The sequence below is a fragment of the Actinoplanes sp. NPDC019969 genome (assembly GCF_055562375.1).
Genome location: NZ_JBVHFK010000016.1, coordinates 1 through 56,969, shown reverse-complemented (window position 1 = coordinate 56,969; position 56,969 = coordinate 1). Strand labels below are relative to the sequence as shown.

50 protein-coding genes (1 of these 50 running past the window's edge) are annotated in these 56,969 nt (G+C 72.1%); 20 read left to right on the top strand and 30 right to left on the bottom strand.

Going from position 1 to position 56,969, the window contains the following annotated elements; translation table 11 throughout:
- Nucleotides 1–1,070, top strand: the 3' portion of a protein-coding gene (locus ACZ3II_RS37570; protein WP_465524471.1) for an MFS transporter. Its footprint begins 151 nt before the window's first position; 1,070 of the gene's 1,221 nt are visible here — the last part of the coding sequence; its start codon lies off the left edge, out of view; its stop codon occupies nt 1,068–1,070.
- A 572-nt stretch (nt 1,071–1,642) separates the two neighbouring features.
- Here ACZ3II_RS37570 and ACZ3II_RS37565 read toward each other — a convergent pair.
- The 5 genes from ACZ3II_RS37565 to ACZ3II_RS37545 all read right to left on the bottom strand — a co-directional run bounded on the left by ACZ3II_RS37565 (nt 1,643) and on the right by ACZ3II_RS37545 (nt 5,719).
- Nucleotides 1,643–2,206: an O-methyltransferase gene (locus tag ACZ3II_RS37565; protein WP_465524469.1), complete on the bottom strand. Its 564-nt coding sequence runs from the start codon at nt 2,204–2,206 to the stop codon at nt 1,643–1,645.
- Nucleotides 2,207–2,298: 92 nt separating this feature from the next.
- Complete coding sequence (locus ACZ3II_RS37560) at nt 2,299–2,931, bottom strand: lysophospholipid acyltransferase family protein (protein ID WP_465524622.1); 633 nt, start codon at nt 2,929–2,931, stop codon at nt 2,299–2,301.
- Nucleotides 2,931–3,509: a TetR/AcrR family transcriptional regulator gene (locus tag ACZ3II_RS37555; RefSeq protein ID WP_465524467.1), complete on the bottom strand. Its 579-nt coding sequence runs from the start codon at nt 3,507–3,509 to the stop codon at nt 2,931–2,933. Before ACZ3II_RS37555 ends, ACZ3II_RS37560 begins: the two co-directional genes overlap by 1 nt.
- Before the next feature lie 59 nt (nt 3,510–3,568).
- Entirely contained in the window at nt 3,569–4,789 is a 1,221-nt protein-coding gene (locus tag ACZ3II_RS37550) for a hypothetical protein (protein ID WP_465524465.1), read from the bottom strand.
- A gap of 75 nt (nt 4,790–4,864) precedes the next feature.
- The gene (locus ACZ3II_RS37545) at nt 4,865–5,719 is read right to left on the bottom strand and encodes an alpha/beta hydrolase family protein (protein WP_465524621.1); all 855 of its coding nucleotides are present in this window, start codon (nt 5,717–5,719) and stop codon (nt 4,865–4,867) included.
- A gap of 211 nt (nt 5,720–5,930) precedes the next feature.
- On the opposite strand from ACZ3II_RS37545, the gene ACZ3II_RS37540 reads away from it, so the two are divergent.
- Entirely contained in the window at nt 5,931–8,738 is a 2,808-nt protein-coding gene (locus ACZ3II_RS37540; RefSeq protein WP_465524463.1) for a helix-turn-helix transcriptional regulator, read from the top strand.
- Between the two features lie 75 nt (nt 8,739–8,813).
- Here ACZ3II_RS37540 and ACZ3II_RS37535 read toward each other — a convergent pair whose 3' ends face one another.
- From ACZ3II_RS37535 to ACZ3II_RS37525, 3 genes are all read right to left on the bottom strand, one after another.
- Nucleotides 8,814–9,218, bottom strand: coding sequence for a hypothetical protein (locus ACZ3II_RS37535; protein ID WP_465524461.1), 405 nt, complete (start codon nt 9,216–9,218; stop codon nt 8,814–8,816).
- A 107-nt stretch (nt 9,219–9,325) separates the two neighbouring features.
- Nucleotides 9,326–9,898, bottom strand: coding sequence for a histidine phosphatase family protein (locus ACZ3II_RS37530; RefSeq protein WP_465524459.1), 573 nt, complete (start codon nt 9,896–9,898; stop codon nt 9,326–9,328).
- A gap of 121 nt (nt 9,899–10,019) precedes the next feature.
- Nucleotides 10,020–10,292 (bottom strand): hypothetical protein, encoded by a 273-nt coding sequence (locus ACZ3II_RS37525; RefSeq protein ID WP_465524457.1) that lies wholly within the window; start codon nt 10,290–10,292, stop codon nt 10,020–10,022.
- Nucleotides 10,293–10,644: 352 nt separating this feature from the next.
- Between ACZ3II_RS37525 and ACZ3II_RS37520 the strand changes: the two genes are divergently transcribed.
- Nucleotides 10,645–11,169: a hypothetical protein gene (locus ACZ3II_RS37520; RefSeq protein ID WP_465524619.1), complete on the top strand. Its 525-nt coding sequence runs from the start codon at nt 10,645–10,647 to the stop codon at nt 11,167–11,169.
- A gap of 144 nt (nt 11,170–11,313) precedes the next feature.
- A complete protein-coding gene (locus ACZ3II_RS37515; RefSeq protein ID WP_465524455.1) occupies nt 11,314–12,147 on the top strand; it encodes a hypothetical protein in 834 nt (277 codons plus the stop codon).
- 12 nt (nt 12,148–12,159) lie between these two features.
- Here the strand turns inward: ACZ3II_RS37515 and ACZ3II_RS37510 are convergent, their stop codons facing one another.
- The gene (locus tag ACZ3II_RS37510; RefSeq protein ID WP_465524453.1) at nt 12,160–12,750 is read right to left on the bottom strand and encodes a DUF1707 SHOCT-like domain-containing protein; all 591 of its coding nucleotides are present in this window, start codon (nt 12,748–12,750) and stop codon (nt 12,160–12,162) included.
- Between the two features lie 164 nt (nt 12,751–12,914).
- Between ACZ3II_RS37510 and ACZ3II_RS37505 the strand changes: the two genes are divergently transcribed.
- The 5 genes from ACZ3II_RS37505 (at nt 12,915) to ACZ3II_RS37485 (ending at nt 20,736) form a co-directional block, all read left to right on the top strand.
- Nucleotides 12,915–13,538 (top strand): hypothetical protein, encoded by a 624-nt coding sequence (locus tag ACZ3II_RS37505; RefSeq protein WP_465524451.1) that lies wholly within the window; start codon nt 12,915–12,917, stop codon nt 13,536–13,538.
- Between the two features lie 133 nt (nt 13,539–13,671).
- Nucleotides 13,672–16,158: a DEAD/DEAH box helicase gene (locus ACZ3II_RS37500; protein ID WP_465524449.1), complete on the top strand. Its 2,487-nt coding sequence runs from the start codon at nt 13,672–13,674 to the stop codon at nt 16,156–16,158.
- A gap of 2 nt (nt 16,159–16,160) precedes the next feature.
- Nucleotides 16,161–19,088 carry a DEAD/DEAH box helicase gene (locus ACZ3II_RS37495; RefSeq protein WP_465524446.1) on the top strand — a complete coding sequence of 976 codons (2,928 nt, stop codon included), beginning with the start codon at nt 16,161–16,163 and terminating at the stop codon, nt 19,086–19,088.
- A 107-nt stretch (nt 19,089–19,195) separates the two neighbouring features.
- Entirely contained in the window at nt 19,196–20,185 is a 990-nt protein-coding gene (locus ACZ3II_RS37490) for a BtrH N-terminal domain-containing protein (RefSeq protein WP_465524444.1), read from the top strand.
- Between the two features lie 353 nt (nt 20,186–20,538).
- On the top strand, nt 20,539–20,736 hold the full coding sequence (locus ACZ3II_RS37485) for a hypothetical protein (RefSeq protein ID WP_465524442.1): 198 nt from the start codon (nt 20,539–20,541) through the stop codon (nt 20,734–20,736).
- A gap of 36 nt (nt 20,737–20,772) precedes the next feature.
- On the opposite strand, the gene asnB is transcribed toward ACZ3II_RS37485, so the two are convergent.
- Nucleotides 20,773–22,698 (bottom strand): asparagine synthase (glutamine-hydrolyzing), encoded by a 1,926-nt coding sequence (gene asnB, locus ACZ3II_RS37480; protein WP_465524440.1) that lies wholly within the window; start codon nt 22,696–22,698, stop codon nt 20,773–20,775.
- 165 nt (nt 22,699–22,863) lie between these two features.
- Here asnB and ACZ3II_RS37475 point away from each other — a divergent pair, with 165 nt between their 5' ends.
- Together ACZ3II_RS37475 and ACZ3II_RS37470 are read left to right on the top strand one after the other, a co-directional pair.
- A complete protein-coding gene (locus ACZ3II_RS37475) occupies nt 22,864–23,568 on the top strand; it encodes a response regulator transcription factor (protein WP_465524438.1) in 705 nt (234 codons plus the stop codon).
- Nucleotides 23,565–25,367 (top strand): sensor histidine kinase, encoded by a 1,803-nt coding sequence (locus ACZ3II_RS37470; protein WP_465524436.1) that lies wholly within the window; start codon nt 23,565–23,567, stop codon nt 25,365–25,367. Before ACZ3II_RS37475 ends, ACZ3II_RS37470 begins: the two co-directional genes overlap by 4 nt.
- Before the next feature lie 6 nt (nt 25,368–25,373).
- Here the strand turns inward: ACZ3II_RS37470 and ACZ3II_RS37465 are convergent, their stop codons facing one another.
- Nucleotides 25,374–25,718, bottom strand: coding sequence for a hypothetical protein (locus ACZ3II_RS37465; RefSeq protein WP_465524434.1), 345 nt, complete (start codon nt 25,716–25,718; stop codon nt 25,374–25,376).
- Nucleotides 25,715–25,990: a hypothetical protein gene (locus ACZ3II_RS37460; RefSeq protein ID WP_465524432.1), complete on the bottom strand. Its 276-nt coding sequence runs from the start codon at nt 25,988–25,990 to the stop codon at nt 25,715–25,717. The genes ACZ3II_RS37465 and ACZ3II_RS37460 overlap by 4 nt, the downstream gene beginning before the upstream one ends.
- Nucleotides 25,991–26,191: 201 nt before the next feature.
- Between ACZ3II_RS37460 and ACZ3II_RS37455 the strand changes: the two genes are divergently transcribed.
- Nucleotides 26,192–26,563, top strand: coding sequence for an STAS domain-containing protein (locus ACZ3II_RS37455; RefSeq protein WP_465524430.1), 372 nt, complete (start codon nt 26,192–26,194; stop codon nt 26,561–26,563).
- Here the strand turns inward: ACZ3II_RS37455 and ACZ3II_RS37450 are convergent.
- Nucleotides 26,462–27,457 (bottom strand): sigma-70 family RNA polymerase sigma factor, encoded by a 996-nt coding sequence (locus tag ACZ3II_RS37450; RefSeq protein ID WP_465524428.1) that lies wholly within the window; start codon nt 27,455–27,457, stop codon nt 26,462–26,464. The two genes, ACZ3II_RS37455 and ACZ3II_RS37450, sit on opposite strands and share 102 nt — an antisense overlap.
- Nucleotides 27,458–27,556: 99 nt before the next feature.
- On the opposite strand from ACZ3II_RS37450, the gene ACZ3II_RS37445 reads away from it, so the two are divergent.
- Complete coding sequence (locus ACZ3II_RS37445; RefSeq protein WP_465524426.1) at nt 27,557–28,357, top strand: alpha/beta fold hydrolase; 801 nt, start codon at nt 27,557–27,559, stop codon at nt 28,355–28,357.
- On the opposite strand, the gene ACZ3II_RS37440 is transcribed toward ACZ3II_RS37445, so the two are convergent.
- The 11 genes from ACZ3II_RS37440 to ACZ3II_RS37390 all read right to left on the bottom strand — a co-directional run bounded on the left by ACZ3II_RS37440 (nt 28,354) and on the right by ACZ3II_RS37390 (nt 38,123).
- Nucleotides 28,354–29,493, bottom strand: a complete 1,140-nt coding sequence (locus ACZ3II_RS37440; protein ID WP_465524617.1) for a pyridoxal phosphate-dependent aminotransferase — start codon at nt 29,491–29,493, stop codon at nt 28,354–28,356. The genes ACZ3II_RS37445 and ACZ3II_RS37440 overlap by 4 nt on opposite strands.
- Nucleotides 29,494–29,833: 340 nt before the next feature.
- Nucleotides 29,834–32,089, bottom strand: coding sequence for an ATP-binding cassette domain-containing protein (locus ACZ3II_RS37435; RefSeq protein ID WP_465524424.1), 2,256 nt, complete (start codon nt 32,087–32,089; stop codon nt 29,834–29,836).
- A 39-nt stretch (nt 32,090–32,128) separates the two neighbouring features.
- Complete coding sequence (locus ACZ3II_RS37430; protein ID WP_465524422.1) at nt 32,129–32,680, bottom strand: MerR family transcriptional regulator; 552 nt, start codon at nt 32,678–32,680, stop codon at nt 32,129–32,131.
- Between the two features lie 141 nt (nt 32,681–32,821).
- Entirely contained in the window at nt 32,822–33,286 is a 465-nt protein-coding gene (locus tag ACZ3II_RS37425; protein WP_043532252.1) for a bifunctional nuclease family protein, read from the bottom strand.
- A 108-nt stretch (nt 33,287–33,394) separates the two neighbouring features.
- Nucleotides 33,395–34,063, bottom strand: a complete 669-nt coding sequence (ftsR, locus tag ACZ3II_RS37420; protein ID WP_465524417.1) for a transcriptional regulator FtsR — start codon at nt 34,061–34,063, stop codon at nt 33,395–33,397.
- Between the two features lie 68 nt (nt 34,064–34,131).
- A complete protein-coding gene (odhI, locus tag ACZ3II_RS37415; protein WP_465524415.1) occupies nt 34,132–34,581 on the bottom strand; it encodes an oxoglutarate dehydrogenase inhibitor Odhl in 450 nt (149 codons plus the stop codon).
- Between the two features lie 227 nt (nt 34,582–34,808).
- A complete protein-coding gene (gene gcvH / locus ACZ3II_RS37410; protein WP_465524413.1) occupies nt 34,809–35,189 on the bottom strand; it encodes a glycine cleavage system protein GcvH in 381 nt (126 codons plus the stop codon).
- Between the two features lie 15 nt (nt 35,190–35,204).
- Nucleotides 35,205–35,996, bottom strand: coding sequence for a DUF881 domain-containing protein (locus ACZ3II_RS37405; protein WP_465524411.1), 792 nt, complete (start codon nt 35,994–35,996; stop codon nt 35,205–35,207).
- Between the two features lie 179 nt (nt 35,997–36,175).
- A complete protein-coding gene (locus ACZ3II_RS37400) occupies nt 36,176–36,508 on the bottom strand; it encodes a small basic family protein (protein WP_043532243.1) in 333 nt (110 codons plus the stop codon).
- Entirely contained in the window at nt 36,505–37,521 is a 1,017-nt protein-coding gene (locus ACZ3II_RS37395; protein WP_465524409.1) for a DUF881 domain-containing protein, read from the bottom strand. The genes ACZ3II_RS37400 and ACZ3II_RS37395 overlap by 4 nt, the downstream gene beginning before the upstream one ends.
- Complete coding sequence (locus ACZ3II_RS37390) at nt 37,518–38,123, bottom strand: CDP-alcohol phosphatidyltransferase family protein (RefSeq protein WP_465524407.1); 606 nt, start codon at nt 38,121–38,123, stop codon at nt 37,518–37,520. The genes ACZ3II_RS37395 and ACZ3II_RS37390 overlap by 4 nt, the downstream gene beginning before the upstream one ends.
- A 224-nt stretch (nt 38,124–38,347) precedes the next feature.
- On the opposite strand from ACZ3II_RS37390, the gene ACZ3II_RS37385 reads away from it, so the two are divergent.
- Nucleotides 38,348–39,028: a nucleotidyltransferase domain-containing protein gene (locus tag ACZ3II_RS37385; protein ID WP_465524405.1), complete on the top strand. Its 681-nt coding sequence runs from the start codon at nt 38,348–38,350 to the stop codon at nt 39,026–39,028.
- Between the two features lie 197 nt (nt 39,029–39,225).
- On the opposite strand, the gene ACZ3II_RS37380 is transcribed toward ACZ3II_RS37385, so the two are convergent.
- Together ACZ3II_RS37380 and ACZ3II_RS37375 are read right to left on the bottom strand one after the other, a co-directional pair.
- On the bottom strand, nt 39,226–41,169 hold the full coding sequence (locus ACZ3II_RS37380; RefSeq protein ID WP_465524403.1) for a vWA domain-containing protein: 1,944 nt from the start codon (nt 41,167–41,169) through the stop codon (nt 39,226–39,228).
- A 3-nt stretch (nt 41,170–41,172) separates the two neighbouring features.
- Complete coding sequence (locus tag ACZ3II_RS37375; RefSeq protein ID WP_465524401.1) at nt 41,173–42,627, bottom strand: sigma 54-interacting transcriptional regulator; 1,455 nt, start codon at nt 42,625–42,627, stop codon at nt 41,173–41,175.
- A gap of 85 nt (nt 42,628–42,712) precedes the next feature.
- Between ACZ3II_RS37375 and ACZ3II_RS37370 the strand changes: the two genes are divergently transcribed.
- A complete protein-coding gene (locus ACZ3II_RS37370) occupies nt 42,713–43,528 on the top strand; it encodes a PhzF family phenazine biosynthesis protein (protein WP_465524399.1) in 816 nt (271 codons plus the stop codon).
- Nucleotides 43,529–43,576: 48 nt separating this feature from the next.
- On the opposite strand, the gene ACZ3II_RS37365 is transcribed toward ACZ3II_RS37370, so the two are convergent.
- A complete protein-coding gene (locus ACZ3II_RS37365) occupies nt 43,577–45,361 on the bottom strand; it encodes a Xaa-Pro dipeptidyl-peptidase (protein ID WP_465524397.1) in 1,785 nt (594 codons plus the stop codon).
- A 55-nt stretch (nt 45,362–45,416) separates the two neighbouring features.
- Here ACZ3II_RS37365 and ACZ3II_RS37360 point away from each other — a divergent pair, with 55 nt between their 5' ends.
- Together ACZ3II_RS37360 and ACZ3II_RS37355 are read left to right on the top strand one after the other, a co-directional pair.
- Nucleotides 45,417–47,030, top strand: a complete 1,614-nt coding sequence (locus ACZ3II_RS37360) for an ABC-F family ATP-binding cassette domain-containing protein (RefSeq protein WP_465524395.1) — start codon at nt 45,417–45,419, stop codon at nt 47,028–47,030.
- 107 nt (nt 47,031–47,137) lie between these two features.
- The gene (locus tag ACZ3II_RS37355; protein WP_465524393.1) at nt 47,138–48,004 is read left to right on the top strand and encodes an RpnC/YadD family protein; all 867 of its coding nucleotides are present in this window, start codon (nt 47,138–47,140) and stop codon (nt 48,002–48,004) included.
- A gap of 25 nt (nt 48,005–48,029) precedes the next feature.
- Here ACZ3II_RS37355 and ACZ3II_RS37350 read toward each other — a convergent pair whose 3' ends face one another.
- From ACZ3II_RS37350 to glgA, 3 genes are all read right to left on the bottom strand, one after another.
- On the bottom strand, nt 48,030–48,779 hold the full coding sequence (locus ACZ3II_RS37350; RefSeq protein ID WP_465524391.1) for a hypothetical protein: 750 nt from the start codon (nt 48,777–48,779) through the stop codon (nt 48,030–48,032).
- Between the two features lie 88 nt (nt 48,780–48,867).
- Nucleotides 48,868–50,490, bottom strand: a complete 1,623-nt coding sequence (locus tag ACZ3II_RS37345; RefSeq protein WP_465524389.1) for a glycoside hydrolase family 10-like protein — start codon at nt 50,488–50,490, stop codon at nt 48,868–48,870.
- Nucleotides 50,487–51,704: a glycogen synthase gene (glgA, locus tag ACZ3II_RS37340; RefSeq protein WP_465524387.1), complete on the bottom strand. Its 1,218-nt coding sequence runs from the start codon at nt 51,702–51,704 to the stop codon at nt 50,487–50,489. The genes ACZ3II_RS37345 and glgA overlap by 4 nt, the downstream gene beginning before the upstream one ends.
- Nucleotides 51,705–51,770: 66 nt before the next feature.
- On the opposite strand from glgA, the gene ACZ3II_RS37335 reads away from it, so the two are divergent.
- The 3 genes from ACZ3II_RS37335 to glgC all read left to right on the top strand — a co-directional run bounded on the left by ACZ3II_RS37335 (nt 51,771) and on the right by glgC (nt 56,842).
- Nucleotides 51,771–53,309, top strand: a complete 1,539-nt coding sequence (locus ACZ3II_RS37335) for a diguanylate cyclase domain-containing protein (protein WP_465524385.1) — start codon at nt 51,771–51,773, stop codon at nt 53,307–53,309.
- Between the two features lie 11 nt (nt 53,310–53,320).
- A complete protein-coding gene (locus ACZ3II_RS37330; protein ID WP_465524383.1) occupies nt 53,321–55,522 on the top strand; it encodes a putative bifunctional diguanylate cyclase/phosphodiesterase in 2,202 nt (733 codons plus the stop codon).
- 87 nt (nt 55,523–55,609) lie between these two features.
- Nucleotides 55,610–56,842 carry a glucose-1-phosphate adenylyltransferase gene (gene glgC / locus ACZ3II_RS37325; protein ID WP_465524381.1) on the top strand — a complete coding sequence of 411 codons (1,233 nt, stop codon included), beginning with the start codon at nt 55,610–55,612 and terminating at the stop codon, nt 56,840–56,842.
- Nucleotides 56,843–56,969 lie beyond the last annotated feature (127 nt).

Genomic DNA, 56,969 nt, shown 5'->3' with positions numbered 1-56,969 from the left:
CGGAAGCGCTGGCCCAGGCCGGCTGGATGATCACGATCTACGCGCTCGGCGTCGTCGCCGGCGCGCCCACGATCGCCGTCCTCACCGCCCGGATGCCGCGCCGAAGGCTCGTCCTCGGGCTGCTCGTCCTGTTCGTGGCCGGCACCGCGGCGTCCGCGCTCGCCCCCACGTTCGAGCTGGTGCTGGCCGCCCGGTTCGTCGCGGCCCTGGCCCACGGCGCCTACTTCGGGGCCGCCGGCATCCTCGCCGCGAACCTCCTCGGCCCCGGCAACCAGGGCAAGGGCGTGTCCATCGTGATCGGCGGCCTGACCGCGGCCAACCTCGCCGGCGTTCCGCTGATCACGGTGCTCGGGCAGAGCCAGGGATGGCGGGCCGCGTACCTCGCCGTCGCCGCCGTCTTCGCGCTGAGCCTGATCGCGGTGCTCACGACCGTACCGCCCACCGCAACCGCGACCGGCGGCTCACCGCGCGCCGAACTGCGGGCCTTCCGCTCGCCGCAGGTCTGGCTCGTCGCCGCGGCCGTGGCCGTCGGCACCGCCGGGTTCTTCGCCGTCAACAGCTACGTCGCGCCGATCACCACCCACGTCACCGGCCTGTCCGAGAGCACCGTCCCGTGGGTGCTCGCCGCCATGGGCCTCGGCATGACCCTCGGCATCGCCGCCGGCGGAGTCGCCGCCGACCGGAACCTGCGCCGCGCCGTCCTCACCGGGTTCGGCGGGCTGCTCGCGTCGGCGGCGTTCTTCGGGCTGGCCGCCGCCCATCCGATCGGGCTGTTCCTCGGGGCCTTCCTGGTGGGTGCGGCCAGCCTGTACATCGTTCCGGCGCTGCAGGCCCGCCTGATCGCCGTCGCGCCGGGCGCGCAGCTCATGGGCGCGGCGGTCAACCAGTCGTCCCTCAACATCGCGAACGCGGTGGGGGCGGCGCTCGGCGGTACGGTCATCGCGGCAGGCTGGGGATATCTCTCGTCGGCGTGGCTGGGGGTGGCCCTGACCGTGGTGGGATTGGGGTTGTCGCTGGTCAGTTTCCGGATCGACGACCGTACGCCCGATCGCGAGCCGGTTCCCGCCTGATCCCGGCCGTTCGGCGGGTGGATCACCGGCAGCTCATCCCGCCGCGGTTCACCGCCGGGCCGAGTCGCGACGAGTCCCGCGGTGAGAGCCCGCGGTGAGAGCCCGCGGTGAGAGCCCGCGGTGAGCCCCGCCGTGGGAACCCGCGCCGATCTTGTGCGTTCGCCGCCGGAGCCGCGCGCACAAGATCGAAATCCGTCCCCTTCCTGCGTTTTCGACACCGGAAATCCGGACCCTCCTGCCCAAGATCGGCCGATGTGGCGATCTTGGGCAGAGGGCGCCGGGGTGAATCGAACAAGATCGCAAGCAGCGATGGATCCGGGTGGACAAACTGCTCAAGATCGCGACAGATGCCCCGGCGCGCGCTTCGTGAGCTTCGCGGATGTGAATGGACGCGACCGAAAGGAGGGCGACGGCATCCACGGAGCTGAACGCTCAAGATCGCGGCAAGCAGGGAAGCCGCCGAGACTTGACGCGAAACGCTGAAGCCGGCGGAGGCGGGCAGCCGAGGTACACCGCCGGGAAACCGGAGCCAATGCTGGCGGCAGCGAGGATCAGGTGGGTGCCGGGCGGAATCAGTGGCGGCGGGTGGTGAGGGTCAGGTGGGTGCCGACCGGGATCCGGACGGAGATCAGACGGGGGTCGCCGGCCAGGGACCGCTCGACCCGGCCGACGATCTCCCGGTGCTGCGGATCCGGGTAGAGAGCTGGATCCATGTCGTCGACGAGCAGGACGGCGCCGGGTGCCAGAGCGTCCACCGTCAGATCGAGCCCGTCCCACTTGCCCGCCACCGCATCCGCGAAGATCAGGTCGAAGCGTCCGAGGCCCGGCAGGACCTCACCGGCGTCGCCCTGGACGAACTCCACGTACGACGGCCACGGCGACTCGCCCACGGCTGCCACCAGGCCGGGGTCCAGCTCGACGGTGGTCACCGTGACGTCGTCGCGGCCGGCGAGACCGCTCACCAGCCACGCCGTGCCCACTCCCGCGCCGGTGCCGATCTCGAGGATCCGGCCGTTCCGCGGCACGGCGGCGGCCAGCACCGCCAGCATCGCCCCGGCCGGATCCGCACACGACGCCTCGAACCCCAGCCGACGGGCCCGCCGCCCCGCCTCCGCCACCAGTTCCGGAACGCTCATCGACCCTCCCCTGTTCGCGATCACCGTAGTCCAACGGGGAGCGGTCACCGCAGTCCAACGGGGAACGGTCACCGCAATCCAACGGGGAACGGTCAGCGGGCGTAGCGCGGGACGTACTCCTGCCCGCTGAGGGACTGGACGACAGCCATCAGCGCGTCGGTGTGACGGCGGATGTCGGCCGGGGCATCGATCCGTACCGCGATGGGTGGGCCGAAGGTGATGCTGACCGGATGCCGCCGGGGGAACCGCGCGCCGGGCGGCCGCAGGCGGTCCGTCCCGCGGATGCCGACCGGGATGATCGGGACGCCGGCCTGCTGGGCGAGCCGGACCACCCCGGTACGCCCCCGGTGGAGCCGCCCGTCCGGCGACCGGGTCCCTTCCGGGAAGACCGCGACCAGCCCACCGGCCCGCAGCACCGGCACAGCGCCCTCGAACGCGGTGAGCGCCGCCCGCCCGCCACCCCGCTCGACCGGGATCGCGCCCATCCCGGTGACGATCCGCCGGGTGAGCCCGCCGCCCCGGAAGTATTCGGCCTTCGCCCAGAACGCGATGTGCCGCGGTGTCACCACGCCGAGGAACAGCTGGTCACCGATCGACAGATGGTTCGGGGCGAGGATCGCGCCGCCGGTCGCCGGCAGATGTTCGAGCCCGGTGACCGCGGGCCGCCACGTTCGGCGCAGGTAGGCCCCGAGGGTCCGGTGGGCCAGGGCGTAGAGCGGCGGCATCATGCGGGCCTCGTTCCGAGGTGGGCGGTGAGGGCGGCGTCGAGGATCGGTGACGGGTCGATGGCGCCGGTCGCCAGGGCGAGGCTGCCCCGGTTCGCGAGCTGGGCGATCCCGTGCAGGTTGGCCCACAGCGCCCCGGCGGCCACGACGGGCTCCGGAACGTCCGGGCGGGCTTCCGCGATCAGCCCGGTGAGCAGCCGGAACAGTGGCAGGCTGGTGTCCCGCAACCCGAGATGCCCGCTCTCCAGCAGATCGTGGCGGAACATAAGGTCGTAGCGGCCGGGACGGTCCGCCGCGAAGTCCAGGTAGACCCGGGCGAGAAGGGCGATTCTGCGGTACGGGTCCGCGGGCGCCCCGCCGAGCGCCGCCGCCGCACGCGTCCCCAGCTCGCTGAACCCTTCCCGGGCGATCGCTGACAGCAGCTCGAGATGGGTCGGGAAGTAGCGTCGCGGCGCCCCGTGGGAGACCCCGGCCCGCCGGGCGATCTCCCGCAACGTGACCGCCGACGGCCCCTCGACGTCGAGCAGTTCCCCACCGACGCGCACCAGCCGTTCCCGTAAACCCTCCACATCCGGCATGGACACTGTCTACACGACGGCCGTAGACAGTGTCTACCCGGCGAAGGGCCGGGGAACGGTCAGATGCCGGCGGCGGTGAGGATCGCGGTCATGGCGGACGCGGGCAGGGCGGGGTTGGCCGCCGCCGGCTCGGCGGTCTCCGGGTCGTCGAGGAGGGCGAGGACCCGGTCCGGGGAGAGCCGCGGATCGTCTGCCGTCGCCGCCCGGACAGTGGCCGACGGGTCGTGGCTGAGCCGGTCGATCAGCGGCGCCGGAGCGGTGACGTCGTGCCGGACCAGGGCACGGGCCCGTGGGTCGGGCGAGGTCGCGAGGCGCGCGAGTCCCGTACGCGGAAAGGAAGGGTGTCGCAACAACCCCTCCTCGCCGCCCTCCAGATAGGTCCGCAGCAACAGCTCGGAAGGCGCCGCCGCCTGATGCTCGCAGAGCATCAGCCGCACTCCGGGGTCGGGATCGGCCGCGAGCAGGGCGACCAGATCCGCCGGCAGCTCCGGATGGCAGGCGGCGCTACGCCGCAGTCCGGGGTGCGCCGACCGGGCGCACCGGCGCAGCTCGTCCGCCCCGGCGGCCAGGACCCAGTCGAGCACCGGCAGGTCCGGGCCGATCTCGACACCGATCGCGGCCCGCTGCTCCTCGGTCAGCCCGGGCCGCATCGACACGGCCAGCCGGACCCGCGGCACCGGGTCGGCGGCCAGTGCGGTCACCCATTCCGGCGGGAGCTCCGGGTCGGCGGCGGCCCGGGCCCGGTTCCACGGGGAGTCACCGGCGGCGAAGGATACGGCCTGCTCACGGCCCATGGTGGCGGGCGGGAGCGGCGTGCGGCCGAGCAGTGCCCGGGCCGCGGCGGCGATGCGCGGGTGCGGGTCGCGGGCGAGCGCCGCGACCACGTCGCGGGGGGCGCCGGGCAGGTAGGTGAGCATGTCACGGACCACCGGCTCGGGATGGCCGGCGAGGCGGCGGTACGCCCACCCGGGCAGCGGGTCCGCCCAGCGGCCGGCCGGGCCTTCGATGACCGCCTGCAGGACCGGGATGCTGAGGTCGCCGACGAGCCGGGCCCGCTGCCCGCCGGTGGCGCCGGGGCTTCGGGCCAGGGCTTCGCGCAGTTCGGGGTCGGGGTGGGCGGCGAGCGCGTCGAACACGGCGTCGGGGAAGTCGCGCCGGCCGGTGAGGTCCTCGACGTCCACCCGATCACCGGCGGCGAGCCGGAGCAGCGCGTCGACCGGGAGCGCCGGATTGCGGGCCAGGCCGCGCAGCCGCGCACGGGTGATGTCGGGGATCGGCACGAGGACCGACCTTACGACAAACATGCGTGTGGAGTTCGGCCGCGTATCGCGCCCGAACTCCACACGCCATCGGGGTCAGACGGGGCAGGAGCTGCGGTAGTCGGAGATCTGCAGCAGGCTGCTCGGGCCGGGGCAGATGAACTGGCTGTACCGGGTGTCGTTGTCGACCCACCGCTTGAGCCAGGAGACGGCCTGCACCGCGGTCCAGGTGTCCACTGTCTGCGGGAAGAAGTGGCTGGCGTTGTTGAGTTCCAGGTACGACTTCTCCGCCGACGCCGGGATGCTGTTGTAGAACGGGATGGAGTGGCTGGCCACCGGCGCGATGGCGTCGCTCTCGCCACCGACGATCAGGGTCGGCACCCGCAGCTCCGACCAGGTCTTGTCCGTGTTCCACGGGGCGAGCGGGATCGCGGCCTGCAGCGTCGGCCGGTCCTTGGCGGCTTCCAGGCTGCCGCCGCCGCCCATCGAGTGACCGGCGACGGCGAGCCGGCCGGCGTCGATCCGGTTGCGCACCGAGCTGCGCTGGGTGAGGTAGTCGAGCGCGGCCAGCAACTGGTCGCCGCGGGAGGCGGGCTGGTCGGCGGTGGTGTTGGTCTCGATGCCGATCACCACGAAACCGTGCGAGGCCAGGCGCGGGCCGAGCCAGGAGATGCTGGACCAGTACGCGGTGAAGCCGGGCGAGATGGCGATCGCGCCGAACGTGCCGGCGGTGGTCGTCGTCGGGTAATAGATCTCGCCGCCGCCGAAGCCGCTGGCGGCCAGGCGGGAGACGGAGGTCTGGCTGACCGCGAACGGCCCGCGGGAGGCCTGCAGGGCGGCGAGCGTCGGCGCGGGGCCCCGCTCGTACGGGTTCTCGGCAGCGGCGGCGCTCTCGGCGACGGCGACGCCGCCGGCCAGCATGGTCAGCGTGGTGACCGCCGTGAGCAGCATGCGGCGGGCCTTGCCGGGGACGGATGTCCGGTGCACGTCGATTCTCCTGTCTTCGGGGGAAGTTGGATCGACGAGCGTCAGTCTCGACAGGGTTCGGCGGGGCACGCATCGGCGAAATCACCTGCGACGTGTCATCACGTTGCAACATCTTGGAAATTTCATCAGCCGAAAAACCCTTCCGCCCGGCCGTCCGGCAGGGAACACTCGCCGCATGATTGATGCACCGGCAGTGCAGAAACTTGAGCTCGCCGGGCGGGCGGCCGCCCTGGCCGAGATCAGCCGCCTGACCTCGGCGGCAGCGACCGGCCGTGGCGGCGCCCTGATCATCTCGGCCGGTCCCGGGGAGGGCCGTACCGCGCTGCTGCACGCCGTCGCGGAGTCGTACCGGGACACCCCGGCCGGCTGGACGGTCCTCACCACCGTGGGGCATGCCGACGAGCGCGATCACCCGTACACCGCCCTGGCGACCCTGCTCACCGGCCTCGGCCCCCACGAAGCGCTCGCGGGCGATCCGCTCACGGTGGGCCTCGCGACGATCTCCTTGCTGCGTACGGCCACCCGCCCCGTCCTGTGCCTCGTCGACGACGCCCACCTGCTCGACCCGGACTCCTGGCGGGCGATCGCCGTCGTCACGCGCCGCCTCGGCAACGAGCGGATCGCCGTCGTCGCCACCGTCCCCACCGGCCGCGAGCCCAGCGGGCTCCCGGTGCACCGGCTGGCGCCGCTCTCCCCCGCCGCCGCCCGGCGGATCCTCGCCGCGCACGCCCCCGACCTGGCCGAGGACGTGGCCGGCACGCTCACCGAGATCGCCGCCGGGCACCCGGCCGCGCTGATCGACCTGGCCGGCGCGCTCACGCCGGAGCAGCGCCGGGGGTACGCGCCGCTGCCGGAGTCGCTGCCCGCGGACAGCCCGCTGCGCCGGCGCCTGGCCGCGGAACTCGGCGCGCTCCCGGCCCGTACCCGCCGCCTGCTCCTGCTCGCGGCCGCCGCCCCCGAGGCCTCCCCCGACACCCTGCTCGCCGCCGCACGTTCCCGGCTGGTTCTGAGGGCTGTCTCAGAGGGCCTGCGACAGCCCTCAGAACCAGCCGGAGCCTCCCCCGGCCACGAACCGCAACCCGATCCGTCGAGCCCGGCGCCCTCCGCGCCGGAAGACGCGGCGTCCGAGAACACGGCGGCGGAAGCGGGACTGGAGGACTTCACACCCGCGGAGGAGGCGGGACTGATCACCGTCACCGCGGCCGGCGTGCGGTTCAAGGGGCCCCTGATGCGAGCGGTGGCGTACGCCGAAATGCCCGTCGCCGCACGCCGGACCGCCCACGCCGCCCTCGCCGAGATCTTCGCCGCCCGTGGCGCGAGCCTGCCCGCCCTGCTGCATCGCGCCGCCGCCGCCACCGGCCCCGACGCCGGCCTGGCCCGGGAGCTGTCCCGGGCCGCCCGGACCGCTGATCCGCTGGTCGCCGCGGAGGCCCGCCGGTACGCCGCCGCCCTCTGCCCCGCCCCCACCGAACAGGCCGCCCTGCTGCTGGCCGCCGCCCGCGACTCCTGGCTGGCCGGCCGCCCGCACGAGGCCGGCCGGCTGATCCGCGGGATCCCGGCAGCCGCCGGGAACGCCCGGGTCCGGGCCCGCGGCCTGACCGCCGAGATGAGCCTGCCGGAGGGCCGCCCCGGCGCCCGGGACGTGCTGCTGGACGTGGCCGCCGAACTCGCCGAGACCGACCCCGGCACCGCCCTGGAGGCGCTCGCGCTGGCCGGCGAGTCGGCCTGCCGGTCCGGGGAGCAGTCCCGTTACGCCGCCCTGGCCCGCCGGGTCGCCGCCGGGGAACGCGGTGACGAGCCACCGGCGGTCGCTCTCGCCTTCCACCACGTCGCCGGGCTGGCCCGGATCGCCGAGGGGGACGAGGCCGCCTCGTTCGTACGCCTCCGCCAGGCCGTCGCCCTCGCCGACCGGGTCGCCGAACCGCGCCCCCTGCTGCGTGCCGCCACCGCGGGCATCCTGGTCGGCGATGCCCGCCGGGCCGCCGCGCTGGCCGGCCGGGCCGCCGTGCTGGCCCGGGAGCAGGGCGCGTCGGTGCTGGTCCCGCAGGCCCTGGAGCTGGCCGCGCTGGCCGGGATGGCCGCCGGCGACTACCCGGCGGCGAACGAGGCCGCGATGGACGGGGCCGCTGTCGCCGGGTCCACCGGGCAGCCGATCCTGGCCGCCGCCCACCTGGCGGTCCTGGCCGTGCTCGCCGCCCTGGTCGGCGACCGGGACACCACGCTGAACCGGATCGCGATGGCCGGCGACGGCCCGTCCCGCCCGCTCTGCGAGTGGGCCCTGGCGCTGCTGGACCTGGTGGACGGCCGGTGCCCGGCCGCCGCGGAACGCCTGATCGCCGTGGTCGCCGGCCCGCCCGGACCGGGTTCGGCGCTGCTGCGCGTCGCTGTCGTCCCGCACCTGCTGGAGGCCGCCGCGCAGACCTCGGCCCAGGCCACGATCCAGCCGGTGGCCAGGGCGTTCGATCAGTGGGCCGGTCGCACCGGGCAACCGAACTGGCTGGCGCTGCGGGACCGCTGCCGGGCGCTGCGGGCCGACGACGGGGACGCCGCGTTCGGGTACTTCGCGGCGGCCCTCGGCCACGACGGCGAAGCCGTGTTCCCGCGGGCGCACACCGAGTTGCTGTACGGCAGGCTGCTGCGCCGTCGTCGCCGGCACGTGGAGGCGCGGGCCCATCTGCGGCGGGCCGCGGAGACGTTCCAGGCTCTGGACGCGGAGCCGTGGGCGGCCCAGAGCGTCCGGGAGCTGCGCGCCGCCGGGGAACGCGTGGAGACCGCCGCGCCGGCCGGCCCGGAGCTGACCGCCCAGCAGGAACGGATCGCGTCGCTGGTGGCCGGGGGCGCCACCAACCGGGAGGTGGCCCAGGAGCTGCACCTGAGCCCGCGGACCGTGGACCACCACCTGCGCAACGTCTTCGCCCGCCTGGGCGTCCGGTCGCGCACCGAGATGGCACGCCTGCTGAGCACCGGCCTGGCCACCCGCTGAAGAACCACGGCTCGGGAACGGGCCGGCCGCCCGGCGGGATCAGTCGCCGGACCGGCGCTCGGTGACCACAGCGGGTCAGTCGCCCGACCAGCGCTCGGTGACCTGACGGCGGCGGCACGCGACCAGGTGCCCGGCGAGGATGCCGGGGTGGCCGCCACGCACGCACACGTCGGCGCCCGCGGTCAGGACACCGGACACCAGCTCGCCCGGGGCGCCCTCGTCGATCAGCGCGATCACCCGGGTGTCGCGTGGCAGCGCCGCACGGGCCTGCCGCACGTCGGGGATCGTCGCGCCGCTGAGCACCACCAGGTCGCCCGGCTCGACCGCGTCCAGGTCGGTGATCATCCGCATCTGCCAGCCGGAGGGCAGGTGCTGCGGCAGGCCGGCGACCCTGCTGAGCTGGCCCAGGACGGCGACCGCGGGCTGCGCGGCGGGGACGGTCCGCTCGGTGGCCGCATCGTGGCCGGTCTCCACAGGCATGGTGGTGTTCCCCTCGCTGGCTCCCTCGTGTGACCTCCACCCTTCGCCCCGCGCCTGTGCGTCACCATGTGAACTTCCTGTGCGTTCGTTGTCAGCCGCGGCGGGGGTCAGCCGGGAGCGTTCCAGGTGGTCAGCACCGGGTCGTCGCCGTGCTCGAAACCGAGGGCCGACAGGGTCGCGGTGTCCAGCTTGAGCAGGCCCCCGGCCGACGGCGGCAGGCCGATCCAGCGGGCCCCGGCGACCCGCAGGCAGTGACCGTGCCCGACGAGCGCGACGTCCCCGCCGGCCAGCAGCTCGACCGCGCGGGCCAGCACCCGGTCCAGGCGGGCGCCGGCCTGTTCCGGGGACTCGCCGTTCGGGCAGCCGTCGGTCCACAACGACCAGCCGGGCCGGGTCTCACGGATCTCCTTGGTGGTCACGCCCTCGTAGTCGCCGTAGTTCCACTCCGCCAGATCCTCGACCACCTCGGTCACGGTCAGCCCGGCCAGCTCGGCGGTGTGCAGCGCCCGCCGCCGCGGACTGGCCAGCACGGCCGCGAACTCCCGGCCCGCGAGCCGCTTGCCCACAACGGTGGCCTGCCGTTCGCCCTCCACGGTCAACGGCAGGTCGGTGTACGAGGTGTGCCGCCCGTTGGCGCTCCACTCCGTCTGCCCGTGCCGGATCAACACGATCTCCGCCATGCGTCCTCCTCGTTTCCCGCATTCCTACCCGATCCGCGGAAGAGCAGACGCCATGAGCGGAAGAGCAGACGCCATGGGCGGGAGACGGACGCCGTGCGCAGGAGGCGAGACGCCCGGCGGCTCAGTCCGGCAGGGCGAGCGGCCGGCGCTGCTCGTCGCGGGCCGCCAGCTGTTCCAGGGCGCGCAGGTACTGCCGGCGGGTGATCTCGCCGGTGATCAACTGGGTGACGAGGACGCCTTCGAGACTGAGCGGCGCCTTCGGCTCGGCGTGCCCGGACGCGCCGGACCGGGACGGCAGGAACCGGCCCTGTTCCGCGGGCTGCTTCCAGGCCGGCCAGAACGCGAGCGCCGCGGCGACGATGAGACCGAGCGTCGCCACCAGCAGGACCACCATGAGCGTCACCTCCTGTGTGACATCTTCGCCACTGAGCGCAATGATCGGCAGCCCGATGCCGGAAAAATCCCTTTCGGCGTCGCGGGGACGCCGGTTCTTTCCGGATTCTCGACGGCAGGCGCGGCACCGGACAGGCCCGTAACGGATGATTCCGGGCCGCGTACGCCGCCGGGGTCGAAGGTCCTGAAACGGACAGGACCTCGGCAGGCCGGTGACGGGATCTGCGGCCCGGGTGGCGGCGGCGCCGCAGGGGCAGAGTCATAGGTGACAGCACAGTCTCGAGGAGGACCGGATGGCCACCATCGGTCGCACGCACATCACCGCTCTGGAGCAGGTCGAGGCCCCCGGCTCGATGCTCACCCACACCGCCGCCCGGGTGCTGGCGGTGTTGCGGATCGTCACCGGGTCGGTCTTTCTCTGGGCCTTTCTCGACAAGGCGTTCGGCCTCGGCTACGCCACCGCCGGCGAGCGGGCCTGGGTCAACGGCGGCTCGCCCACCAAGGGATTCCTCTCCGGTGTCGAGGTCGGGCCGTTCCAGGACCTCTTCCACGGCATCGCCGGCGCCGTCTGGGCCGACTGGCTGTTCATGCTGGGCCTGCTCGGCATCGGCGTCGCGCTGATCCTCGGCATCGGCCTGCGGGTCGCCGCAGTCGCCGCCGGCCTGATGATGGCCTTCATGTGGATCGCCGAGTGGCCGCTCGCCCAGCACACCAGCGGCGGCGAGGCGACCCGGTCGAGCAACCCGCTGATCGACTACCACGTCGTCTACGGCATCACGGCGGCGGTGCTGGCACTGACCTACGCCGGGCACACCTGGGGTCTGGGCCGCCGGTGGGCGGGACTGGCGATCGTGCGGAAGAACCGCTGGCTGATCTGACCCCCGCATGGTGAAGCCCGGCCGGGCCCCCCACCCGGCCGGGCTTCACCATGGGCGCGGATGGCACCATGTCGGTCGAACCGCGGTCCATCGACGTGCGTACCCCGGGGTGTTCCGCAAGGCCGACCGCGGACGGAGCCGGAGATGATCGAGACCGAGATCGACGAGGAAGACCCGCACCTGTGGGAGCCGCGCCGTACCCCCGGATGGGCCGTCCCGTTCACCGCGGTGACCGGCCTGGCGGCGGTGGCGGCCCTGGTCCTGTCGGCCCGTTCGGCCGCCGCGGACTCGTGGGGCCGGGCCGCGCTGGCGCTGCTGTTCGCGGTGCTCGCCGGGCACGCCGCCGGTTACGGCGTCTACCTGGGCTGGTGTCCCGGGCGGCGGGGGCCGCGGATGCCGGAGACCACCGGCGCCGGCACCGCCTTCAGCTACTCCCGCTGGGGCTACTACTGGTATGTCAGCCTGGTCGCCCTGGCCGTCACCGGCCTCACCGTGTTCGCCGTGCTGTCGCTCGGCAACGGGGTGGCCGGTCTGCTCTTCGCCGTCGGCACCCTGGTGATCTGCCTGGCCACCGCCGGGGTGGCCGGTCTCATGCTCTGCCTGGCGCCGGGCCGCCTCACCCTCACCCCGGACGGCCTGCACCACCGCAGCCTCAGCTTCACGCAGTACTCGCCCTGGGCGTCGGTCTTCGCCGTGGAGCCCGTCGAGATCGGCCGGGAGCGGGCCGTGGTCGTCGAGGTGGAGGCGTCCGGCGCCGATCGGATCCGGCACTACCTGCCGAGGCCGCTGCGCCCGGAACATCCGCTGCTGCCGTCCATCGTGGTCACCGACACGTGGCTGGCCACCGACCCGCTGCTGGTGTACGAGACGCTCTGGCATTACCACGCCAACCCGGCCGACCGGGCCGAGCTGGGCACCCCGGCCGCCCTGGACCGCATCCGGCACCGCCGCTGGACCACCCCGGCCGACGAGGCCTGACGGCGCGGCCCGTCAGAGGCCGAGGTTCTCCGCGAGCCAGCTGCGGGCGCCGGAGCCCGGCGGCTTCGACTTCACCTCGACACTGCTCAGCCAGGCGTGCACCCGCACCCGCACGACCGGGGTGCCGGGCAGCCGCGGAACCGCCGCGAGCCGCAGCTCCTCGGAGCTGAGCGCGCTGGTCCCGCTCAGCTCGACCTCGACGCCCTCGGGGACGATCACCTTGATCTCGCCGAGGACGCACGTCCCGGTGATCTCGATGACGTCCTCGCCGGTGACCACGTCCCGCAGATCCAGGGTCGTCGCGCCGAGAAGGGTGAACGTGCTGAGCCGCCCGGACGGCAGCCGCCAGCGGCCGCGGCGCCTGCGCTCGCTGAGGACGGTGACCACCCGGTCGACGGCGCGCGCCGAGCCGACGACCGGCGCGGGGGCCAGGCCCTCGGTGGCGCGGGCCAGCTCCACGTCGGTGCTCGCGGCCCAGGCCGCCCCGACCCGGACGCTGAACTCCTCCAGGGTGATCCGCCCGTCACCGCACGCCTGTTGCAGCAGCTCGGCCACCCGCTCACGGTCGTCGTCGGAGATCGGCGCCGGCACAGGGAATCCCACGGCCGCCGACGCTACACCCCGCCCGCAACAGGGCCGGCGGATGTCGATCACGGCGGGCGTCGAACCCCGGTCCGCCCGTGCGCGTACATCCCGTCATGACCGGGACCGGCCGGGCACGTGAGCTGTGCCGTCACCGGGCCGGGCGATCCGCTGAGGAGATGGCGATGTCCAAGCCGGGACCGGCGACCGGGGGCACCGTCTCACTCTGGCTCCTGGGGCTGCTCGGGGCCGTGGCGGCGGGTCTCGCGGTGGTCTCGGCGATGGACGGCGACCCGGTCGCGGCGCTCGGCTTCGGGGCGGCCGCCGTGTTCCTCGGCCATCTCGCCGGCTTCGGTGTCCACCTGTGGTGGCGGCGGTACCGCTGGGAGCCCACGGTGGACGACGGCGGGGTGACGTTCCGCCACTCCGGGTGGGCGTACTACTGGGTCGTCAGCGTCGCCGTCCTGATGATCCTGGCCGTGCCGGCCGCCGGCGCGGGTTTCCTGCTGGCGGGCGACCCTCCGGCGAGCGTCCCGGCGCCGCTCGCCGCGGCCGTCACCACGTCGCGCTGCTGCCGTCGATGGCGATCCGCGGCATGTGGCTGGCCGACGATCCGGCGGTCGTCTACCGGACGCTGCGCCACTACCACGTCCACCCGTCGCACCGCCCCGAGCTGGGCGCCGGCGCCGCGCTGGCCCGCATCCGGGAGCGGCGGCCCGGAGAGGTTCGCACCCGGACCGCAACCGTGGCGGCAACCGTGCCGCAACCAGCCCCGCCAAGGATCGACGGCGAGACCGATCACGATCTGATGGAGGGGTACGGGCCATGGCAGCCAAAATCGGAGCCGCAGTAGCCGTGATAGCCGGATTCGTCAGTCTGGCCGGCGGGATCGCCGCTCCCCTGTACGCAGCGTTCGGGCCGAGCTGACACACTTGACCGATCATGACGCTGACCGATCGCCTCCCGGGCACCGCCGAGCCTGACGCCGTCTTCGACGCCTTTCAATCCTGGGTGTCGGAACAGGGCCTGACCCTGTACCCGCATCAGGAGGAGGCGCTGATCGAGATCGCGACCGGCGCGAACGTCATCCTCAACACCCCGACCGGCTCGGGCAAGAGCCTGGTCGCGACCGGGGCGCACTTCGCCGCCCTGGCCGACGGCCGCACCACCTTCTACACCGCCCCGATCAAGGCGCTGGTCAGCGAGAAGTTCTTCGCCCTGTGCGCGGTCTTCGGCGCGCACAACGTGGGCATGCTGACCGGTGACGCGAGCGTGAACGCGGACGCCCCGATCATCTGCTGCACCGCCGAGATCCTGGCGAACCTGGCGCTGCGCGAGGGCGCGGACGCCGACGTCGGCCAGGTGGTGATGGACGAGTTCCACTTCTACGCCGAGCCGGACCGCGGCTGGGCGTGGCAGGTGCCGCTGATCGAGCTGCCGCAGGCGCAGTTCATCCTGATGTCGGCGACGCTCGGCGACACGACCCGGTTCGTGGACGATCTGTCCCAGCGCACCGGCCGGGCGACGGCGGTGGTGGCGAACGCGGAACGGCCCGTCCCGCTGATCTTCGAGTACGCGATGACGCCTCTCCACGAGACGATCGAGGAGCTGCTGTCCACCAGGCAGTCGCCGGTCTACATCGTGCACTTCACCCAGGCCGCGGCCCTGGAGCGGGCGCAGTCGCTGATGAGCATCAACATGTGCACCCGGGCGGAGAAGGACGCGATCGCCGCCGCGATCGGCAACTTCCGGTTCACCGCCGGTTTCGGGCGGACCCTGTCCCGGCTGGTCCGGCACGGCATCGGCGTGCACCACGCGGGCATGCTCCCGAAGTACCGCCGCCTGGTGGAGACCCTCGCCCAGGCCGGCCTGCTGAAGGTCATCTGCGGCACCGACACCCTCGGCGTCGGCATCAACGTGCCGATCCGCACGGTGCTGTTCACCGGCCTGTCGAAGTACGACGGGGTGAAGACCCGGCTGCTGAAGGCCCGGGAGTTCCACCAGATCGCGGGCCGGGCCGGCCGCGCCGGGTACGACACCATCGGCACGGTGATCGTGCAGGCCCCGGAGCACGTGATCGACAACGAGCGGGCCCTCGCCAAGGCCGGCGACGACCCGAAGAAGCGCCGCAAGGTGGTCCGTAAGAAGCCGCCGGAGGGGCAGATCGGCTGGGGCAAGCCGACCTACGAGCGGCTGGTCGACGCCGAGCCGGAGCCGCTGACCTCGTCGTTCCAGGTCAGCCACGCGATGCTGCTGAACGTGATGAACCGGGGCGGCGACCCGTTCCCGGCGATGAAGCACCTGCTGACGGAGAACCACGAGGAACGCCACGCGCAGCGCCGGCACATCCGCCGGGCCGTCGCGATCGCCCGCGCCCTGATCGCCGGGGGCGTGATCGAACGTACCGAAGAGGGGGTCTATCGCCTTGTCGAAGACCTCCAGCTGGACTTCGCGCTGAACCAGGCGCTGTCGCCGTTCGCCCTGGCCAGCCTGGAGCTGCTCGACAGGGAGTCCCCGGAGTACCCGCTGGACGTCGTCTCGGTGATCGAGTCGACCCTGGAGGACCCCCGCCAGATCGTCTCCGAGCAGCGCAAGAAGGCGCGCGGCGAGGCGGTCAACGCGATGAAGGCCGAAGGCATCGAGTACGAGGAGCGGATGCAGCTCCTGGAGGACGTGACCTGGCCGCAGCCGCTGAAGGAGCTGCTCGAGGCGGCGTACGAGACGTACCGGCGCGGCCACCCGTGGGTCGCCGACTACGAGCTGAAGCCGAAGTCGGTGGTCCGCGACATGTACGAGCGGGCGATGACGTTCACCGAGTACGTCTCGTTCTACGGCCTGTCCCGGTCCGAGGGCCTGGTGCTGCGGTACCTGGCCGACGCGTACCGGGCCCTGCGCCAGACGGTCCCCGAGGACGCCCGCACCGAGGAGCTCACCGACCTGATCGAGTGGCTCGGCGAGCTGGTCCGGCAGGTCGACTCCAGCCTCCTCGACGAGTGGGCCCGCCTGCAGAACCCCGGCGAAGAGGTCACCGAGGTCCGCATCGACGACAAGCCGCCGGCGGTCACCCGCAACACCCGGGCCTTCCGGGTGCTGGTCCGCAACGCCATGTTCCGGCGGGTGGAGCTGGCGGCGCTGCGCCGCTGGGACCTGCTCGGCGAGATGGACGCCGAGTCCGGCTGGACCTCCGAGCGCTGGCAGAAGGCGATCCAGGACTACTTCGAGGAATACGACGAGCTGGGCACCGGCCCGTCCGCGCGCGGCCCGGCCCTCCTGCACATCGACCAGGGCGCCACGGTGTGGACGGTCCGGCAGGTGTTCGAGGATCCCAACGGCGACCACGACTGGGGCATCGAGGCGACGATCGACCTCGCCGAGTCCGACGAGATCGGCTCGGCCGCGATCACCGTGACCGCCGTCGGCCCGCACTGACGTTGACCCCGTCGCAGGTCCTCGCGGTCCTCGCCGAGCTGGCCCCGGCCGGCGGTGGGGACCGCGGGCTCGACGTGACCCGGGGCGGGCAGCCGCTGGTCTGGCTCGACGACGCGGAGAAGGCGCCGCGCCGGGCCGAGACCGACCGGCTGGCCGCCCTCGACGCGCTGCACCGCGAGGAACGGATCCTGTACCGGGGCTGGGGTTTCCTGGCCGGGAGCAGCGCCGACTCCCGGAAGGTGCGGGCCCCGCTGCTGAGCCAGCCGGTCCGCCTGGAACGCGCCCTCACCGGCTACCGGATCGTCCCCGCCGGTGACGTGGAGATCACCCCGCTGGTCGAGGACCGGGATCTGGCCGCGGCGTTCGAGGCCGCGCCCGGCCTGGCCACGCCGGGCTGGCTGACGGCGCTCGGCACCCGCGCGTGGCTGACCTCGGTCGCCGAAGCCACCGGGATGACGATCGACGCGGTCACCGAATCCGGCGCCCGGCTGCCGAAGGACCGGCTCGTCCTGGTCGCGCAGGCCGGCCTGTACGTGGTCCGGGACGTCTTCGGCGGCGGCCTCCGCGACAGCCTCCTGAGCTGGGCGGGCCGCGACCTGACCGGAACCGCGCTCGCCGCCGTCTACGGCGCCGAGCCGCCGTCCGCGCCGCCCGACGACAGCGACGTGCTGTCGCCGATGCCGCTCAGCGCCGCGCAGGAACGGGTGGTGACCCGGGCCCGGACCGCGCCGGTCACCGTGGTGTCCGGGCCGCCCGGCAACGGCAAGAGCCACACCGTCGTCGCGGCGGCTCTGGAGGTCGTCCACCGCGGCGGTTCGGTGCTGATCGCCACCCAGTCGCCGCACGCCGCCGAGGTCCTCGCCGCGCTGCTCGCCCGCCATCCCGGGCCGCGGCCGGTCCTGTTCGGCGACGGCCTGGCCGCCGATCTCGCGGCGGGCGCCGAGGAGGGCGCCGGCTCGCGGCAGTTGCGCGCCGACCGGCAGGCCGTCGATCAGGCCCTTGCGGTGGTACGGGCGGCGCGCGCCGAACTACGCCGGCGCCTGCGGGCACTGGAGTCGGCGGAACGGCTCGACGCGTTCGAGCCGTTGCTGGCAGGGCTGGCCGCCGACGTGCCGGGCGCCTTCTCCACCGACACCGACCCTACCGCGACCCTCCACATACTGGCCGGCTCGCCGTTCCCGCGTGCGGAGTTCGGCCGCTATCCGCGCCCCGAATCCACACCCAGCCCGCGTGTGGAGTTCGGCCGCTATCCGCACCCGGAATCCACACCCAACCCGCGTGTGGAGTTCGGCCGCTATCCGCACCCGGAATCCACACACGGGGTGGGGCCTTGGAACGGCGGCGGTGCCGGGGACCAGGACGCGGACGGTGGGCGGGACGAGCCCGCCGAGGGCGGCGAGCGCGGTGGATGGTGGCAGCGGTGGCGGGCCGGGCGGGAGCGGAAACGGGCTCTGCGTGAACTGGGGGCGCGTCCGGGCGTACCCATGGAAAGGATCCTGGAAGCTCTCGAGGCGGCGATCGCGCAGCGGGCCGCCGCACAGCTCGCGGTGACCGGCGGCGGGGATCCCGGGCCGGCGTGGACCGCGCTGCACGACGCCGAAGCCGCCCTGCGGGACGCCGTCGGGACCGCGATGCGGCACGCCGTCCGCAGTCGGAAGCGCTGGGACGGTGACGCGCGCCGGGCCGCGTCCGCGCTGGCCACCGCCCTGCGCGCGGGCCGCAACCGGCGCCGGGAGCTGCTCGCCCGCACCCCCGCGCCGCCGCTGGTACGGGCGCTGCCGCTGTGGATCGGCACGGTCGCCGACGTGGAGGACCTGCTGCCCGCCGCGCCCGGGATGTTCGACCTGGTGGTGATCGACGAGGCGTCGCACGTGGACCAGATCCGGGCGGCGCCGGTGCTGGCCCGGGCGCGGCGGGCGCTGATCGTCGGGGATCCGCGGCAGCTGCGGTTCGTGTCGTTCGTCAGCGACGCCGGGGTGAGTGAGGTCCTGCACCGGCACGGCGCCGACGACCGCCTCGACGTCCGCCGGGTCAGCACGTTCGACCTGGCCAACGCGTCGGCGCCGGCGACCTGGCTGACCGAGCACTACCGCGGCGTGCCGCACCTGATCGGGTTCTCGGCGCGACGGTTCTACGACGGCCGGATCGCGGCCACCACCCGTACCCCGGCCACCGACGCCGAGGACGCGATCGACGTGGTCACGGTCGAGGGCGCCGAGGTCCGGGACGGTGTCAACGCGGCCGAGGTGACCGTCGCCGTGGAGACCGTGGAGAAGCTCGCCGCTGCCGGGTTCCGCAGCATCGGGGTGATCACCCCGTTCCGGGCGCAGGCCGAAGCGCTGGAGAGAGCCCTGGTCGCGGCGTTCCCGGTGGAACGGATCGAGGAGCTGGGCCTGCGGGTCGGCACCGTGCACGCCTTCCAGGGCAGCGAGGCCGACGCGGTCGTGGCGTCCCTGGGCCTGGTGGACTCGGACACCGCGGGCCGACGCCGCTTCGTCACCGACCCGCAACTGTTCAACGTGATGATCACCCGTGCCCGGCGGCGGATGGTCGTCCTGAGTTCCCTCACATCCACCGGCGGCATGCTCGGCGACTACCTCACCTACGCGTCCGCCCCGGCCCCGATCACCGCACCCCGCGCGGACGCGGACGGATGGGCGGGCCGGCTCGCCGTCGAACTCGGCCGTCTCGGCGTCGAGGCCCGCCCCGGATACGCTGTCGGCCCGTGGCGGCTCGACCTGTGTGCCGGGCCCGCCTCGTCCGCGGTCGGCGTGCTGTGCCGGGTTCATCCCGGCGGCCCGGACGCCCACCTGGCCCGCCAGGCTCTCCTGCACCGCGCCGGCTGGGCCCTGATCGACGCGTTCCCGAGCCGCTGGAACGGCGATCCCCGCCGCGCCGCCCTGGAGATCGCCGCCCTGTTCCCGGTGTGACGACGACACCGCTGCACGCCGTCGTTCTCGCTCCTCCCGGGCAGGCTTGACTCTCACCCTGGGCCAAGGTCGAGGCTTGGTGGGCATCGCCGGAGAGAGGTCTTGTCATGATCATCGAACGAGTGGCCTTCCCGGGTGGGCGGCATTGTGAGACCACGGCGGCCGGGGCGTTGCTGCGGCACGATGGCCTCGATCTGTCCGAGGCGATGCTGTTCGGCCTGGGCGAGGGGCTCGGCTTCGTCTATTGGGACGCCAGGAGCATGGACGTGCCGTTCCTGGGCGGCCGCAGCAAGCCGGGCATGATCGTCCGCACTCTCGCCGACCGGCTCGGCCTCGCCCTCGATGTCCGCGAGACCGGGTCCCCCGCCAAGGCCTGGCGCGACGTCGCCACGGAGATCTCGGCAGGCCGCCCGGTCGGCCTGCAGCTGGACTCCTATCACCTGGAGTATTTCTCGTCGAAGGCGCATTTCGGCGGTCACGTCGTGGCGATGTACGGCTACGACGACACCGACGCCCATCTGATCGACACCGCGCAGCAGGGCGGCCTTGTCCGCACCTCGTTGACGAGCTTGGCGCAGGCCCGCGCCGCGAGAGGCCCGATGACGGCGCGGCACCTCTCCTTCACCCTCACGGTCCCCACCGGCGTCCCGGACCTCAGCGACGTGATCCGGACGGCGGTGCGCGGCAACACACAGACGTTCCTCGGCCCGCCGATCGCCAACCTCGGCCACCGGGGCATCGCCACGGCCGCCCAACGGATCGTGACCTGGCTTGACCGGGCCGCAGACCCGGCACGGGACCTGCCGGCCACCGCGATGCTGATGGAGCGTGGAGGCACGGGCGGCGCCCTGTTCCGCAACCTGTACCGGGATTTTCTCGCCGAGTGCCTGACCATCGTCGATGACGGGCACCTCCGCGACGCCCACCGGATGTACGCCGCGATCGCCCCGCTGTGGACCGACGTCGCCACCCTGATCGAATCCGCCGGCCGGAGCGGCCGCCGGGAGCCTCTCCTTCAGGCGTCAGCGCTGCTCACCGAGCTCGCCGCCCGGGAGCACAAGGCGATGCGGACCCTGGCTGCTTTCGCCGGCGGGTGATCACGCCGCGGGGCTCGATCACCGGAACAGACGTCAGCGCGCACAGCGCCCTCGGCCTTTCCCGAACCCTCGTCTTCGCTACGGAACTCGTCGGCGCCGCACGGTTCGCCGTGACGGACGGTGGCCGACGACTCACCGTAACCTGACGATGACCGGCGGCTCAGCGCCGCGGGAACGGCCGCGACCGATGGCTGCGCCGATGCTCCCTCTCGGCGAACCGGCCCTCGGCGGACAGCGAGCCGGTCCTGGTCCAGCGGGCCTCGGAGGCTGCGGACGCCCCTCGGGGACGAGCCACCGCGACTCGTGAAGTCGGCATCCCGGAATCCCACCTCCGGCGAAACCGGTTGTCAGCGATGATCTCGACGGCGAAGGTTCCGCCGCCGCAGCAGCCGACGTCCCGGCCGGTCGTCACCGGGAAGATCGACGAGGAAGGTGAAATCCCGGCCGGTGGCCACCTCGCCGGTGGACGCCGAGACGCCCGGACGATGCTGCTCGCTCCCCTGACGGCCTCGTCGGCGACGGTGTTCACATGGCTCCTCGCCGTGGTGTGACCGTCCCCGGGCGCCGGCCTGAGCCGACCCCGGCGGTCAGTACACCAGGGGCACCGTGAGCGGCTCGTGCTGCATGGGGACCCGGGTCTCGGCGGGCGGGGCGACGACGATCGAGCGTTCCACCGAGATGGCGTACCACAGGCAGAACATGGCGACCGTCCACACCTTGCGGGAGCGGTCGGCGCCGCCGGCCCGGTGCTCGGCGAGCAGGCCCCGGACGTATTCCAGGTCGATCAGGTCGCCGGCCTGCGAGGTGGCGAGCAGGTGGTCGACCCAGTCGCCGATCGGGCCGCGCAGCCACAGCCGGGTCGGGGTGGGGAAGCCGAGCTTGCGGGCCGACCGCACCGACTCGGGCACGATGCCCTTCATGGCCTCGCGCAGCGCGTGCTTCGTGACGTTGCTGCCGGGCGGCAGTTTCAGGTCGGTGGGCAGGCCGGCGGCGGCCGCGTACACCTGCTGGTCGAGGAACGGCACCCGCAGCTCGAGGCTGTGCGCCATCGACATCCGGTCGGCCTTGACCAGGATGTCGCCGGGCAGCCAGGTGTGCAGGTCGACGTACTGCATGGAGGCGACGTCGTCCACGTCGGCGGTCTCCGCGTACAGCGGCCCGGTGATCGCGGTGTGGGGTTGCGCGGTGAACCGCAGCACCCGCGCCTTCTCGTCCGGCTCGAAGATCCGGGCGTTGCCGTAGTACCGCTGCTCGATCGGGGTGGTGCCGCGCTCCAGGAACGAGCGGCCCTTGACCCCCTCGGGCAGCACCTCGGCCAGGTGCTTCAGGCCGCGCTTGACGCCGGGCGGCAGCCGGTCGACCCCGGCCAGCGACAGCGGCTCCCGATAGATGGTGTAGCCGCCGAACAGCTCGTCCGAGCCCTCGCCGGACAGCACCACCGTCACGAACCGGGAGGCGGTGCGGGCCAGGAAGAACAGCGGGATCAGCGACGGGTCGGCCACCGGGTCGTCGAGCAGCTGGATGATCCGGGGCAGGTGGGTGAGCACGTCCTCGTCGGTGACGACGGTCGGGGTGAGCCGGATGCCGAGCTGGTCGGCGGTGTCCTGGGCGATCTCGATCTCCGAGTAGCCCTGGGCGGCGAACCCGGCGGTGAACGCGTGCAGGTCGGGCTTCTCCCGGGCGGCCAGCGCGGCGATCGCGGACGAGTCGACGCCGCTGGACAGGAACGTCCCGACCGGCACGTCGGCGTGCAGGTGCTTGCGGACGCTGTTGGTCAGCGCGTCCTGGATGGCCTGGTAGGCGGCCTCCGGCTGGACCCGCAACGGCCGCAGCGACGGCTTGAACCAGCGGTGCAGGCGCACGCCGCCGCCCGGGGTCCAGATCAGCCGGTGGCCCGGCGGGAGCCGCCGGATGTGCCGGTGCAGGGTGACCGGGTCGGGCACGAACTGGAAGGTCAGGTAGTGCGCGACCGACTCGGCGTCCAGCGCCGCGCCGGCCGGCGCGGCGAACGGGTCGAGGGCCTTGCGCTCGCTGGCCAGGTGCAGCCCGTCGGCGGTCTCGAGGATGTAGAGCGGCTTGATCCCGAAGGCGTCGCGGGCGGCGTGCAGGGTGCCGGTGCGGTGGTCGTAGGCGACGAACGCGAACATGCCCCGCAGCCGCGGCAGCGCCGCCTCGCCCCAGTAGTGGAAGGCCGCGGCCAGCACCTCGCTGTCACCCTCGGTCGCGAACGTCGCGTTGTGCTGGCGGATCAGCTCGGACCGCAGCTCCTGGTAGTTGTAGATCTCGCCGTTGAACACCACGGTCCACCGGCCGGCGTAGACCAGCGGCTGGACCGAGTGCTCGCGGTCGATGATGGCCAGGCGCTTGAAGCCGAACGCGTATCCGTCGCCGTACGCGATCTGCGTGTCGTCGGGGCCACGGTGGTGCAGGGTGCCCAGCGCGGCGGCGAAGGCCTCACAAAATGCGGCGTCCAGCGGGCCGGCGTCGGGCCGGCTGCTGACGAAAGCGCTCAAGCCACACATCGAAGAACCTCCTGAGGGGAAACGAGGAGGTGACCGTAGGCAGCGACCTGTGAAGAACCTGTGCGGAAGATGCCGAGAAAATGCGCGGCACGAAACCGGGACCCGATCTTCACGGGTTTCTCGCATTTCTTGGACGGGTGGACAGGCTGAGCCAGAATGCGATCCGTGACAGCCCGCATCCTGGTCGCCGACGACGATCCCAAGCACGCCCAGTTGATCCGCCTCTACCTGGAGCGCGAGGGCCATCAGGTGCTGACCGTGGGTGACGGCCGGGCCGCGCTCGAGCAGACCCGGGCCCGCCGCCCCGACCTGCTGGTGCTGGACTGGATGATGCCGGAGGTCGACGGTCTCGACGTGTGCCGGATCCTGCGCGCCGACCCGGACGAGGCCGTGGCCAACGTGGCGATCCTGCTGGTCACCGCCCGGTCCGCGGAGAACGACATGCTGCTCGGCCTGGACATCGGCGCCGACGACTACCTGAGCAAGCCGGTCAGCCCGCGCGAGCTCACCGCGCGGATCCGGGCGCTGCTGCGCCGGACCCGCGGCAACGACGCCTCCGACGTGCTGCGGGTCGGCGATCTCGAGGTGGACACACCCCGTTTCGAGGTACGGGTGAACGGCGCTCCCGTCCGGCTCACCGCCAAGGAGTTCGGCATCCTGGAGCTGCTCGCCCGGGAGCCCGGCCGGGTGTTCACCCGCGGCCAGATCCTGGACAAGACGTTCGGCTTCGAGAACGAGGTGTCCGAGCGCACCGTGGACGCCCACGTGGTCAACCTGCGCCGCAAGATCGAGTCCAACCCGGCCGACCCGCGGTACGTGCAGACCGTCTACGGCCGCGGTTACCGGATGGCCGAGCAGTGAGTTTCCGCCTGCGGATCTTCCTGCTGGTGCTGCTGGTGGCGGGTACCGCGATCGGCGCGACCGCCTGGCTGACGCTGAGTCTCACCTCCCGCGAGGTGTACCGGGTCGACCAGGCCCGCGTCACCGAGGCCCGCGCGGAGCACGAGGAGGAGATCGTCCGGGTGATCCGCCGGTTCGGCGTGGTCCACGGCCGCTGGCCCGGCGTCGACACGGTGGTGGGCGACCTCGCCGAGCGGACCGGCCTGCACATCCGTCTGGAGACCCCCGAGGGCGAGACGCTCGTCGACTCCGACAACCTGGAGCAGAAGTCGGCGGGCCCGGTGCAGCTGCAGCCGACGACCGTCACGCCGGCGCCCGCGATCGACCCGGCGACGCGGGAGTCGGCCGCCCGGATCGGCGCGGCCCGGGCCCGGGAGCCGCAGATCGTCACGCGGACCGGCGAACGGCCGATCGACGCCCGGCCGATCCGGTCCCGGCCCGACCTGCCGCTCGACCTGTTCGGCCCGTTGCCGCCGGCCGGCGACCCGGTCCACCGGGCGTACGTGCAGGTCGTGCAGTACCGCGCGGCGCTCGTGGTGGCCCGCTGCCTCGGTGACGGGCCGGCGTGGGACGCGGCGCTCGCCACCGACGAGCCGCCCTATCTGAGCAGCGAGCAGCGGGCGGCCTCACCCGAATGCGTCCGGAAGGGCACCGCCCAGGTCTCCGGGGACGGCTCCTGGCTGCGGTCGATGTGGACACGACTGGCCGACTGCGAGGGCACCGCCGAGGAGTTCACCAAGTGCCTCAGCATCAGCTTCACCCAGGCGGTGGCGAACAACGCGGCCACGCCGGTGGAGGTCTTCTTCGGGGTCGGGCAGGGCGCCGACTTCGACGCGCTGCGGCGGCCCGCGATCCTCGGCGCCGCAGCCCTGCTGCTGGCCGCCGCGGTCGGCACCGCCTGGATCGCGCGGCGGGTCAGCCGCCCGGTGCGGCTGCTCACCGGCGCCTCGCTGCAGCTGGCGTCCGGGCGCCTGGACGTGCGGGTGCCGACCCACGGGCAGGACGACCTGGCCCGGCTGTCCGGGGCGTTCAACGCCATGGCGGAGGCGCTGCAGCGCAGCGAGGAACGCCAGCGGCGGCTGATCGCCGACGTCGCCCACGAGTTGCGTACGCCGTTGTCGAACCTCCGCGGCTACCTCGAAGGCCTCGCCGACGGCGTGATCGAGCCCAGCACCGAACTGTTCGCCTCGCTGCACGAGGAGACCCTGCTGCAGCGGCGTATCCTGGACGACCTGCAGGTCCTGGCCCTGGCGGAGGCAGGCGAGCTGGGGTACACCCCGGTGCCGCTGGACCTGTCCGAGCTGACCGAGACCGCCGCGACCGTGCACCGGGCCGTCGCCCAGAACGCCGGCGTCGAGGTGGTCGTCGACGCGCCGGAGCCGGTCGAGGTGTGCGCCGACCCGGACCGGATGCGCCAGGTCCTCGGCAACCTGATGAGCAACGCGATCCGTTACACCGACGCGGGCGGCCGGGTGGAGATGCGGGTGACCCGGGACGGCCCGGACGCGGTGCTGACCGTCCGCGACACCGGCGTCGGCATGAACCCGGAGGAGGTGTCCCGGGTGTTCGACCGGTTCTGGCGCGCCGACCCGGCCCGGCAGCGGGCCACCGGCGGCTCCGGCCTGGGCCTGACCATCGTCCGCCGGATCGTCGCCGACCAGGGCGGCGACGTCACCGCGACCAGCGAGCCCGGCCTCGGCACCACCTTCACCGTCCGGCTGCCGGCCGTCACCGACATCGCCATCCTGCTCGACCGGTGAGGCGTCTCAGGCCACGTGGCGGGCCGGGCGCAACAGGGTGAGGGCGCGCAGCGCCTCGGCCCGGGAGATCGGCTGATCGTCCTCGGCCTGGACGGCGAGAGCCATCTCGATGGCCTGCCGGATCCAGGTGGTCTTGGGGACCTCGGCGGCTTTCGCGGCGGTCGCGACGGCCTCGTCCAGCTCGGCCGGCAGACGGACCGAACGCACCACCATCACCGCCGAACCAGCCGGTGGCAGCGCGCCGAGCAGCTCCCGCTCCTCCGCCGGGGTCGGCGGCGGCTCGAAGGCGAGCCCGTCCATGAACGCGGCCAGATCGTCGGGGTTTCCCGGCATCCCGGTGCTCTCGCTCATTGCGTCTCCTCCCACCGGCTGAACTCGATCAGCTCCTTGTCGGTCATCTCCCGCGCTCCGATGATCTTCCAGGTGAAGCCGGTGAGCGGGTAGACCGCGACGATCAACGGCCGGCCGGCCCGCGTGCGGCCCCACACGGTGAGGACCTCGACGCCGTTGGCGCTGGTCGCCTGCCGGGGCCAGCGGCGCTCCGCCCCGAGCACGTGACGCACCTCGGACGGCTCGATGCCGGCGAGGGCGGCCAGCGCCCAATCCTCCCACTCCCACGGCATGCGGCAAGCGTACTACGCACGTATTACGCGGCCCAGGGTCGCGCTGTGATAGAACAGGACGCCGGCCGGGCAAGGTCCGTGAGCCTCGTGCTGCGGCCTCACACCGCTGAGGGTTGGTGATCACCGCCGTTCCGGCGGATCCTGCCCGGCCGGCCCTTCCGGGCACCGATGATTTTCCGGGCCGGGGCCGGTCTGCCCACCATGGCGGTCCCCGTGGTGCTCACGATCGGCAACACCATTTCGCGTACGGACATATCCGCGCTCTGCGCCGGCCTGGCCGACCTGGTGCGCGGCCGCCCCGGCGACGTCGTGCTGTGCGACGTCGCCGGCCTGGCCGAACCCGATGTGGCGGCGGTCGAGGCGCTGGCCCGGCTACGGCTCACCGCCCGCCGCCACGGCCGGCGCCTGGTCGTCACCGGCGCCGGCCCGCGGCTGCTGCTGCTGATCGGCCTGCTCGGCCTCACCGACGTGTTACCCCAGGTGCCCGGGCTCCAGGTGGGCGGGCAACCCGAACAGCGGGAACAGCCGGGCGGTGTCGAGGAAGTTGTTGACCCCCGCGATCCGGCCGTCTGAGATCTCCAGGACGATCAGCGCCCACGGGTCGTGGCCCGCGCCGGTGAGGCTCGGCCGGTACTGACCGAACGCCGGCAGCCCGCTCGCCACCGTCGGGATCAGGCGGGACCCGCGGCAGCCGCAGCCGGTCCCGGACATCCAGGCGCTGATGTCGCCGTGCCCGCGCAACCACAGCGGGACCGGCGGCATCGACAGGGTGGCGTCCTCGTGCAGGAGTGTGGTGAGAGCGCTCAGATCGTACGACTCGAAAGCCCGCACATAGCGCGCGAGAAGCGCACGCTGATCGGAGTCCAGAGGCTGGTAGGGGTCGCCCGCCGAAGGCGTCGCGGCGGCCAGGGTGGCCCGGGCCCGTTGCAGCGCGCTGTTGACGCCGGCCACGCTGGTGTCCAGCAGCTCCGCGGTCTCCTGCGCCGACCAGGCCAGCACCTCCCGCAGGATCAGCACGGCCCGCTGCCGGGCCGGCAGGTGCTGCAGCGCGGCGACGAAGGCGAGCCGGATCGACTCACGCCCGGCGACCAGGTGCGCCGGATCGGAGCCCTCGGGCAGGACCCGCTCGTCGGGGACCGGGCCGAGCCAGATCTGCTCCGGCCGCGGCTCGCCGGGATCGGTGGCGCTGCCCGACCCGGCCGGGCCGAGGTCCATCGGGCGGACCCGGCGCTGCGCGGCGTCGGCCATGGTGAGGCAGACGTTGGTGGCGATCCGGTAGAGCCAGGATCGCAGCGACGACCGGCCCTCGAACGCGTCGTAGCCGCGCCAGGCCCGGATCATGGTCTCCTGGACGGCGTCCTCGGCCTCGAAGGCCGAGCCCATCATGCGGTAGCAGTAGCCGATCAGCTCGGGCCGGAAGCGCTCCAGCTCGGCCTCGATCGGTGGATTGGTGACGGCTTCGCTCACGTGCGGAAACCTATCGCGGAACTTTCTTCCACGGCAGCGATGAGTTCGCTCGACGACTCCGGTCTACCCGGTCGAGACCGCAACGACGAAGGAGACGACATGAGCTACGCCGAGGTCAACGGCATCAACCTCTACTACGAGACGCACGGTACGGGCCGCCCGCTGATCCTGCTCCACGGTGGTCTCGGGTCGGGTGAGATGTTCGCTCCCGAGGTGCTCGCCGCGTTCACGGCCGGCCGCCGGGTGATCCTGCCCGACCTGCAGGGCCACGGCCGGACCGCCGACACCGACCGGCCGTTCGACTTCCACGAGATGGCCCGGGACATCGCCGCGCTCATCGACCACCTGGGCCTGGACCGCCCGGACGTGGCCGGCTTCTCGATGGGCGGCGGGGTCGCCCTGCGCCTGGCGATCATCGCCCCGGAGAAGGTCGGCAAGGTCGTGTCGGCGTCGGCCGGGATCCGCCGCGACGCCACGTACCCGGAGATCCTGGAGCAGCAGGGCCAGGTGAACGCCGCCGCCGTGGAGTTCATGAAGGACACCCCGATGTACGAGCTGTACCAGCGGGTGGCCCCGCGCCCCGAGGACTTCCCCCGCCTCCTCGACAAGATCGGCGCGGCGATGGCCGTCGACTACGACCTGACCGACGAGGTCCGCGGCCTCCAGGTGCCGACCCTGATCATGGGCGCTGACGCCGACATGGTCCCGCCGAGCCACTTCGTGGAGATCTTCGCCCTCCTCGACGGCGGCCTCCGCGACGGCGGCTGGGACGGCAGCGACCGGCCCAAGGGCGGCCACGCCCTGGCCATCGTGCCCGGCACCACCCACTACAACCTGGTCGACTCGCCGCTCTTCGCGACCCTCGCGCTGGCCTTCCTCGACGCGGGCGCCGCTGCTTAGGCGCCGAGCGTGGCCAGGCGGCCGGCGGCCTCCCGCAGCACGTGGTCCTGTTTGCAGAAGGCGAACCGGACCAGGGAGGCGCCGGCCGCCTTGTTGTCGTAGAACACCATCGACGGGATCGCGACGACGCCGCAGCGGGCCGGCAGCTCCCGGCAGAAGGTGAGGCCGTCCTCGGCCAGGTGGGCGACGTCGGCGGTGATGAAGTACGTCCCGCGCGGCCGGTACACCCGGAAACCGGCGGCGGTCAGGCCGGCGGCGAGCAGGTCCCGCTTGGCGGCGAGATCGTCACGGAACCCGGTGTAGAAATCGGCGCCCAGGGTGTTCAGGGCGTCGGCGACGGCGTACTGGAACGGGCCGCCGCTGACGAACGTCAGGAACTGCTTGGCGGTACGGACGGCGTCGAGCAGTGGCGGCGCGGCCGTCACCCAGCCGATCTTCCAGCCGGTCACCGAGAACGTCTTGCCCGCCGAGCTGATCGACACCGTCCGGTCGCGCATGCCGGGCAGGGTGGCCAGCGGGATGTGCTCGGCGTCGTCGAAGACCAGATGCTCGTACACCTCGTCGGTGACCACCACCAGATCGTGCTCGATCGCGACCGCGGCGATCGCCTCCAGCTCCGCACGCGACAGCACGGCCCCGGTCGGATTGTGCGGACTGTTGATCAACAGCATCCGGGTACGCGGTGTCACCGCCCGCCGCAACGCCTCCCCGTCCAGCTCGAACCGGGGCGGGTGCAGGGTCACCGGCACCCGCCGCGCCCCGGCCATCGCGATCGTCGCGGCGTAACTGTCGTAGTACGGCTCCAGCGCGATCACCTCGTCACCGGGGTTCAGCAGCCCGAGCATGGCCGCGGCGATCGCCTCGGTGGCGCCCGCGGTGATCAGGACCTCCCGGTCCGGGTCGTAGCCGAGCCCGTAGTGCCGCCGCCGGTGCCCCGCCACCGCCTGCCGTAGCTCGGGGATCCCGGGGCCGGGCGGGTACTGGTTGCCCCGTCCGGCCCGGATCGCGTCGGCCGCCGCTCCGAGCAGGCTCGCCGGCCCGTCGGTGTCCGGAAACCCCTGCCCCAGGTTGATCGACCCGGTCGCCACCGCCAGCGCCGACATCTCCGCGAAGATCGTCGTCCCGAACCCTGCCAGCTGCCGATTCCGCACGAATCCCCCTCCAACGACAGGCGTCGCCGCGTACGTTACCGCCGCCCCACCCACCCCCGCGTAACGACTTCCGGCGATCCCTCCACCCGCGTGGTGACTTACGGCGAACCGTCCCGCCACAGATCCCCACGCAACAGCCGGCCCGCAGAGCGTGGCGACTTACGGCGAACCGTCCCACCGCGGATCCCCACGCGACAACGGGGCCGCGCGGGGTCGGGACTCGCCGTCGCGGGAGGCGCACCAGGCCGGGCACGTCGGTACCCGGCCCGTAGGCGCGATGGAGACGGGTCCACGCCACGTCGTCGCTCGACGGCGGCGGGAAGGGTCAGGAGACGTACGCGCGGAGGTGCTCGGCGGTCAGGGTGTCGGATTTGGCGACCAGGTCGGCGGGGGTGCCGGTGAAGACGACGCGGCCGCCGTCGTGTCCGGCGCCCGGGCCCAGGTCGATGATCCAGTCGGCGTGGGCCATGACGGCCAGGTGGTGTTCGATGACGACGACGGTGTTTCCGGCGTCGACGAGCCGGTCCAGCAGGGCCAGCAGTTGGTCGACGTCGGCCAGGTGCAGGCCGCTGGTCGGTTCGTCGAGCAGGTACGTGGCCACCCCGCCGCCCATGTGCACGGCCAGTTTGAGGCGCTGCCGCTCACCGCCGGAGAGGGTGTTGAGGGGCTGGCCGAGGGTGATGTAGCCGAGCCCGACCGCCGACAGCCGCTCCAGGATCGCCCGGGCCGCCTTCTCGGTGAAGAACGCGAGGGCGTCGCTGACCGGCATGGCCAGAACCTCGCTGATGTCCCGGCCGCGCAACTTGTACTCGAGGACCCGGGCGGTGAACCGTTTGCCCTCGCATTCCTCGCACACGCCGGCGACCCCGGCCATCATCGCCAGGTCGACGTAGACCAGCCCGATGCCCTTGCAGTTCGGGCAGGCCCCTTCGGAGTTGGCGCTGAACAGGGCCGCCTTGACCCCGTTGGCCTTGGCGAAGGCGGCGCGGACGGCGTCGAGCAGGCCGGTGTACGTGGCCGGGTTGCTCCGCCGGGACCCACGGATCGCGGACTGGTCGACGACGATCACCCCGTCCCGCTTCGGCAGCGAGCCGTGGATGAGCGAGCTCTTCCCCGACCCGGCCACCCCGGTGACCACGGTGAGCACCCCGGTCGGGATGTCGACGTCGACGTCCTGAAGGTTGTGCGTCCGAGCCGACCTGATCGCGATGTATCCGGTTTCGGAACGGAAAGCCGGCTTCAGCGCGACTCGATGGCCCAGGTAGCGCCCGGTGAGAGAGTCCGAAGCCCGCAAGGCGGGGACTGAGCCCTCGAACTGGATCCGGCCCCCGGCGGGACCCGCGCCCGGGCCGATGTCCACCACGTGATCGGCGATCGCGATCGTCTCCGGCTTGTGCTCGACGACCAGGACCGTGTTCCCCTTGTCCCGCAGGCGCAGCAGCAGCCCGTTCATCCGCTGGATGTCGTGCGGGTGCAGGCCGACGGTCGGTTCGTCGAACACGTACGTGATGTCGGTCAGACTGGACCCGAGGTGCCGCACCATCTTGACCCGCTGCGCCTCCCCGCCGGACAGCGTCGCCGACTCCCGGTCCAGCGACAGGTAGCCGAGCCCGATCTCGACGAGCGAGTCCAGGGTCTGCCGCAGGGTGGCGACGACCGGCCCGACCTGCGGCGCGGTGACCCCGGCCAGGAACGCGGCGAGGTCGCTGACCTGCATGGCGGAGCATTCGGCGATGTTCCGCCCGTCGATGCGGGAGGCGAGGACGGCGGGCTTGAGCCGGGTGCCGCCGCAGTCGGGGCAGGCGGCGAACGTGGCGGCCCGGTCGATGAACGCGCGGATGTGCGGCTGGACGGATTCGCGTTCCTTCGTCAGGTACATCCGCTGGACCTTGACGACCAGTCCCTCGTACGTCGTGTTGATGCCGTTGACCTTGAGCTTCATCGACGGTTTGTAGAGGAAGTCGTCGAGTTCGGCGGCGGTGAAGTCCTGGACCGGCTTGTCCGGGTCGAACAGCCCGGACTCGGCGAACCCGCGGACGTACCACCCGTCGACGCTGAAGTTCGGCACCGTGATCGCGCCCTCGTTGATCGACTTCGAGCGGTCGACCAGCTCGTCGAGGTCGAGGGTGGAGACCTTGCCGAGGCCCTCGCAGCCGGGGCACATGCCTTCGGCGTTGAACGAGTAGGCCAGCGCGCTGCCGGCGCCGGGCGTGCCGAGCCGGCTGAAGATGATCCGGAGCAGGGTGTACGCGTCCGTCGCCGTCCCGAGGGTGGACCGGGCGTTGGCGCCCATCCGCTCCTGGTCGACGACGATGGCGGCGCTGAGATTGTGCAGCGCGTCCACGTCGGGCCGGGCCGGGCTGCCCATGAAGGACTGCAGGAACGCCGAGTACGTCTCGTTGATCATGCGCTGTGACTCGGCGGCGATGGTGCCGAAGACCAGCGACGACTTGCCGGAGCCGGACACCCCGGTGAAGACCGTCAGGCGCCGTTTCGGGATGTCGAGCGAGACGTCACGGAGGTTGTTCTCCCGCGCCCCGCGGACCTGGATGACATCGTGGCTGTCTGCGATGTGAGTCACCGGGACAACCTAACGGCCATAGCGGCCGGAGGATGACCGCTATCCGGCGCGACGGCGGGCCCGCCGGGCCGCCAGCTCGTCGCCTTCCGAGGGCAGCTCGGCGACCGTGGAGCCGACCGGCTGGGCCTGCGCCGGCTCGGAGGGCAGGTGCGACAGCGAGCCCTGGATCTCCTTGAACGCGCCGCCGATCGCGATGCCGAACACGCCCTGCCCGCCCTGCAGCAGGTCGACGACCTCCTCCGGGGAGCGGCACTCGTACACCGTCGTGCCGTCGGAGATCAGGGTGATCTCGGCCAGGTCGTCGACGCCGCGCGAGCGCAGCGTGTCGATCGCGCGCCGGATGTTCTGCAGCGACACCCCGGCGTCCAGCAGTCGTTTGACCACCTTGAGGACGACCAGGTCCCGGAACGAGTAGAGCCGCTGGGTGCCGGAGCCGGAGGCGTCCCGGACGCTCGGCACGACGAGCGTGGTCCGGGCCCAGTAGTCGAGCTGGCGGTAGCTGATCCCGACCGCCTGACAAGCGGTGACGCCGCGATAACCGACCTCGCCGTCCTCGCCGACGAGTGGGCCTTCAAGAGGTTGCTCGTGCACGCGACTACCTCCCCGCGCCCATGATCAAAAACTGGGCGGTGTGCCGGTTCACCTGGACTTCACGAGCGTATATCTCAACCGAGGCCGAAACATGGAGGTAACCGCTCGACACGCCGCGTTCGGACCACCGGCGAACATAGATCAACCGGCGAAGTCCTCCGGGCGGACCTGATCGAGGAACTCGCGGAACTTCTCCACCTCGTCCTCCTGCTCGTCGGGGATGACGATACCGGCCTCGGTGAGGACCTGCTCGGCACAACGGATCGGCGCGCCGACCCGCAGGGCCAGCGCGATCGAGTCGCTCGGCCGCGCCGACACCCGCAGGTTGTCACCGATCAGCAGGTCGGCGTAGAAGACGTTGTCCTTCAGCTCGGTGATCTCGACGGCCTTGAGCGGCGCCTTGAGCGCCGCCAGGATGTCGCGGAGCAGGTCGTGCGTCAGCGGCCGGGCCGGCTTGACGCCCTGCTGCTCGTAGGCGATCGCGGTCGCCTCGACCGCCCCGATCCAGATCGGCAGGTAACGGTCGCCGTCGACCTCCCGCAGCAACACGATCGGCTGGTTACTGGGCAGCTCCACCCGGACCCCGACCACGCTCAGCTCGCGCACCGCCCGCCTCCGTGTCGTCGTTTCGTTCGGTACGACTGATTTGCATGCCGCCCTTACCCAGCACGTTACACGCACATCGTGGCTGCCCGATCCGGGCGGCGACGCGTTTCAGCGACCCAGTTCACCGCGGAGGCCCGACCGGACCAGGGCCGCGTGCAGCCGCTGGGAGAGCGCCTGCAGCTCACGGGCGGTCTCGACCGCACGCGCCCGGGCCGCCGGGTCCTGCTGGCGGGCCAGCGGCGCGAGGAGCTGTGTGAACAGGCCCACCTCACGATCCGCGGCGTTGCGGAAGGCCCGCAGGTGACGCGCCTCCAGACCGTACTGGGTGAGACCCACCACGGCCTCGACGATGATCACCTGGTCGGCGTCGTACCAGCCGGGCGGGCGGGCGACGACCAGGCCGATCTGCTCCAGCTCGGCCAGCAGCGCCTCGTCCACCCCGGTGCGTTCCACCAGGTCGGCCTTGGGGATGCGGGTGTCGGCCGGGTCCTTGGCCTGCTGCGTGCCCACCGCGACGAGGGTGGGGCGCTGCGGGACCACCGGCTCCTTCTCCATCCGGTCCAGCTGCTCCCGGATGACCCGCAAGGGGAGGTACTGGTCGCGCTGGGCGGTCAGCACGAACCGCAGCCGGGCCACGTCGTTCCACGAGTACTTGCGGTACCCGGAGGCGGTGCGCTGCGGATCGACCAGCCCCTCCGCCTCCAGGAACCGCAATTTCGAGATCGTCGTGTCGGGGAACTCGGTGCGCAGGTGGGCCAGCACCTCCCCGATGCTCATCAGCGCACCTTCACGACCGTCCTGAGGGCGCGAAGCCCCCGGGTCACGCGCGGCCGCCCCCGACGGAGTCACGCCCGGCCCTCGCCCTCCGGCCGCGGACCGGCGATGAACACCAGACGGAACTTGCCGATCTGGACCTCGTCGCCATTGCTGAGCGTCGCGGCTTCAACCCTTTCCCGGTTCACATACGTACCGTTGAGCGAGCCGACGTCGCGGACGGTGAAGAAGCCGCCGTCCCGGTGGAACTCGGCGTGGCGGCGCGACACCGTCACGTCGTCGAGGAAGATGTCACTGTCCGGGTGCCGGCCGCTGGTCGTCACGTCGTGATCGAGGAGGAAGCGGGCGCCGGCGTTCGGCCCGCGCCGAACCACCAGCAGAGCCATCCCAGGGGGGAGAGAACCGGCCATCCGGCTCGGAACCACGTCCGTCTCGGGTCCCTCGAGCACCTCGTCAAGGGCGCCAAGGTTCAGCGTGGACGTGACGTCGAGCGGGGGGAACTCGTCGTCTGGGCGCGTCATGGACCACCTCACGGATCACAGTTGGTCGTCGCCTTCGGCGGTGAGGCAGCGACGTTGCGGCCCCGCCAGAGCCATAAGGCCCGAACGCACGACTATCGGTTTCAAAGGAATGACAGTTCTTCGTGTGCTCCGCGAGCCTAGTCAGCGCCAATATCGCTGAGCAACCGGACTCGCGGAGATTTGAATGGCTGACATTTGCCGGAGGGCATGAATCCTCCGGGCAAGTGTCAGCTTTCGGTGAGTGCCCGGTACCCCGCCGCGTCGAGCAGCGCCGGCACCGCGGCCGGATCCTCCGGCGCGATCTCCACCAGCCAGCCGGCCGCGTACGGCTCGCTGTTGATGATTTCCGGCGTATCGGTGAGGGTCGCGTTCTTCGCCACCACCGTGCCGGCGATCGGCGCGTAGATCTCCGAGACGCTCTTGGTCGACTCGATCTCGCCGAGCGAGTCGCCGGCCTGCACCACCGTGCCCTCGTCACGCAGGTCCACGTAGACGATGTCGCCCAGCGCGTCCTGCGCGAAATGGGTGATGCCCACTCGCACGGGACCGCTGCCGTCGCCGGACACCCACTCGTGTTCCGCGGTGTACCGCAGATCCTCAGGAATCAACGCTGCCTCCGTAAATCACGAAACCGGACTCGCGTATCGCAAGGCTGCCGCCTTCCGCACCGCGGTCACTTCGACCAGGGAACGCGAGTCCATGGTCACGCTACCGCCGTCACTCTTCGCCGACGCCACCACCCCGCCCGGGATCTGCAGCGCCGTGCTCATCGTGCCGGGCGGGCCGATCACCAGAAGGTGCAGCGGACCCGTCAATTGTTCACCGTCAGCGATGATGCCGCCACCGGACGCAGCCACGAAGAAGCTCGACGCGACGACCCGCACCGAGGCCCCGTTCGCGCCGTTGAGCTGCATCACCTCACCGCCGGCCCCGCGCAGCTCCTGCACCGCGTTGAGCACGTCGGCGGCCTTCACGTTGCTGAGCGTGATGTCGAGGCCGGGTCCGCGGCCCGGCACCGTGCCGGCCAGCAAGCCCAGCTCACGGCTGCGCTTCTCGGCCTCGGCCAGCGCCGCCTCCCGGCCGCCGACCTCCGAGTTGAGCTGCTGTTTGCTCTGTTCCAGGGCCTGGATCTCGGCCAGCAGGCGGCTGTCCTGGGCCTCCAGGTCGCTCAGGATCCGGACCAGGTCCTCCTGCCGCGCGGCCGACAGCCCGTCGTCGGCGTCGTTGCTGCGCAGCTGCACGACCAGGGTGAACCCGAGCAGCGCGAGCAGCACCCAGATCAGCGTCCCGGCGGGCGCGGGCCGGCGGGACCCGCGACCAAGATCACTTGTGGCGGGCGCCGCACCGGAAATCGACGGATCGGGTGACGGCGGCGCGGTGGCCGGGGCGCCTTCCGGCGCTTCCGGATCTTTCAACCCCTGCGGTGGTACGCCCGGAGCAGCGTCCCCGAGAACCGGGGCTGCCGTCACGTCCTCTTCCGGCGAGACGGGCGCGCGATCGACCGTACCCCCCGCCGTGTGGGCTTGATCTTCCGCAGCCCCGGACTGGCCCGTCGCCCGGCCGGTGTCGTCAGTCATCGAGTCCCTGTTTTCCGCTATGCCCGGAAGAGATGACGCCGGATCGCCGCGACATTACCGAAGATCCGCACGCCGAGCACGACCACGACGCCGGTGGAGAGCTGGCCGCCGACGCCGAGCTGGTCGCCGACGTAGACGATCAAGCCGGAGACCAGCACGTTCGAGATGAAGGACACCACGAACTGCTTGTCGTCGAAGATGCCGTCCAGCTTGGCGCGCACCCCGCCGAACACCGCGTCCAGCGCCGCGACCACCGCGATCGGCAGATAGGGCACCAGTTCCGGCGGCACGGCGGGTTCGAACACGATGCCCAGCAGGACACCGGCGAGCAGGGCGAGTACGGCGATCATCGGCCGCCTTCCGTCACTTTCGACTGGGGGGTCCCGGCGGGCACGCTGCCGGGCGCCGGACTGGACACCGAACCGGACGGCTCGGGCGCGATGCTCGGCACGGCGGACCGCAGCTTCAGCTCGGTGGCCGCCTCGAGGGTCAGATCGTCGGCCTCGGCCGCCTCGAAGGAGATCCCGAACCTGTTCGACAGCAGCGTGAAGAACTCCCCGGCCACCCCCTTGCGGAAGTCCTCGGCCAGTTTGTCCGGGCCGATCGCCACGATCTCGTACGGCGATGCCACCGGCCGGATGTCGACCAGGATCGCCTCACCGGCCTGCCGGATCCGCGACGTCGCGGTCAGCCGCTGCCCGTTGATCATGATGGCTTCGGCGCCGTGCTGCCACAGCGCGTTCGTCGCCAGCTGCAGATCGATGTCCTTGACCCGGGCGTCGCTGCTGCGCTGACCGGTCACCGGGTCCACCGGGGCCGGGCCGTCGCCCACGGTGATCCGGGCGCCGGAACCGCGGACCCGGGCCATCCCGGTGACCGCCTCCAGCTCGCGCAGCCGCCGCACCGCCGCGTCACCGAGCTCGCTGTCCCGCAGCGCCGCCACCTCGTCGGCCAGCTGATCGGCCTGCCGCTGCAGCCGCTCGGTCTCGGTCCGCCGGTTCTCCACCTGGGCGACCAGCGTCTCCCGGGCCTTCGTGCGGGCCGGCTCCTCGGCGACCGTCTGCCGGTACGCCACCACCAGCAGGAACCCGATCAGCGCCAGGGTCAGCGCCGCCGACACGCCGGCCGCGCCGCGCCGCACCCCGGTCCGCGGGCCCTCGGTGGCCCGGCGGGCGGCGGCGTCGGCGTACCCGGGGTCGAGCGGGTCCTGGAAGAGCGCGGTCAGGAAGTCCGGTCCGTACGTCCGTTTGCCCTTGGCCGCGCCGTCCGGGTCCGGTGGGCCCACCGGCAGCCCGACAGCGGCCAGCCCGTCGGTGCCCGCCTGCCACGACGGCTGGCGTCTCGCGCTGTCCCCGCCGGTCACGTCGGCTGCTCGTCATGGTCGGCGCGCAGCACCCGCGCCGCCTGGACGACGTAGAGCAGGCAGGCGCACCAGTACAGCCCGAGCGCCCACCAGGTCAGACCCCAGGCGACCGGGCCCATCCACCACTCGATCGACGGCACCGCCTCGGCCAGCAGGATCAGCGGGAACGAGCCGAGCAGCAGGAACGTGCCGGTCTTGCCGACGTAGTGCACCGGCGGCGGGCCGAACCCGTGCCGGCGCAGGATCACCAGCACCACGCCGAGCACCGCCTCCCGGGCCACCAGCGCCGCGAGCAGCCACAGCGGGATCACCTCGCGCACGGTGAACGCGATCAGGGTCGCCACGATGTAGAGCCGGTCCGCGAACGGGTCCAGAAGCTCACCGAGGCGGCTCACCGAGTTCATCCGGCGGGCGACGTAGCCGTCGACCCAGTCGGTGGAGCCACCGATCATCAGGACGATCACCGCGGCGATGTCCTTCTCCAGGCCGAGGAACAGGTAGAGGAAGAGCGGCACGCCCAGCAGGCGCAGGAAGCTGATCGCGTTGGGCAGGGTCCAGATCCGGTTCGAGGTCTCGATGGACGGCGCAGGCTGCTGCGACATCGCGACTTCCTCTCCCCCTCGGCCGAGGCCCCCGCCCGGCTCGTGCGTGCGCCGGGGGCGGGGTCACCGCCCGGATCGGCGGCGGCTGTCCATGTTCGTCCCGGTCACTCGCCGAGCAACTATAACCAGCCGCATCCTCCCACCTGACGCGCAGTCACATGCGCCACACTCCGGCCGGGGTTTAACCGGTTGGCGGACGGGCGAGATCTTGGGAGGGTACGCCGATGCATGTGCTGCTGTCCGGCATCGTCGGATCGACCGCGTACGGGCTGGCCGGCCCGGGCTCCGACGTCGACCGCCTCGGTGTGTTCGCCGCCCCGACCGTCCGGTTCCACGGGCTGACCTTCCCGTCCGAGTCCGTGGTGTCCACCAAGCCGGACGCGACGTTCCACGAGGCCCGCAAGTACGCGAGCCTGGCGCTGCGCGGCAACCCGACGGTGTCGGAGCTGATGTGGCTGCCCGATGAGCTGTACGAGACCCGGCACCCGCTCGGCGACGAGCTGATCGGCATCCGGACGGCGTTCCTGGCGGCGCGGCCGGTCCGGGACGCCTATCTGGGGTACGCCACCCAGCAGTTCAAGCGCCTCGAATCCCGCGGGGACGGCTCGTTCTCCGCCGATACCCGCAAGCGCACCGCGAAACACGCCAGGCATCTGTATCGGCTCTGCGCGCAGGGGTTCGAGCTGTTCGCGACCGGGGAACTGCGGATCCGTCTCGACGAGCCGCAGCGGTTTTTCGCCTTCGGTGAGCAGGTGGCGGCGGGCGACATCGAGGTGGCGCGGCGGATGATCGACGGGTACGAGGAGCGATTCCGCAGCACGGCGACGGTCCTGCCGGACGAGCCGGACCGGGCCGCCGCCGAGGCGTGGCTGCTGTCGGTGCGCGCCGCCTTCTACGACGCCTGAACCGCGTGTTGAGTTCGGGCGCGTATGACGGCCGAACTCAACACACCGGCTGCGTGTGGAGTTCGGGCGCGCAGGACGGCCGAACTCAACACACCGGCTGCGTGTGGAGTTCGGGCGCGCAGGACGGCCGAACTCAACACACCGGCTGCGTGTGGAGCTCGGGCGCGCAGGACGGCCGAAACCCACACGCGGGCGGGTCAGCGGCCGCGGCGGGCGCGGACGTAGTCGTCGATGACGTAGCGGCCCAGCTCGGCGGCGTCCGGGCTGAAGACCCGGCCGCCGTTGCGCTTGGCGATCGCGGACACGAACCGCTGCAGGCCCGGATCCTCGCCGAGCATGAACATGTTCAGCGTGGCGCCGTACCGGGTGAGCAGGTCCACCTCGCGGACGGTGGCCTGGATGGTCTCCGGCAGCGGCGGCCACCAGAAGATCGACTCGCCGTCCTCCTCCAGGTGCGAGGTGGGCTCGCCGTCGGTCACCACCAGGATCACCGGCTCGGCGCCGGGGTGCCGGCGCAGGTGGCGGGCGGCCAGTTTGAGGGCGTGCTGCAGGTTGGTGCCCTTCTCCGCGGTGGGCTCGATGGCGGCCAGCTCGCCCTGGGACAGTGCCTGCGCGTACCGGCCGAAACCGATGATCTGCAGGGCGTCCTGCGGGTACTTGGTGGCGACCAGCTGGGACAGGGCCAGGGCGGTCTGTTTCATCGGGCCCCAGCGGCCGTCGGCGTACATCGAGTAGGAGAGGTCGACGCACAGCGCCACCGCCGCCGACGCCCGCCGCTCGGTCTCGGCGATCTCGAAGTCCTCCGGCGCCAGCCGGACCGGGAGCGGCCCGGCGGGGACCGCGGCGGCCCGGCGGCGGACCGCGTTGCCGATCGTGCGGACCACATCGAGGGGCTGGTCGTCGCCGAACTCCCAGCGCCGGGACGAGCCGATCAGGTCACCGGCGGCGCCGGCGTCGCGCATGTCGTGCTCGCCGCGTTTCCCGGCGATGTCCTTGAAGATCGCCGAGAGGGCGGACCGGCCGAGCCGGCGCAGCGCCTTCGGCGACAGGGTCAGGCCGTCGGCGTCGCGCTGCACCCAGCCCTGGCGGCGCAGCTCCCGCTCCAGCTCACGCAGCCGGCGCAGGTCGTCGGCGGCGCCCCGGCCGAGCTGCCGTTCCACGGCTTCCACATCGACGTCGTCGAGGGTGGCGCCGGGGTGTTCCTGGCCGAGCTGGTCGATCAGCTCGTCCAGGTCGGCGATCTCGCCGAGGGCCGAGGCGGCGTCGCCGTATCCCAGGTCGGTGGGGCCGCGCATCCGCTCGCCACGGCCCCAGTTCAGGTTGGGGCGCAGCGCGCGGAGGTTGTCGGTGAGCTGGGCGAACTGGCCGGCCATCGGGCCGAGTGCCTGGGCCATCAGCTGTTGCAGCTCGTCGCGCTGTTGCGGGGTGAGCGAGCGGAGCAGGCGTTCGGCCGCTGCGGCTTGCCGGGCCAGCGAGTCGATCAGCTCGTCGACATTGCGAGGGTTGTCTGGAAAAAACTGCCCATGCCGGTCCATGAAGTCGCGGAATGCGTCGGTGGTGTCCTCACCCCGCGCATGCTTACCCAGCAGGTCGTTGAGGTCGCCCAACATTTGGGACATTTCTGAGAAGTCGCCGTTCTGCAGCGCCTGCTTCATCCCGGCGAAGCGCTGCTCGACGACCTCTCGCCGAAGCCCGGCCAGGATCTGCTGGTAGATGTCGCGCGCTTCCGGAGATGTCCAATTATATTCGGACAACTCGGAGACGGCCTGGGAAACCGACCGCGGCAGACTGTCCAGCATCGCCTCGCTGAACCGGGCGTCGTCACCGCCCCGCGCGGCGAGAGCGTCCCGCTCGGTGGCGAGCGCCTGATCGAGCATCTGCCGGGCCCGGGTGACCGCCCCGTCGAGGTTGCCGCGCCGCATCGCCTCCCGCCGCAGCCGCCGGGCCCGCTCGCGCAGCGCGTCCAGGCCACGCTCGCCACGGGGCCCCTGCCGGATCAGGTCCCGGAGCGCGTCGCGCAGGCTGTCGCCGGAGAGAACCCGCTCCCCCATCTCGTCGACTGCCGCCCGCACGTCGTAGGGCGGCGCGAGCGGGTCGGGCCCGTCGCGCCACGCCCCGTACCGAAAAACATTCCCGGCCACGGCTCAGCTCCCGTAGAGGGTGCGGCCGTCGTCGGTCAGCTCCTTGGCCAGCCGGCGGGTCAGGTGCAACCCCTCCAGGACGAACTCGATGCCGGACGCCGCCTGGCCGGGGCTCGGCGCGTCGCCCAGCCCGAGCCGGTCGAGCACCTTCGCCAGGCCGGGGACGGTGCCGATCTGGGCGAGCAGCTCCTCGGCGCTGACCAGGTCACCGGTCTCGATGAGGGCGCCCTCGGCGACCAGGTCGGTGAAGCCGGACAGGTCGAGACCGGACAGCCGGGCCCGGAACGTCTCGGCCGTCGCGACCCGCAGCAGGTGCCCGAGGATCTCGGTCTCCCGGCCCTCCTCGCCGCTCTCGAACTCGACCTTGCCGCGCAGCGTCGACGTGACCGAGACGGTGTCGCAGATCCGGGCGACGGCCTCCCGCTCGCCGCGCAGGCCGGACCGGCGCAGCGCGGACGCCGCCACCGTCTCGGCCGCCGCGATCGCGAACCGGGCGGACACGCCGGAGCGCGCGTCCACCGACGGCGACTCGCGGACGCCACGGGTGTAGCGGGCGAGAACCTCGACCAGGTGCGCCGGCAGGGCCGCGACCAGGGCCGCCTCCTGCTCGATCAGCGCGGTCTCCAGCTCCAGGTCGACCGGGTAGTGGGTGCGGATCTCGGCGCCGAACCGGTCCTTGAGCGGGGTGATGATGCGGCCCCGGTTGGTGTAGTCCTCCGGGTTGGCGGACGCGACCAGCAGCAGGTCGAGCGGCAGGCGGAGCTGGTAGCCGCGGACCTGGATGTCGCGTTCCTCGAGCACGTTGAGCAGCGACACCTGGATCCGCTCGGCCAGGTCGGGCAGCTCGTTGACCGCGAAGATGCCCCGGTTGGTGCGCGGGACGAGGCCGAAGTGGATGGTCTCCGGGTCGCCCAGGGCCCGGCCCTCGGCCACCTTGATCGGGTCGACGTCGCCGATCAGGTCGCCGACGCTGGTGTCGGGGGTGGCGAGCTTCTCCCCATACCGCTCGGAGCGGTGCAGCCAGGCCACCGGGAGGTCGTCGCCGGTCTCGGCGGCCAGCCGGCGCGACGCCGGGGTGAGCGGATGAAACGGGTGCTCGTGCAGCTCGGAGCCCTCGATGAACGGGGTCCACTCGTCGAGCAGGCCGGCCAGCGCCCGGATCAGCCGGGTCTTGCCCTGGCCGCGCTCACCGAGCAGGACCATGTCGTGCCCGGCGAGCAGCGCCCGCTCGACCTCGGGCAGCACGGTGTCCTCATAGCCGACGATGCCGGGGAAACGGGGCTCGCCGGAGCGCAGCCTGGCGAGCAGGTTGACGCGCAGCTCCTCCTTGACCGTGCGGAACTCGTGCCCGGAGGCTCGCAGCTCCCCCACGGTGCGCGGCAGGCCGGCGGGCGGGATGGGTGTGATCGCGATCGGCGCCTCTGTCACCGCACGAACGCTACTCCGGGGACATGACATTCATCGAGTGTGTGGGAGCGGACACATCCAGGGCCGCGCGATTGGCTCTGGCCGCGGCGGGCGCCGCGGCGGGAGGCTCGCTGTCATGACGGAGATTCAGCGGTACGCGGCCTTCACGCTCGACCCGGCCGGCGGCAACCCCGCCGGTGTGGTGCTGGACGCGGGCGGCCTGGACGACGCCGCGATGCAGGCGATCGCCGCCGAGGTGGGATATTCGGAGACGGCGTTCGTGACGGCCCGTGCCGGGGACCGGTTCCGGGTGCGCTATTTCAGCCCGCTCGCCGAGGTGCCGTTCTGCGGGCACGCGACGGTGGCGACGGCGGTGGCGCTGGGACCGGGCGAGCACCTGTTCCAGACCAACGCCGGTGACGTGCCGGTGCTCGTGGACGAGGCCGGGACGGCGACGCTGACCAGCGTGGACCCGCACGTGCGGGATCTCGGGGCGGCGGATCTGGCGGCGCTGCTGGACGCGCTGCGCTGGGACGCCGGGGACCTGGACCCGCTTCTTCCGGCGAAGGTGGCGTACGCGGGGGCGTACCACCCGATCATCGCCGTGACCAGCCGCAAGCGTCTCGCCGACCTGGACTACGACGTGCCGGCGCTGAAGGCGCTGATGACCGAGCGTGAGTGGACGACGATCCAGCTGGTGTTCCGGGAGGGGCCGGGGTCGTTCGACGTGCGGAACCCGTTCCCGGTGGGCGGGGTCTACGAGGACCCGGCGACCGGGGCGGCGGCCGCGGCGTTCGGCGGTTACCTGCGCGAGCTGGGCCTGGCCGGGGCGGACGCGACGGTCGCGCTGCGCCAGGGCGACGACATGGGCCGGCCGAGCCGTATCACCGTCACCCTGGACCCGGCGGTCAAGGGTGTGCGGGTGAGCGGCCCGGCCGTGCCGATCAGCTGAGCGTGTCGAGTTCGGCCGTCATACGCGCCCGAACTCGACACACGGAAATCAGCTGAGGCGGATCTGCAGGGACGAGGCGCCCGGCTGGACACCGACGACGGTGCCGGCCGGGTACCGCAGCGTGTGATCACGGTCGGTCGAGATCAGCACCACGCCGATCCGGTGGCCGGCCTTGAACACGTGGTCGGTGCTCTGCAGCTCCCAGCGGAACGTGTACGGCTTCCCGTCCCGGATCGGCGTGGTCACCGCCGGGGAGAACCGGTTGCGCACGTCGATCCAGCCCCGGGTGACGATCTCGTAGTCGGTCGTCGCCGTCACGTACTCCCGTTTGAAGAAGCAGCCCGGGTCGCCCTCGATGCCGGGGGCGATGCAGTCCTGCTCGGGCAGGGTCCGCACCCCGGCGTACCGTTCCGCGGTGCCGTAGTCGACCAGCAGCGCCGTCAGGTACGGCGAGTCACCGGCGAGGTCGGCCTTGACCGTGATCCGCGGCGTCCCGGAGAGCCGGGTGTCCTTTTTCAGCGGCGCGGTGAGGTGGATGAACCGGTTCGGGTCGGCGGCGTCCGGCGCGGCGGCGAGGTTCTCCGCGGTCCGGGACGTGTCGTCGGTGAACGTCTGCCGCGGGCCGGAGCCCAGCCGCAGCGTGGTGTCCTTGCCCTTGAGCGGCCAGGTCCGCGAGGTCACCCACTGGTTCGGGGCCACCTCGACGTCGGCGGCCGGTTCCCGCTCGATCCCGTTGTCGATCTTGTAGAGGTAGTGGTCGAACCAGCGGTGCAGGGTGTTCAGCCACTGCTCCCGGCGGATGTTGAACGGGTCGGTGTGCCCGGCCTGGTGCAGCCAGATCTTGCGCTCGACGCCGTTGCGGCCCAGCGCGTCCCACCACTGCCCGGCGTGCAGGGTCCGGACGTTGAAGTCGTGCAGCCCGTGCACCAGCAGCACGCTGGCCCGGACCTTGTGCGCGTCCTTCAGATAGTCGCGCTCCGCCCAGTACGCGCTGTAGTCACCGGTCTCCCGGTCCTGAGCTTCCTCCAGGTGCGCCATGACGTCCGCGCACACTTCGGGATTCGCCCGGGTCAGGACGGCCTTGGCGAGGATGTCGGTGTCCTCGCCCTGGAAACCGCCGGGCGCGACGACACCGCCGTTGGCGCGGTAGTAGTCGTACCAGCTGGAGATCGCGGCGATCGGCACGATCGTCTCCAGGCCGCGGACGCCGGTGCTGGCCACCGCGTTCGGCAGGGTGCCGTTGTACGACACGCCGATCATGCCGGTCTTCCCCGTCGACCATCCGGCCCGCACCGGCGCGCCGCTCGCGTCGAAGCCCGGCGCCCGGCCGTTCAGCCAGTCGACCACGGCCTTCATGCCGAGCGTCTCGTTGCGCCCGCCCGAGGTCGGGCAGCCGGTCGAACCACCGGATCCGAGGCTGTCGGCGAAGATGACGGCGTACCCGCGGGGCACGAAGTAGTTGTCCAGATATCCGGGGAAGACGATGTTGTCGGCCCGGTTCACCGGCGCGGCCTTCTGCGCCGACAGGCTGCCGTCCCGGTCGATGTCGTCGTGGTTCGGGATGTCGTTGAGCCCGGCGTAGTAGGGGCTCGGCTGGAAGATCACCGGCACCTTCGACGTGGTGTCCGGCCGGATGATCCGGACCGCGACCCGGTCCGGCTGCCCGTCGGAGTCACTGTCGACGGGGGTCTGCACCCAGACCTGCTCCCGGATCGCTGTGGCGTAGTCGTGGACCGGCTGGGTCCCGGTCGCGGCGTGGGCCGGGGTCGCGGCGATGGCCGACGACCCGGCGAGAACCATGAGGATGGAGAGACCCCTGGCTAACAGTCGCATCGGCACACCGTATCGCCAATCTTCGATACCGTGGGGCCCCCTAGAATGAGCGCTGATGAGCGCCACACTGATCGCCCGGGAACTCGCGGCCGGACACGGGGACCGCACCCTCTTCAGCGGACTGGACCTGGTCGTCGCGCCGGGTGACGTGATCGGCCTGGTCGGGGCCAACGGGGCGGGCAAGACGACCCTTCTGCGTACGCTCGCCGGGTCCATCCCCACGGAGAGCGGCACCGTCGCGCTGAGCCCGCCCACCGCCAACGTCGGCTATCTGCCGCAGGAGCGGGAGCGGCGTACGGGTGAGACCGTGCGGGACTTCCTGGGCCGGCGCACCGGCGTCACCGCGGCCCAGGCGGCCATGGACGCGGCGGCTCTCGAACTGGGCTCCTCCGGCGAGGACCTCTACTCCCCCGCGCTGGAACGCTGGCTCGACCTCGGCGGCGCCGACCTGGAGGAACGGATCGCCGAAGCAGACCTGGGCTTCGACCTGGACCTGCCGATGACCGCGCTGTCCGGTGGGCAGGCGGCCCGGGCCGGGATGGCGTCGCTGCTGCTCAGCCGGTACGACATCTACCTGCTCGACGAGCCGACCAACGACCTCGACCTGGACGGGCTGGCCCGCCTGGAGTCGTTCGTGACCGGGCTGCGCGCCGGGACCGTGCTGGTCAGCCACGATCGGGAGTTCCTCACCCGTACCGTCACCAAGGTCCTTGAACTTGATCTCGCCCAACAGCAGATCAATCTGTACGGCGGGGGCTACGGCGCCTACCTCGACGAACGCGACCGGGCCCGGCGGCACGCCCGGGAACAGTTCGAGGAGTACGCCGACAAGAAGGAGGACCTGCTCGAACGCGCCCGCATGCAGCGCGCCTGGATGGACAAGGGGGTCCGCAACGCCCGCCGCAAGGCCCCCGACAACGACAAGATCGCCAAGTCGATGCGCGGCGAGTCCAGCGAGAAACAGGCCGCCAAGGCGCGGCAGACCGAGCGGATGATCGAACGCCTGGAGGTCGTCGAGGAACCCCGCAAGGAGTGGGAGCTGCGGATGGAGATCGCCGCCGCCCCGCGTTCCGGCGCCGTCGTCGCCACCCTCCGCGACGCCGTGGTCCGGCGTGGCGACTTCACCCTCGGCCCGGTCACGTGTGAGATCGACTGGGCCGACCGGGTCGCCATCACCGGCGCCAACGGCTCCGGCAAGTCCACGCTGCTCGCCGCCCTGCTCGGCCGCCTCCCCGTCGACGAGGGCGCCCAGCACCTCGGCCCCGGCGTCGTCGTCGGCGAGGTCGACCAGGCCCGCGGCCTGTTCCTCGGCGACGAGCCGCTGGTCCGCGCGTTCGGCGCCGCCGTCCCGGACTGGCCGGACGCCGACGTGCGCACACTGCTCGCCAAGTTCGGCTTGAGATCGGGTCACGTGCTGCGCCCCGCCGCCACCCTCTCCCCCGGCGAACGCACCCGGGCCGCGCTGGCGCTGCTCCAGGCCCGCGGCGTCAACCTGCTGGTCCTCGACGAGCCCACCAACCACCTGGACCTGCCGGCGATCGAGCAGCTGGAGTCGGCCCTGACCAGCTACACCGGCACGCTCCTGCTGGTCACCCACGACCGCCGGATGCTGGAGGCGGTCGCCACCAACCGCCACATCGAGGTCACCGACGGCAAGGTCACCAGCTGACCCCTCGCGTACGCCTAGCGGTCACTGTCACACCTGTCCCTTGACTACTAGCTTCTTGTCGGGGCAGACTGCTCCCGCGCCCAACGACGGGCGCGGAAGGAGAAACCGTGACCGACGGCGTTTCCACCAAGGCCCGCGACTTCGACGGCCTTTACAAGACTCTGCTGGAAGCTCATCCGCGCGAGGCATTGCAGTTGTTCTGCGGCGCTCGGCTCAGCGGCGGGGAGGTGATCCTCGACGGGCCCACCGAACAGCCACGTCAGCGCAGCCGCCAGAGCGACAAGGTGTTCCTCGTGCGGCATGCCGACGAGATTCCCTCCGACGTTTATCACCTCGAGGTTCAAGTCAAACGAACCGAGGATTTCCAGGAGCGGATGGTGTCCTACTGGGCATCGCTCGCCCTCAAGTACACCCCGGCTGACCACCGGATCCATCAGGTCGTCGTCTGGCCGCTGGGCGGCGGATATCCCGGGCGGTTCCAACGGGATCGGGTCCGGCTCGACTACCGGGCGGTCAATGTGCCCGACGATCTCAACCCCGAGGAACTGCTGGACGGGCCGCTGGCCCCGCTCGCCCTCTGGTCCCGCAAACCACCATCCGACATCGTCGAACGCGTCGTCGATCAGATTGCCGCAACCGAGCACACCGAGGAAAAGATTGTCCTGGCCGAACTCAGTATCCTCGTAGGAGGCACGCTGGCGGCTCAGGTCCTCGACGCACTACGGAGGAGAAACATGAGCAACATCCTCGAAGAGAGCGAGCTGGGCCTCGAAATCGCCCGCCGCAACCGCGAGCAGGGCATCGCCCAAGGTATCGCCCAAAACCAGGCCAACTCGATGCGAGCGCTGCTGCAGGCGACCTTCGGAGATATCGACGACTTGGACGAACTCGCCCAGCACCTGGCCGGGAACGATTACATCGACAACATCGCCCGTATCGCCAGAGGCACCACGCTGGAGGAACTGCGCGGATGATCAGGGCCCGGCGCACGGGCCGGGCCTATTTCAGGGTGGCCAGCCTGGTGGTGGCGGTGCGGGCGGCGGCTTCCAGGTCGGTGGTCTTCGGGCTGGCTTCGGTCATCAGCAGGACGGTGGTGTGGGCGCTGCCGACGGCTACGGCCAGCAGACGGCCGTTGACCGTCAGATTCAGGGTGGGGACGGTCATCACGAAGGCGATCGCGGCTGAGGCGTCCCCGATTTTCGGAGCCTGGGCGTACGGGCTGATCGCGAACCGCAACTCCATCGGCAAGTCCCCCGGCGGCCGGATGAACGACGTGCAGCCGGGCAGGACGCCGCCGAGGGCCGTGACCGCCGCCCGCGCCTCCTTCGCACCCGGCGCCGACACCGTCTGGACCAGCAGTTCCTCGTCCACGGCGCCGCGCACGAACTCCCGGTAGACGGTCGTCTCCGGCAGTCCACCGGCCTTGCCGCACGCCGTGATCTCCCCCGCGATCCGGGCGAACAGGTCGTCGATGGCGTCGGGCTGCGGCGTGAACCCGGCCGGCAGCTCCTTCCCACCGAGCAGCGCATCGGAGAGCCGATCCCGATCCGGGCCGTCCCGCAGCACCGTGACGGTCCGGGGCACAGCCCTGTCCCACCGCGTCGTCACGGCGCTGGGATCAGACCGGACGGCGCCGTCCCGCAGCACCGTGACAGTCCGGGGTGCGGGCCGGGCGGCCGGCGCCGCCGAGGGCAGCGGGAGGACGGCGGAGAGGGACAGGACGGCAGTGAGCGGCAGGAGGCGAAGCACGAATCCAGCTTTACCCACATCTGTCGCCATCGGGATGAAACGGCGAAGTTGCGACGTCAGCAGGCGCGAAAAAGCGACAGCCGCCGGGTCAGCCGGTGGTGGTGAACGGGCTGCTCAGTGGGCCCTCGTTACCGGAACGGTCCAGGCCGCTCAGGCAGTACGTGGCGGGTCCGGCCGGTGGTGACGGGTCGACTACGGGCGTGCCGGCCCGTCCGGTGGCGATCAGGGCGGCGCTCTTGTCGTCCGTACGGTAAAGCGCCCAGCTCGTCCCCCCGGCATCCGCAGCCGTCAGGGTGACCGCGCCTTTCTCGGACCGGGTGGCCGCCGTCAGGCGTGGCGCCGCCGGAGGCGCGGCGGGAAGACGCTCCATCCGGGGCAGCAGCGCGGGCGTGGCGTAGTGCTTCGCCCGGTATCGGGTGACCGAGCCGAGCCGGTCGGCCCGCACCGACGCGGAGCTGTAGTGGATCTGGCCCTGCACGCCGTACTTGTCGTTGAGCGCCATCTGCTGGTCGAGTTCGGCCGGATCGCTCCAGTCGCCCTTCTCACCGACCCGGTAGTCGGCCAGCCCGATGTACAGCTGCACGCCGGTGTCCTTGACGGTGCGGACCCACCACGGCAGCACCTTGGCGTAGTCGGCCTTGCCGAAACCGATCGTCCAGTACAGCTGGGGAACGATGTAGTCGACCCAGCCCTCCCGTACCCACGTACGGGTGTCGGCGTAGACCGCGCTGTAACTCTCCAGGCCCTTGGTGTCGGAGCCCTCGCCGCCGTTGCGCCAGATGCCGAACGGGCTGATCCCGAACTTCACCCACGGCTTGAGCGCGGTGATCCGCTCCTTCATCTCGCGGACCAGGGTGTTGACGTTGTCCCGGCGCCAGTCGGCACGGGTCTTCCCGCCGCCGTACCGGGCGTAGGTGGCGTCGTCGGGGAAGTCGGCGCCGCCGCCGTCACCGGGGTACGGGTAGAAGAAGTCGTCGAAGTGCACGCCGTCGAGGTCGTACTTCTGGACGGCCTCCAGCATCGCGTCCTCGACGAACTTGCGGGCCTCCGGATGGCCGGGGTCGTAGTAGAACCGGCCCTTGGCGCCGGACGGGTGCGCGATCCGCCATTCCGGGTGCAGCTTGAGCGGGTGGTTCGCGGGCAGCTTGGTCAGGTCGGTCCCGGCGCCGGACGGGGCGAACTGGGTGCCCCGGTACGGGTTGAACCAGGCGTGGAACTCCAGGTTCCGCGCGTGCGCCTCGTCGATCATGAACTGCATCGGGTCCCAGCCCGGGTCGGCGCCGTCCAGTCGCCCGGTCAGCCAGTTCGACCAGGGCGCGTACGCCGACTTCCAGAACGCGTCGCCGCTCGGCCGGACGTGCACGAAGATCGCGTTGTGGTTCTGCTGGACGGCGAGGTCCAGCCATTTCAGGTATTCGGCCTTGACCGTCGCCTCCGGCAGCCCGGGCTTGCTCGGCCAGTCGATGTTGTAGACCGTGGTCAGCCACATGCCGCGCAGCTCACGTGCCGCCCGCACCTTCTGCGTGCCGCACGATCCGGCCTCGCTGAACGCCGGCCCCTCCGCCACCTCCAGGCGCTGCCCGGCCGCGGTCACGTCCGGCGGCTCGTGGAACGCCGCGCGGACCAGGCCGAGACCGAGCACGCCGACCGCGAACAGCACGGCGGACAGCAGCAGAGCCACCCAGAGCGGTGGCCGGCGTAACAGGCTCACCGCACCGACCGGTAGATCTCGAGGGTGTCCTCGGCGATGCGCGACCAGCTGAACCTCTCCACGGCGCGGCGGCGGCCGGCCTTGCCCATCCGCTCGGCGAGCTGCGGATCGTCGATCAGCCGGGTGAGGGTGGCGGCCAGGTCGGCGACGAACCGGTCCGGGTCGACGGGGGTGCCCGTACCGTCCTCGAGCTGCTGGATTCCGACGAGCAGGCCGGTCTCGCCGTCCGCGACCACCTCGGGGATGCCGCCGGTCGCGGTGGCGACCACCGCGGTCTCGCAGGCCATCGCCTCCAGGTTGACGATGCCCATCGGCTCGTAGATGGACGGGCAGACGAACACCGTGGCGTGCGTGAGGACCTGGATGACCTCCTGCTTGGGCAGCATCTCCTGCACCCAGATCACGCCCTGCGGGTCGCGGGTCGCGCGCAGGTCGGCGGCGAGCGAGGCGACCTCGGCGGCGATCTCCGGGGTGTCCGGGGCGCCGGCGAGCAGGATGATCTGCGCCTCGGCGGGCAGGTCCTGGCAGGCCCGCATCAGGTAGGGCAGGCCCTTCTGCCGGGTGATCCGGCCGACGAACACCACGCTGGGCCGGTTCCGGTCGATGCCGAGCCGGTCGGCGACGTCGGTGCCGTGGTCGGGCGAGTACAGCTCGGTGTCGATGCCGTTGTAGACCACGTGGATCTTGTCGGGATCAACCGTGGGGTACGCCTTGAGCACGTCCCGCCGCATCCCGCCGGACACCGCGATGATCGCGTCCGCGTTCTCGATGGCGGTGCGCTCGCAGAACGAGGAGAGCGCGTAACCGCCGCCGAGCTGCTCGGCCTTCCACGGCCGCAGCGGCTCCAGGCTGTGCGTGGTCAGCACGTGCGGGATGCCGTGCAGCAGTTTCGCGGTGTGGCCGGCGAAGTTCGCGTACCAGGTGTGGCTGTGCACGACGTCGGCGCCGGCGCAGCCGTCGGCGATCGCCAGGTTCACCCCCATGGTGCGCAGCGCGGCGTTGGCGCCGGCCAGCTCGGCGGGTTCGGGGTACGCCGTGACGCCGGCCTCGGTCCGCGGGGCGCCGAAGCAGTGCACCCGCACGTCGGCGAGCCGGCGCAGGTCACGCGACAGGTATTCGAGGTGGACACCGGCGCCGCCGTAGACCTCCGGGGGGTATTCACGGGAGATCAGGTCGATCCGAAGGTCGTCATCGCGTACGTCAGCACCGGCCACCCTGGCAGGATAGTCGGCCGCGCGGCGGGACGTTCAAGTCGTGCCCCGGCCGGACGATAGGCGGGCGTGACCTCGCTGACCGGCCGCCTGTGGCTCTTCTACCTGCTGGCCGGCACGGCCGGGGCGTTCGCGGCGTCGTTCGTGCCGGCCTGGTCGGTCACCGGCGTGACCGTGGCGCAGATCACCGCACCGCTGGTGGTGGTGGCCGGGATCGTGTGGCGGCGCCCGGCCCGGCCGGCCCTGTGGTGGCTGGCCGCCGGCGGGCTCGGTTTCCACGCGCTGGCGCAGGCGTGGTGGCGTCTGGGCTGGGGTGGCGAGGTCAAGCCCGACATCCCCTCGGGCGATGCCGGCGACCCGCTGTTCCTGATCGCCTTCCTGTTCTTCTCGGCGACCCTGCTGGTGCTGGCCGGGCGGTACGCGCCGCAGGCCCAGCGCCGCGCGGACGCCCTGGACGGGCTGATCGTCTTCGTCGGCATGACCTGCATCACCTGGGGCTTCGCGGCCGGCCCGTACATGGAGATGTTCGGCGACGAGCCGGCTGCCCTGCTGACGTTCGCCGGCTACGAGATCCTCGACCTGATCCGGATCGCGCTGGCCGGCATGGTGGTCTTGATCGCCGGGCGGCGCAGCCCCGCGGAGCGGCTGATGCTCGGCGGGTCGGCGGTGCAGATCGCCGGCGACACCGCCTTCATGCTCGGCCAGGTGGGTGAGTACGCCTACGGCTGGCCGCCGTCGACCCTGGCCGGCATCGGCGTCTCGGGGATCCAGGACGTGCTGTGGCTCACCGGCGCCCTGCTGATCTCGGCCGGCGCGCTGCACCCGTCGATGGGCGGGACCGGGGTGGCCCTGCCCGCCGACGGCGCGGTCTCGCGGATCCGGCTGGTGGTCTTCGTGCTGCTCGCCATCGGCTGTCCGATCGGCGCCGCGAACCGCGGAACGGTCCCGCTGGTCATCTCGATCCTGCTGTCCTGCCTGCTGATGCTGCGGATGGGCATCCTCGGCACGCTCGCCCAGCGGCGGGCCGAGGCGCTCGACGCCGCCCTGCGCGACCAGGACGTCCTGCGCGCGGAGCTGGAGCACCGGGCCACGCACGACTCGCTGACCGGGCTGAGCAACCGGGCCGCGCTGACCGCCGCGCTGGAGGCCGACGCCGCCCGCCCGCCCGGCGAGCGGGGCTGGCTGCTGCTGCTCGACCTCGACGGGTTCAAGCCGGTCAACGACACGCTGGGGCATCCGGCCGGTGACGAGCTGCTGGTGATGCTGGGCGCGGACTTCCGCGCGCTGGTCACCGAGGGCATGGTGGCCCGTCTCGGCGGCGACGAGTTCGCGGTGGTGCTGCCGCCGCTGACCGGATCGGCGGCCCGCGAGGTGGCCGCGGCGCTGGTCCGGGTGGCCGCGCTCGCGCGCGAGGTGGCCGGGCACCCGGTGACCGTGTCGGCCAGCGCCGGCCTGCTCGACCTCGACCGGGTCACCTCGGCCGCAGCCGCGCTGCACGACGCGGACGTGGCCCTCTACGCCGCGAAGGCCGCCGGCCGGAGCTGTTACCGGGTGCACGCTCCCGAAACCGACCGTGGCCGCACCCGGGCCGCAACCGGGGCGGGGTGACCATGGGCCCCGTGCACATCCCTCGGCTTCCGGCCTGGCAGTACGCCCTCGCGGGCGGCGCCACGGCGGTGCTCGGCGCGTACGCGCTGAACAGCGCCGTCGTCTGGCTGCTCCTGCAGGCCGCCGTCGTGGTGGTCCTCCTCCGGGCCGCCTGCCGGCACCGCTGCGGCTGGTGGCTGGTCTTCGCGGCCGCCGTCGCCTCGCTGATCGCGTCGGTCTGGTGGAGCGCCCGTTCCGGCGTGCCGGCGACCACCCCGATGGGCCTGTCGATGGCGGTCCCGTACGCCCTCTTCGCCGCCGGCGCCTTCCAGTTCGGCCGGGCCAAGCAGCCCGGCTCGGCCGCCGAGGCGGGCGCCGTGGTGCTCGGCCTGGCGATGCTGGCCTGGTCCTTCATCGTGCTGCCGTACCTCGGCGAACCCGGCTACCAGCAGGTCGACAACGCGCTGGCGACGCTCTACGCGGTGATCGACATCGCGATCCTGGGGACCGTGCTGCGCAACCTGGCCGACGCGCGGCGCGGCCCGGCCCGGCTGCTCGCGGCGGGCGGCCTGCTGCTGCTCACCCCGCATCTGGTGTACGCCGCGACCGGCTCCGCCGGAACCGTGCCGTTCCTGCCCGGCGGCCCCGCCCACCTGATGATCCAGCTCTGCTGGGTGCTGGCCGCGGCCGCCGCGCTGCACCCGGGCGCCGGCCGGTACCTGCCGGGCGCCGACGGGATGGGACGGCGCTCGCTGATCGCGATGTGCGCCGCCGCGGTGGTCAGCCCGCTGCTCCCGGCGATCGCCGACCCGCGGGCCGTCGTGATCGTCCCGGCGCTGCTCACCGCCGGTGTCTGCGGGCTGTTGCTGCTGCGGATCGTGCTGCTCGCCCGCCTCGCCGACCGGCGCGCCGGGCAGGCCCGGGCGGCGCTGCAGGAGCAGCAGGTGCTCCAGCGGCGGCTGACGTACCGGGCCGGTCACGACGGGCTGACCGGGCTGGCCAACCGGGACCTGCTGCTGGACCACCTGGGCCGGGCCGTCACCGGGGACCGTCCGTACGCGCTGATCCTGTGCGCGCTGGACGGGTTCAAGGAGGTCAACGACACCTACGGGCACCATGTCGGCGACACCGTGCTGCGGCAGGTGGCCGGGCGGCTGCTCCTGTTCGCGCCGGAGGTGGACCTGGTGGCCCGGCTGGGCGGGGACGAGTTCGGTTTCCTGGTCACGTCCGGAGCGGACGCCGGCGAGCTGGCCGAGCGGATCGTCGAGGCGGTGTCGGCGGCGCCGTTCGGGGTGGACGAGCGGCGCATCCCGCTGACCGCGCGGGCCGGGCTGGCCGACGGCGTGCCCGGCAACGACGCCGTGCTCGGCGACGCCGACCTGGCCCTGCGCGCCGCCAAGCAGGCCGGTGGCGCCCGCCCGGCCCGGTTCGACGAGTCGCTGCGCGCCGAGCAGAGCGAACGTGCCCGGATCGCGGCCGGGCTGCGCCAGGCGCTCGCCGACGACGGCCTGTTCCTGCACTACCAGCCGGTGGTGGAGGCCGGCTCCGGCCGGATGACCGGGGTGGAGGCGCTGATGCGCTGGCGCCGCGACGGCGAGCTGGTCCCGCCGGGGGTGTTCATCCCGGTGGCCGAGCAGACCGGCCTGATCGGCGCGGTCGGCCACCGGGCGCTGCTGCTGGCGTGCGCGCAGGCCGCCGTGTGGTACCGCGAGCACGGCCTCTATCTGACCGTGAACGTCTCCACCCACCAGCTGCGCGATCCGGGCTTCGCCGACAGCGTCCTGGCGGTGTTGGCCGGGAGCGGGCTGCCCGCCGCCGCGCTGGTGCTGGAGATCACCGAATCGGTGCTCATCGACGCGGCGGACACTCCGGTGCTGGGTACGCTGCGCGCGCACGGCGTCCGGATCGCCATCGACGACTTCGGCACGGGCTATTCGTCGCTGGCGTACCTGCACACCCTGCCGGTCGACATCCTCAAGATCGATCAGTCCTTCATCCGCCGGCTGCAGGACCCGCCGAAGCCCGCCGACGTGAGCCTGACCAGGGCGATCCTGGAGCTGGCGCGCAGTCAGGGCCTGGTCGCGGTGGCCGAGGGGGTGGAGACCGGCGCGCAGGCGGACCTGCTACGGGACCTGTCCTGCCCGCTCGCGCAGGGGTACCACTTCGGCCGTCCGGCCGACGGCCCATCGATCGAAGCACTGCTGCGGGAGACCGTCCGGGAGCACGCCGCCTGACCGGAAAATCGGTTGCAGGGACAGCAAGATATTTCTAACCGCCCTTTCGGGTGGCGCGTGGGCGGCCGGAATATTAGCGTCCTCCCCATGGCTGTCAAGGTGCTCGCGATCGTTCTGGCAGGTGGCGAGGGCAAGCGCCTGATGCCACTGACGGCTGACCGGGCCAAGCCCGGTGTTCCCTTCGGCGGCATCTACCGCATGATCGACTTCGTGCTGTCCAACCTCGCCAACGCGGGGTACCTGAAGATCGTCGTGCTGACGCAGTACAAGTCGCACTCCCTGGACCGGCACATCTCCAAGACGTGGCGGATGTCGACGCTGCTCGGCAACTACGTCACCCCGGTCCCGGCGCAGCAGCGGCTCGGCCCGCGCTGGTTCGCCGGCTCCGCCGACGCGATCTACCAGAGCCTCAACCTGATCAACGACGAGTCGCCGGACTACGTGATCGTCTTCGGCGCCGACCATATCTACCGCATGGACCCGAAGCAGATGGTCAACGACCACATCGCCTCGGGCGCCGCGGTCACCGTCGCCGGGATCCGCCAGCCGCTGTCGCTCGCCGACCAGTTCGGCGTGATCGACGTCGGCCCGGACGGCAAGAAGATCAAGGCGTTCCGGGAGAAGCCGAAGGACGCGACCGGCCTGCCCGACTCCCCCGACGAGGTGTACGCGTCGATGGGCAACTACGTCTTCACCACCCGGGCGCTCTGCGAGGCCGTCACCCTCGACGCGCAGAACCCGGACAGCAAGCACGACATGGGCGGCAACATCATCCCGATGCTGGTGGAGAAGGGCGAGGCGAACGTCTACGACTTCCGCGACAACGACGTCCCCGGCGCCACCGACCGGGACCGTGGTTACTGGCGCGACGTGGGCACGCTCGACTCGTTCTACGAGGCCCACATGGACCTGATCGCCACCCTGCCGATCTTCAACCTGTACAACCACGACTGGCCGATCTTCACCAACTACGGCTCCTGGCCGCCCGCCAAGTTCGTGCACGGTTACGACGACCGTCAGGGCCGCGCCATCGACTCGATGATCTCGCCCGGTGTGGTGGTCTCCGGCGCCCTGGTGGAACGCTCGGTGATCTCCCCCAACGTCCGGGTCAACTCGTGGGCCCACGTCGACGGCGCGGTGATCATGGAGGGCGTCTCGGTGGGCCGCCGTGCCGTCGTCCGCAACGCCATCATCGACAAGAACGTGGTGATCCCGGAGGGCGCCCAGATCGGCGTCGACCTGGACCGCGACCGCAAGCTCTACACGGTCAGCGACAACGGCATCGTCGTCATCGGCAAGGGCCAGCGCGTCGAGCTCTGAACCCCGATGGCGTGTGGTTTTTGGGGGGGGGGGGCCCCCCCCAAAAAAAACCCCCCCCGGGCACCCAAAAAAACCCCGGGGCGCCCCGCGGGGGGGGGGGGGGGCCCCGGCCCCGCCCCGGGGGGGC

Excerpts from the sequence above, each read along its gene's own strand:
- ACZ3II_RS37565 (WP_465524469.1), bottom strand. The coding sequence starts at position 2,206 with ATGAGCGTTCCGGAACTGGTGGCGGAGGCGGGGCGGCGGGCCCGTCGG.
- ACZ3II_RS37560 (WP_465524622.1), bottom strand. The coding sequence starts at position 2,931 with ATGCCGCCGCTCTACGCCCTGGCCCACCGGACCCTCGGGGCCTACCTG.
- ACZ3II_RS37555 (WP_465524467.1), bottom strand. The coding sequence starts at position 3,509 with ATGCCGGATGTGGAGGGTTTACGGGAACGGCTGGTGCGCGTCGGTGGG.
- ACZ3II_RS37545 (WP_465524621.1), bottom strand. The coding sequence starts at position 5,719 with ATGCTGCTCACGGCGGTCACCACGCTGACCATGCTGGCCGGCGGCGTC.
- ACZ3II_RS37540 (WP_465524463.1), top strand. The coding sequence starts at position 5,931 with ATGATTGATGCACCGGCAGTGCAGAAACTTGAGCTCGCCGGGCGGGCG.
- ACZ3II_RS37535 (WP_465524461.1), bottom strand. The coding sequence starts at position 9,218 with ATGCCTGTGGAGACCGGCCACGATGCGGCCACCGAGCGGACCGTCCCC.
- ACZ3II_RS37530 (WP_465524459.1), bottom strand. The coding sequence starts at position 9,898 with ATGGCGGAGATCGTGTTGATCCGGCACGGGCAGACGGAGTGGAGCGCC.
- ACZ3II_RS37525 (WP_465524457.1), bottom strand. The coding sequence starts at position 10,292 with ATGGTGGTCCTGCTGGTGGCGACGCTCGGTCTCATCGTCGCCGCGGCG.
- ACZ3II_RS37520 (WP_465524619.1), top strand. The coding sequence starts at position 10,645 with ATGCTCACCCACACCGCCGCCCGGGTGCTGGCGGTGTTGCGGATCGTC.
- ACZ3II_RS37515 (WP_465524455.1), top strand. The coding sequence starts at position 11,314 with ATGATCGAGACCGAGATCGACGAGGAAGACCCGCACCTGTGGGAGCCG.
- ACZ3II_RS37505 (WP_465524451.1), top strand. The coding sequence starts at position 12,915 with ATGTCCAAGCCGGGACCGGCGACCGGGGGCACCGTCTCACTCTGGCTC.
- ACZ3II_RS37500 (WP_465524449.1), top strand. The coding sequence starts at position 13,672 with ATGACGCTGACCGATCGCCTCCCGGGCACCGCCGAGCCTGACGCCGTC.
- ACZ3II_RS37490 (WP_465524444.1), top strand. The coding sequence starts at position 19,196 with ATGATCATCGAACGAGTGGCCTTCCCGGGTGGGCGGCATTGTGAGACC.
- ACZ3II_RS37485 (WP_465524442.1), top strand. The coding sequence starts at position 20,539 with ATGATCTCGACGGCGAAGGTTCCGCCGCCGCAGCAGCCGACGTCCCGG.
- ACZ3II_RS37475 (WP_465524438.1), top strand. The coding sequence starts at position 22,864 with ATGCGATCCGTGACAGCCCGCATCCTGGTCGCCGACGACGATCCCAAG.
- ACZ3II_RS37465 (WP_465524434.1), bottom strand. The coding sequence starts at position 25,718 with ATGAGCGAGAGCACCGGGATGCCGGGAAACCCCGACGATCTGGCCGCG.
- ACZ3II_RS37460 (WP_465524432.1), bottom strand. The coding sequence starts at position 25,990 with ATGCCGTGGGAGTGGGAGGATTGGGCGCTGGCCGCCCTCGCCGGCATC.
- ACZ3II_RS37455 (WP_465524430.1), top strand. The coding sequence starts at position 26,192 with ATGGCGGTCCCCGTGGTGCTCACGATCGGCAACACCATTTCGCGTACG.
- ACZ3II_RS37445 (WP_465524426.1), top strand. The coding sequence starts at position 27,557 with ATGAGCTACGCCGAGGTCAACGGCATCAACCTCTACTACGAGACGCAC.
- ftsR (WP_465524417.1), bottom strand. The coding sequence starts at position 34,063 with ATGAGCATCGGGGAGGTGCTGGCCCACCTGCGCACCGAGTTCCCCGAC.
- odhI (WP_465524415.1), bottom strand. The coding sequence starts at position 34,581 with ATGACGCGCCCAGACGACGAGTTCCCCCCGCTCGACGTCACGTCCACG.
- ACZ3II_RS37400 (WP_043532243.1), bottom strand. The coding sequence starts at position 36,508 with ATGATCGCCGTACTCGCCCTGCTCGCCGGTGTCCTGCTGGGCATCGTG.
- ACZ3II_RS37390 (WP_465524407.1), bottom strand. The coding sequence starts at position 38,123 with ATGTCGCAGCAGCCTGCGCCGTCCATCGAGACCTCGAACCGGATCTGG.
- ACZ3II_RS37385 (WP_465524405.1), top strand. The coding sequence starts at position 38,348 with ATGCATGTGCTGCTGTCCGGCATCGTCGGATCGACCGCGTACGGGCTG.
- ACZ3II_RS37375 (WP_465524401.1), bottom strand. The coding sequence starts at position 42,627 with ATGTCATGTCCCCGGAGTAGCGTTCGTGCGGTGACAGAGGCGCCGATC.
- ACZ3II_RS37370 (WP_465524399.1), top strand. The coding sequence starts at position 42,713 with ATGACGGAGATTCAGCGGTACGCGGCCTTCACGCTCGACCCGGCCGGC.
- ACZ3II_RS37365 (WP_465524397.1), bottom strand. The coding sequence starts at position 45,361 with ATGCGACTGTTAGCCAGGGGTCTCTCCATCCTCATGGTTCTCGCCGGG.
- ACZ3II_RS37360 (WP_465524395.1), top strand. The coding sequence starts at position 45,417 with ATGAGCGCCACACTGATCGCCCGGGAACTCGCGGCCGGACACGGGGAC.
- glgC (WP_465524381.1), top strand. The coding sequence starts at position 55,610 with ATGGCTGTCAAGGTGCTCGCGATCGTTCTGGCAGGTGGCGAGGGCAAG.